The 55,080-nt window shown below is 66.8% G+C and carries 56 protein-coding genes (2 of these 56 running past the window's edge); 21 read left to right on the top strand and 35 right to left on the bottom strand.

Features of this window, described 5'->3' with window-relative positions:
• Nucleotides 1-479 carry the 5' portion of a TerC family protein gene (locus EV560_RS09320; protein ID WP_131855445.1) on the bottom strand. Its footprint begins 265 nt before the window's first position, so the window shows 479 of its 744 coding nt (coding positions 1-479); it begins with the start codon at nucleotides 477-479; its stop codon lies off the left edge, out of view.
• A gap of 148 nt (nucleotides 480-627) precedes the next feature.
• On the bottom strand, nucleotides 628-1,122 hold the full coding sequence (gene secB, locus EV560_RS09315) for a protein-export chaperone SecB (RefSeq protein ID WP_131855444.1): 495 nt from the start codon (nucleotides 1,120-1,122) through the stop codon (nucleotides 628-630).
• Between the two features lie 250 nt (nucleotides 1,123-1,372).
• Here secB and EV560_RS09310 point away from each other — a divergent pair, with 250 nt between their 5' ends.
• The 5 genes from EV560_RS09310 to EV560_RS09290 all read left to right on the top strand — a co-directional run bounded on the left by EV560_RS09310 (nucleotide 1,373) and on the right by EV560_RS09290 (nucleotide 5,276).
• On the top strand, nucleotides 1,373-2,110 hold the full coding sequence (locus EV560_RS09310; protein ID WP_131855443.1) for a Tim44/TimA family putative adaptor protein: 738 nt from the start codon (nucleotides 1,373-1,375) through the stop codon (nucleotides 2,108-2,110).
• Entirely contained in the window at nucleotides 2,107-3,270 is a 1,164-nt protein-coding gene (gene mltA / locus EV560_RS09305; protein WP_131855442.1) for a murein transglycosylase A, read from the top strand. Before EV560_RS09310 ends, mltA begins: the two co-directional genes overlap by 4 nt.
• Nucleotide 3,271: 1 nt before the next feature.
• Nucleotides 3,272-3,826, top strand: a complete 555-nt coding sequence (locus EV560_RS09300; protein WP_131855441.1) for a Smr/MutS family protein — start codon at nucleotides 3,272-3,274, stop codon at nucleotides 3,824-3,826.
• Nucleotides 3,823-4,206 (top strand): helix-turn-helix domain-containing protein, encoded by a 384-nt coding sequence (locus EV560_RS09295; protein ID WP_131855440.1) that lies wholly within the window; start codon nucleotides 3,823-3,825, stop codon nucleotides 4,204-4,206. The genes EV560_RS09300 and EV560_RS09295 overlap by 4 nt, the downstream gene beginning before the upstream one ends.
• 71 nt (nucleotides 4,207-4,277) lie before the next feature.
• Nucleotides 4,278-5,276, top strand: coding sequence for an adenosine kinase (locus EV560_RS09290; protein WP_131855439.1), 999 nt, complete (start codon nucleotides 4,278-4,280; stop codon nucleotides 5,274-5,276).
• Between the two features lie 214 nt (nucleotides 5,277-5,490).
• On the opposite strand, the gene EV560_RS09285 is transcribed toward EV560_RS09290, so the two are convergent.
• The 4 genes from EV560_RS09285 to EV560_RS09270 all read right to left on the bottom strand — a co-directional run bounded on the left by EV560_RS09285 (nucleotide 5,491) and on the right by EV560_RS09270 (nucleotide 9,640).
• A complete protein-coding gene (locus EV560_RS09285) occupies nucleotides 5,491-6,126 on the bottom strand; it encodes a pyridoxamine 5'-phosphate oxidase family protein (RefSeq protein ID WP_131855438.1) in 636 nt (211 codons plus the stop codon).
• Nucleotides 6,127-6,331: 205 nt separating this feature from the next.
• Nucleotides 6,332-8,503 (bottom strand): polyribonucleotide nucleotidyltransferase, encoded by a 2,172-nt coding sequence (pnp, locus tag EV560_RS09280; protein WP_131855437.1) that lies wholly within the window; start codon nucleotides 8,501-8,503, stop codon nucleotides 6,332-6,334.
• 321 nt (nucleotides 8,504-8,824) lie between these two features.
• The gene (rpsO, locus tag EV560_RS09275) at nucleotides 8,825-9,094 is read right to left on the bottom strand and encodes a 30S ribosomal protein S15 (RefSeq protein ID WP_131855436.1); all 270 of its coding nucleotides are present in this window, start codon (nucleotides 9,092-9,094) and stop codon (nucleotides 8,825-8,827) included.
• 150 nt (nucleotides 9,095-9,244) lie between these two features.
• Nucleotides 9,245-9,640, bottom strand: coding sequence for a winged helix-turn-helix transcriptional regulator (locus EV560_RS09270; RefSeq protein ID WP_207907971.1), 396 nt, complete (start codon nucleotides 9,638-9,640; stop codon nucleotides 9,245-9,247).
• A gap of 120 nt (nucleotides 9,641-9,760) precedes the next feature.
• Here EV560_RS09270 and EV560_RS09265 point away from each other — a divergent pair, with 120 nt between their 5' ends.
• Nucleotides 9,761-10,372 (top strand): NAD(P)-dependent oxidoreductase, encoded by a 612-nt coding sequence (locus EV560_RS09265; protein WP_207907970.1) that lies wholly within the window; start codon nucleotides 9,761-9,763, stop codon nucleotides 10,370-10,372.
• A gap of 166 nt (nucleotides 10,373-10,538) precedes the next feature.
• Here the strand turns inward: EV560_RS09265 and EV560_RS09260 are convergent, their stop codons facing one another.
• The 8 genes from EV560_RS09260 to rimP all read right to left on the bottom strand — a co-directional run bounded on the left by EV560_RS09260 (nucleotide 10,539) and on the right by rimP (nucleotide 21,757).
• A complete protein-coding gene (locus EV560_RS09260) occupies nucleotides 10,539-11,273 on the bottom strand; it encodes an SDR family oxidoreductase (RefSeq protein ID WP_131855434.1) in 735 nt (244 codons plus the stop codon).
• Between the two features lie 307 nt (nucleotides 11,274-11,580).
• On the bottom strand, nucleotides 11,581-14,184 hold the full coding sequence (locus EV560_RS09255; protein WP_131855433.1) for a methyl-accepting chemotaxis protein: 2,604 nt from the start codon (nucleotides 14,182-14,184) through the stop codon (nucleotides 11,581-11,583).
• Nucleotides 14,185-14,315: 131 nt separating this feature from the next.
• Nucleotides 14,316-15,245, bottom strand: a complete 930-nt coding sequence (gene truB / locus EV560_RS09250; RefSeq protein ID WP_248311949.1) for a tRNA pseudouridine(55) synthase TruB — start codon at nucleotides 15,243-15,245, stop codon at nucleotides 14,316-14,318.
• Between the two features lie 10 nt (nucleotides 15,246-15,255).
• Nucleotides 15,256-15,693 (bottom strand): 30S ribosome-binding factor RbfA, encoded by a 438-nt coding sequence (rbfA, locus tag EV560_RS09245; RefSeq protein WP_131855431.1) that lies wholly within the window; start codon nucleotides 15,691-15,693, stop codon nucleotides 15,256-15,258.
• A 144-nt stretch (nucleotides 15,694-15,837) separates the two neighbouring features.
• Nucleotides 15,838-18,729, bottom strand: coding sequence for a translation initiation factor IF-2 (infB, locus tag EV560_RS09240; RefSeq protein ID WP_131855430.1), 2,892 nt, complete (start codon nucleotides 18,727-18,729; stop codon nucleotides 15,838-15,840).
• Nucleotides 18,726-19,469 (bottom strand): RNA-binding protein, encoded by a 744-nt coding sequence (locus tag EV560_RS09235; RefSeq protein ID WP_131855429.1) that lies wholly within the window; start codon nucleotides 19,467-19,469, stop codon nucleotides 18,726-18,728. The genes infB and EV560_RS09235 overlap by 4 nt, the downstream gene beginning before the upstream one ends.
• 18 nt (nucleotides 19,470-19,487) lie before the next feature.
• Nucleotides 19,488-21,077 (bottom strand): transcription termination factor NusA, encoded by a 1,590-nt coding sequence (nusA, locus tag EV560_RS09230; RefSeq protein ID WP_131855428.1) that lies wholly within the window; start codon nucleotides 21,075-21,077, stop codon nucleotides 19,488-19,490.
• A gap of 5 nt (nucleotides 21,078-21,082) precedes the next feature.
• Nucleotides 21,083-21,757 (bottom strand): ribosome maturation factor RimP, encoded by a 675-nt coding sequence (rimP, locus tag EV560_RS09225; RefSeq protein WP_131855427.1) that lies wholly within the window; start codon nucleotides 21,755-21,757, stop codon nucleotides 21,083-21,085.
• Between the two features lie 271 nt (nucleotides 21,758-22,028).
• Between rimP and EV560_RS09220 the strand changes: the two genes are divergently transcribed.
• On the top strand, nucleotides 22,029-23,120 hold the full coding sequence (locus tag EV560_RS09220; protein ID WP_131855426.1) for a DUF2336 domain-containing protein: 1,092 nt from the start codon (nucleotides 22,029-22,031) through the stop codon (nucleotides 23,118-23,120).
• Here EV560_RS09220 and trmB read toward each other — a convergent pair.
• The 17 genes from trmB to hslV all read right to left on the bottom strand — a co-directional run bounded on the left by trmB (nucleotide 23,092) and on the right by hslV (nucleotide 39,730).
• A complete protein-coding gene (gene trmB, locus EV560_RS09215; protein ID WP_131855425.1) occupies nucleotides 23,092-23,787 on the bottom strand; it encodes a tRNA (guanine(46)-N(7))-methyltransferase TrmB in 696 nt (231 codons plus the stop codon). The two genes, EV560_RS09220 and trmB, sit on opposite strands and share 29 nt — an antisense overlap.
• 87 nt (nucleotides 23,788-23,874) lie before the next feature.
• Nucleotides 23,875-25,080 carry a methionine adenosyltransferase gene (gene metK / locus EV560_RS09210; RefSeq protein ID WP_131855424.1) on the bottom strand — a complete coding sequence of 402 codons (1,206 nt, stop codon included), beginning with the start codon at nucleotides 25,078-25,080 and terminating at the stop codon, nucleotides 23,875-23,877.
• Between the two features lie 158 nt (nucleotides 25,081-25,238).
• Nucleotides 25,239-25,655, bottom strand: coding sequence for a helix-turn-helix domain-containing protein (locus EV560_RS09205; RefSeq protein WP_131855518.1), 417 nt, complete (start codon nucleotides 25,653-25,655; stop codon nucleotides 25,239-25,241).
• A gap of 139 nt (nucleotides 25,656-25,794) precedes the next feature.
• Nucleotides 25,795-27,387, bottom strand: coding sequence for an apolipoprotein N-acyltransferase (gene lnt / locus EV560_RS09200; RefSeq protein WP_131855423.1), 1,593 nt, complete (start codon nucleotides 27,385-27,387; stop codon nucleotides 25,795-25,797).
• Complete coding sequence (locus EV560_RS09195; RefSeq protein ID WP_131855422.1) at nucleotides 27,387-28,361, bottom strand: hemolysin family protein; 975 nt, start codon at nucleotides 28,359-28,361, stop codon at nucleotides 27,387-27,389. The genes lnt and EV560_RS09195 overlap by 1 nt, the downstream gene beginning before the upstream one ends.
• The gene (gene ybeY / locus EV560_RS09190; protein ID WP_131855421.1) at nucleotides 28,358-28,927 is read right to left on the bottom strand and encodes an rRNA maturation RNase YbeY; all 570 of its coding nucleotides are present in this window, start codon (nucleotides 28,925-28,927) and stop codon (nucleotides 28,358-28,360) included. The genes EV560_RS09195 and ybeY overlap by 4 nt, the downstream gene beginning before the upstream one ends.
• Nucleotides 28,924-30,072, bottom strand: a complete 1,149-nt coding sequence (locus EV560_RS09185; protein ID WP_131855420.1) for a PhoH family protein — start codon at nucleotides 30,070-30,072, stop codon at nucleotides 28,924-28,926. The genes ybeY and EV560_RS09185 overlap by 4 nt, the downstream gene beginning before the upstream one ends.
• Before the next feature lie 153 nt (nucleotides 30,073-30,225).
• The gene (gene miaB / locus EV560_RS09180; RefSeq protein WP_131855419.1) at nucleotides 30,226-31,581 is read right to left on the bottom strand and encodes a tRNA (N6-isopentenyl adenosine(37)-C2)-methylthiotransferase MiaB; all 1,356 of its coding nucleotides are present in this window, start codon (nucleotides 31,579-31,581) and stop codon (nucleotides 30,226-30,228) included.
• A 116-nt stretch (nucleotides 31,582-31,697) separates the two neighbouring features.
• Complete coding sequence (locus EV560_RS09175; RefSeq protein WP_131855418.1) at nucleotides 31,698-32,507, bottom strand: lysophospholipid acyltransferase family protein; 810 nt, start codon at nucleotides 32,505-32,507, stop codon at nucleotides 31,698-31,700.
• A 54-nt stretch (nucleotides 32,508-32,561) separates the two neighbouring features.
• On the bottom strand, nucleotides 32,562-32,996 hold the full coding sequence (locus EV560_RS09170; RefSeq protein ID WP_248311948.1) for a GNAT family N-acetyltransferase: 435 nt from the start codon (nucleotides 32,994-32,996) through the stop codon (nucleotides 32,562-32,564).
• A 114-nt stretch (nucleotides 32,997-33,110) separates the two neighbouring features.
• Nucleotides 33,111-33,794 carry a tRNA (adenosine(37)-N6)-threonylcarbamoyltransferase complex dimerization subunit type 1 TsaB gene (gene tsaB, locus EV560_RS09165; protein ID WP_131855416.1) on the bottom strand — a complete coding sequence of 228 codons (684 nt, stop codon included), beginning with the start codon at nucleotides 33,792-33,794 and terminating at the stop codon, nucleotides 33,111-33,113.
• A 98-nt stretch (nucleotides 33,795-33,892) separates the two neighbouring features.
• Nucleotides 33,893-34,453, bottom strand: a complete 561-nt coding sequence (locus tag EV560_RS09160; protein ID WP_131855415.1) for a NifU family protein — start codon at nucleotides 34,451-34,453, stop codon at nucleotides 33,893-33,895.
• An 86-nt stretch (nucleotides 34,454-34,539) separates the two neighbouring features.
• Complete coding sequence (locus EV560_RS09155; protein ID WP_131855414.1) at nucleotides 34,540-35,034, bottom strand: universal stress protein; 495 nt, start codon at nucleotides 35,032-35,034, stop codon at nucleotides 34,540-34,542.
• An 83-nt stretch (nucleotides 35,035-35,117) separates the two neighbouring features.
• Nucleotides 35,118-36,179, bottom strand: a complete 1,062-nt coding sequence (gene trpS, locus EV560_RS09150) for a tryptophan--tRNA ligase (RefSeq protein ID WP_131855413.1) — start codon at nucleotides 36,177-36,179, stop codon at nucleotides 35,118-35,120.
• A gap of 50 nt (nucleotides 36,180-36,229) precedes the next feature.
• Nucleotides 36,230-37,801 carry a murein biosynthesis integral membrane protein MurJ gene (gene murJ, locus EV560_RS09145; protein ID WP_131855412.1) on the bottom strand — a complete coding sequence of 524 codons (1,572 nt, stop codon included), beginning with the start codon at nucleotides 37,799-37,801 and terminating at the stop codon, nucleotides 36,230-36,232.
• The gene (gene hslU / locus EV560_RS09140) at nucleotides 37,801-39,108 is read right to left on the bottom strand and encodes an ATP-dependent protease ATPase subunit HslU (protein ID WP_131855411.1); all 1,308 of its coding nucleotides are present in this window, start codon (nucleotides 39,106-39,108) and stop codon (nucleotides 37,801-37,803) included. Before hslU ends, murJ begins: the two co-directional genes overlap by 1 nt.
• A 52-nt stretch (nucleotides 39,109-39,160) precedes the next feature.
• Nucleotides 39,161-39,730 carry an ATP-dependent protease subunit HslV gene (gene hslV / locus EV560_RS09135; RefSeq protein ID WP_465246986.1) on the bottom strand — a complete coding sequence of 190 codons (570 nt, stop codon included), beginning with the start codon at nucleotides 39,728-39,730 and terminating at the stop codon, nucleotides 39,161-39,163.
• Nucleotides 39,731-39,860: 130 nt separating this feature from the next.
• Here hslV and hisB point away from each other — a divergent pair, with 130 nt between their 5' ends.
• Genes hisB through hisA form a run of 4 tightly spaced genes read left to right on the top strand, consistent with a single transcriptional unit; the run spans nucleotide 39,861 to nucleotide 42,336 of the window.
• Entirely contained in the window at nucleotides 39,861-40,448 is a 588-nt protein-coding gene (hisB, locus tag EV560_RS09130) for an imidazoleglycerol-phosphate dehydratase HisB (RefSeq protein WP_131855410.1), read from the top strand.
• Between the two features lie 12 nt (nucleotides 40,449-40,460).
• Nucleotides 40,461-40,943, top strand: a complete 483-nt coding sequence (locus EV560_RS09125) for a DUF2628 domain-containing protein (protein WP_131855409.1) — start codon at nucleotides 40,461-40,463, stop codon at nucleotides 40,941-40,943.
• Nucleotides 40,940-41,596, top strand: coding sequence for an imidazole glycerol phosphate synthase subunit HisH (gene hisH / locus EV560_RS09120; RefSeq protein WP_131855408.1), 657 nt, complete (start codon nucleotides 40,940-40,942; stop codon nucleotides 41,594-41,596). The genes EV560_RS09125 and hisH overlap by 4 nt, the downstream gene beginning before the upstream one ends.
• Nucleotides 41,584-42,336 carry a 1-(5-phosphoribosyl)-5-[(5-phosphoribosylamino)methylideneamino]imidazole-4-carboxamide isomerase gene (hisA, locus tag EV560_RS09115; protein WP_131855407.1) on the top strand — a complete coding sequence of 251 codons (753 nt, stop codon included), beginning with the start codon at nucleotides 41,584-41,586 and terminating at the stop codon, nucleotides 42,334-42,336. The genes hisH and hisA overlap by 13 nt, the downstream gene beginning before the upstream one ends.
• 82 nt (nucleotides 42,337-42,418) lie before the next feature.
• On the opposite strand, the gene EV560_RS09110 is transcribed toward hisA, so the two are convergent.
• The 3 genes from EV560_RS09110 to EV560_RS09100 form a co-directional block, all read right to left on the bottom strand.
• Nucleotides 42,419-43,132, bottom strand: a complete 714-nt coding sequence (locus EV560_RS09110) for a carbonic anhydrase (RefSeq protein WP_131855406.1) — start codon at nucleotides 43,130-43,132, stop codon at nucleotides 42,419-42,421.
• Nucleotides 43,133-43,246: 114 nt separating this feature from the next.
• Nucleotides 43,247-44,050 (bottom strand): transporter substrate-binding domain-containing protein, encoded by an 804-nt coding sequence (locus EV560_RS09105; protein WP_131855405.1) that lies wholly within the window; start codon nucleotides 44,048-44,050, stop codon nucleotides 43,247-43,249.
• 83 nt (nucleotides 44,051-44,133) lie between these two features.
• Complete coding sequence (locus tag EV560_RS09100) at nucleotides 44,134-44,919, bottom strand: transporter substrate-binding domain-containing protein (RefSeq protein ID WP_131855404.1); 786 nt, start codon at nucleotides 44,917-44,919, stop codon at nucleotides 44,134-44,136.
• Between the two features lie 202 nt (nucleotides 44,920-45,121).
• On the opposite strand from EV560_RS09100, the gene hisF reads away from it, so the two are divergent.
• The 7 genes from hisF (at nucleotide 45,122) to EV560_RS09065 (ending at nucleotide 50,044) form a co-directional block, all read left to right on the top strand.
• A complete protein-coding gene (gene hisF, locus EV560_RS09095) occupies nucleotides 45,122-45,886 on the top strand; it encodes an imidazole glycerol phosphate synthase subunit HisF (protein ID WP_131855403.1) in 765 nt (254 codons plus the stop codon).
• Between the two features lie 3 nt (nucleotides 45,887-45,889).
• Nucleotides 45,890-46,372: a hypothetical protein gene (locus EV560_RS09090; protein WP_131855402.1), complete on the top strand. Its 483-nt coding sequence runs from the start codon at nucleotides 45,890-45,892 to the stop codon at nucleotides 46,370-46,372.
• Nucleotides 46,373-46,382: 10 nt separating this feature from the next.
• On the top strand, nucleotides 46,383-46,703 hold the full coding sequence (locus tag EV560_RS09085) for a phosphoribosyl-ATP diphosphatase (RefSeq protein WP_131855401.1): 321 nt from the start codon (nucleotides 46,383-46,385) through the stop codon (nucleotides 46,701-46,703).
• Between the two features lie 54 nt (nucleotides 46,704-46,757).
• A complete protein-coding gene (gene coaA / locus EV560_RS09080; protein ID WP_131855400.1) occupies nucleotides 46,758-47,735 on the top strand; it encodes a type I pantothenate kinase in 978 nt (325 codons plus the stop codon).
• A complete protein-coding gene (locus EV560_RS09075) occupies nucleotides 47,736-48,182 on the top strand; it encodes a YqaA family protein (protein ID WP_131855399.1) in 447 nt (148 codons plus the stop codon).
• A gap of 92 nt (nucleotides 48,183-48,274) precedes the next feature.
• Nucleotides 48,275-48,625, top strand: coding sequence for a RidA family protein (locus EV560_RS09070; protein WP_131855398.1), 351 nt, complete (start codon nucleotides 48,275-48,277; stop codon nucleotides 48,623-48,625).
• A gap of 24 nt (nucleotides 48,626-48,649) precedes the next feature.
• Nucleotides 48,650-50,044 carry a hypothetical protein gene (locus EV560_RS09065; protein WP_131855397.1) on the top strand — a complete coding sequence of 465 codons (1,395 nt, stop codon included), beginning with the start codon at nucleotides 48,650-48,652 and terminating at the stop codon, nucleotides 50,042-50,044.
• Nucleotides 50,045-50,078: 34 nt separating this feature from the next.
• On the opposite strand, the gene EV560_RS09060 is transcribed toward EV560_RS09065, so the two are convergent.
• The gene (locus EV560_RS09060; protein ID WP_131855396.1) at nucleotides 50,079-51,230 is read right to left on the bottom strand and encodes an aminotransferase; all 1,152 of its coding nucleotides are present in this window, start codon (nucleotides 51,228-51,230) and stop codon (nucleotides 50,079-50,081) included.
• 405 nt (nucleotides 51,231-51,635) lie between these two features.
• Here EV560_RS09060 and EV560_RS09055 point away from each other — a divergent pair, with 405 nt between their 5' ends.
• The 3 genes from EV560_RS09055 to EV560_RS09045 form a co-directional block, all read left to right on the top strand.
• Nucleotides 51,636-53,117: a cobyric acid synthase gene (locus EV560_RS09055; protein WP_248311947.1), complete on the top strand. Its 1,482-nt coding sequence runs from the start codon at nucleotides 51,636-51,638 to the stop codon at nucleotides 53,115-53,117.
• A 228-nt stretch (nucleotides 53,118-53,345) separates the two neighbouring features.
• Nucleotides 53,346-53,954, top strand: coding sequence for a TetR/AcrR family transcriptional regulator (locus EV560_RS09050; RefSeq protein ID WP_131855395.1), 609 nt, complete (start codon nucleotides 53,346-53,348; stop codon nucleotides 53,952-53,954).
• 78 nt (nucleotides 53,955-54,032) lie between these two features.
• A protein-coding gene (locus tag EV560_RS09045; RefSeq protein WP_131855514.1) for a nucleoside-diphosphate sugar epimerase/dehydratase crosses the window boundary here: on the top strand, nucleotides 54,033-55,080 show its 5' portion. The gene runs 908 nt beyond the window's last position; 1,048 of the gene's 1,956 nt are visible here — the first part of the coding sequence; the start codon lies at nucleotides 54,033-54,035; the stop codon falls past the right edge of the window.

Below are 55,080 nucleotides of genomic sequence, written 5' to 3'. Positions count from 1 at the left end.
TGCTCGGTCATGCCGACCGCGGTGATGATGCTGTCGATCGAGAAGACGAGGTCGAGCAGCAGGATCTGCACGATGACGCCGCCGAAGGTCACGGCCGCGGCCCTGCCGCCGTCGAACACATCCGGCCCGTGGTCGACATCGACCTTGTGATGGATCTCGACGGTCGCCTTCCAGACCAGGAACAGGCCGCCGGCGATCAGGATGAAATCACGCCAGGAGAAGCTCTTGCCGAAGAGGGTCACGACCGGCTCGGTGAGCTGGACGATGATGGCGACGGTGCTGAGCAGGCCCAGCCGCAGCACGAGGGCCAGCGCGATACCGATCCTGCGGCCGCGCGAGCGCTGATGCTCCGGCAGCTTGTTGGTCAGGATCGAGATGAAGATCAGGTTGTCGATACCGAGGACGACCTCCATGGCGATCAGTGCCCCGAGAGCCGCCCATACGGCGGGGTCGGCGGCAAGCGTCATCAGATAGTCCATCGGTTCTCCATGCTGCGTTGTCGGACGGCTGTCCAATTTGGGGCAGATGGAGAGCCTTCCCGCTTCCCACAAGTTGCGTGGTGGTTGCGGTCACGAAAAAGGGCCCGCAAGGGCCCTTTCGCAGCGCTCGTGCCGGATCACGATCGTATCAGGCGTTGGCGCCCTGCTCTGCCTGGAGCTGCTGCATCCGCTGCTGGAACAGAGCGGCGAAGTCGATCGTGGGAACGTAGAAAGGCGGGAAGCCGCCGGCCTGCACGGCGTCGGCGATGATCTGGCGGGCGAAGGGGAAGAGCAGCCGGGCGCAATCGATTACCAGCACCGGGTGAACATGCTCCTGCGGGATGTTCACCAGGCGGAACACGCCGGCATAGCTCAGGTCGAAGGCGAACAGCGTCTCGCCCTTGACCTCGGCCTTGCCCTCGAGCTGGAGCACGGTCTCGTATTCCGTCTCGGACAGCGCCGAGGTGGAGACATTCACCTGCAGCGACATCTGCGGGCCCTGCTGGGCCTCCTGCTGGCTCAGCGAGCGCGGCGCCTTCGGGTTCTCGAAAGAGAAATCCTTGGTGTACTGGATCAGGGCGTTCACGCTCGGCGCGGCGTCTGCCGTGCCCGCGCCGTTGCCGTTCGGGATGTCGTTGGCCATCGGTCCCATCATCTTTTGGCAGGCTGTCTCGGAAAAATCCCGCGCCGTGCCGGCATTCGGGACTGCGCACCGCTCCCCGGTGCCATGCACGCGTCGGCTATCATGGACCACCTTCAGGCACAAGAAGCCGCCTTCACAAGGACAAGGGTGGATGTTACGAGCCTGCATCACCATATGGCATGCGATGGCCAGCCGACTATCGTATTGGGCCGGCGCGTAAAGATCTCCTGGAGCTTCGGATCAGCGTTCGATGCAAAATTCCTTCGACATGACGACTTTGGTCTTCCTGGCTCTGGCCGTTTTCGTCGCCTGGAAACTGCGTTCCGTTCTTGGCCAGAAGACGGGCAGCGAACAGCCGCCGGCCGACCCCTTCGCCCGCCGTGAGGCGCCGCCGATGCGGCCCGACCAGGCGCAGCAGCCTGCCGACGCCAAGCGCGACAATGTCATTCGTCTTCCGGGTGCCGCCAATGATCCGGTCGCCAATGGCGCCGAGCCTGCGGCCGAGCGCTGGAAGGACATCGCCCCGCCGGATTCGCCGATCATCGCCGGCATCGAGGCGATCGCCCGGCAGGAGCCGGGCTTCGATCCGCACGATTTCCTCAACGGCGCCAAGGCCGCCTATGAGACCATCGTCACCGCCTTCGCCCGCGGCGACCGCAAGACCCTGAAGGGCCTGCTCGCCAAGGAAGTCTATGACGGTTTCGAGCAGGCGATCACCGATCGCGAAAAGCGCAACGAGAAGGCGGAATCCTCCTTCGTCTCGATCGACAAGGCCGAGATCGCTGCGGTCGACGTCAAGGCCAAGACAGCGCAGGTGACGATCGCCTTCGCCTCGCAGCTGATCAGCGTGACCCGCGACGCGCAGGGCAATGTCGTCGATGGCAGCGCCGATGCGGTCTCCGAGGTCAACGACGTCTGGACCTTCTCGCGTCAGCTCGGCAGCCGCGATCCGAACTGGCTGCTGGTCGCGACCGAATCCGGCGCGTGAGCCGCATTGCGCTCCTGGCCGCCAGCCTGCTGATCACGGCCATGACGCCCGCTCCCGCTGCTCCTCCTTTACCGCCCGGCGCCCGCGCCGAGGCGGTTTCGTTTTCCAGTATCCCCGGCTGGCAGGATGACGATCAGCGCATGGCGCTCGCCATCTTCGCCGCCGGCTGCGCCACCGAACCGCCGCTGCGCCAGGGCGCCCCGATTCCCGCTACGCTTATGCGGATCTGCCGCGATGCCCGCGAACTGCTCGCCAAGGGTCAGCCCGACCGTGCGACGGCGCGCCGTTTCTTCGAGGAGCGCTTCGGCTTCTGGCTGATACGGCCGGAGAACGCCGAACGCGGATTCATGACCGGCTATTTCGAGCCCGAGTTCGAGGGCTCGCTGACGAGCTCCGCAGCCTATCCGACGCCGCTTTACGACCGCCCGGCCGATCTGGTGACGCGCCAGCAGGGCGATGTCTGGCCCGGCCTCGACCCGGCCCTGTCCTCGGCTCGCCGGACGGCCCAGGGCCTCGCGCCGTTTCCCGACCGCACCGCGATCGAGACCGGTGCGCTCGACGGGCAGGGGCTGGAGATCGTCTGGCTGCGCGATCCGGTCGATCGCTTCGTGCTGCAGGTCCAGGGCTCCGGCCGCGTCCGCCTGCCCGACGGCAAGGTGGTGCGGCTGATTTATTCCGGTCGCAACGGTCATCCCTATACCTCGCTCGGCCGCGTGCTCAGCGAGCGCGAGAATATTCCGCCGGCGCAGATGACGATGGACCGGCTGATCGCCCGGCTGAAGGCCGATCCCGATTTCGCCCGTGACCTGATCCGCCTCAACAAGTCCTTCGTCTTCTTCACCCGCAAGGATGATCTCCCGGCCGAATCCGGGCCGATCGGCGGCGCCGGCCTGCCGCTGACGCCCCTGCGCAGCATCGCCGTCGACCGCGCGCTCTGGCCCTATGGCATGCCGGCCTGGATCAACACCGAGATCCCCGACGGCAAAGGTGGGATGGAGCGGCTCGTGCGCCTGATGATCGCGCAGGATACCGGTTCGGCCATCCTGGGCCCGGCCCGGATCGACCTCTTTCTCGGCTCAGGCGCGGCGGCCGGCCATCGCGCCGGGCTGGTACGGCACCCTTTTGATTTCACCGTGCTCTGGCCGCGCGAGGGACGCTGAGATGCGTCGGCGCGGCAAGATCCTGTCGGAGGCCGATCTTGCGCTGTGGCGCCAGGTGGCGCGCTCGGTGAAGCCGCTCGCCGGCAGGCTGCCGGAGCCGGAGGCGCCGGAACCGCCGCCGATCATCGTTGCCGAAACCGCCGCGCCCGTCCTGATCGTCGCTACCAAGGCCAAGCTCGCCAAGCCGGCGCCGCCGCCGCTTGCGCCGCTGGAGCGGCGCCTGCGCACCCAATTGCGCCGCGGCCAGCAATCGGTCGAGGCGGTGATCGATCTGCACGGCATGCGCCAGGACCAGGCCCATGACGCGCTGCGCGCCTTCCTGCGCCGCGAACAGGGGCGCGGCACCAAGCTCGCGCTCGTCGTTACCGGCAAGGGCGGAGCGGGCGACAGCCTCTTTGGCGAGGAGCGTGGCGTGCTGCGGCGGACGGTGCCGCACTGGCTGCGCCTGCCCGATCTGCGCCCGCTGGTGCTCGGCTTCGAGGAGGCCGAGCAGCGCCATGGTGGCTCCGGCGCGCTCTATATCCGCCTGCGCCGCAGTCGCGAGACGGGCACATGACACCCTTCGGCCAGCGTGTCCGCGAGTTGCGCGCCGCCCGCGGCGTCACCCTGGCCGAGATGGCGGCGACGCTCGGCGTGACCCCCGCCTATCTCTCGGCGCTTGAGCACGGCAAGCGCGGCCGCCCGACCTTCACGCTGATCCAGGGCGTCATCCACGTGCTCGGCGTCATCTGGGACGAGGCTGACGAGCTCATCCGCCTTGCCGATCTCTCGCACCCGCGCGTCACGGTCGACACGGCCGGGCTCGACCCCGAAGCGACCTTGCTCGCCAATCGCCTGGCGCGCGAGATCGCCGCGCTCGAGCCGCAGGATATCGCACAGCTTTCGACCGTGCTCGACGAGGCGGCAGCGCGGGCGCGGCACAAGCGCATGGCTTGACCCCCGCGGCGGCGAATGCGACACGCCGCGCGATCTCTCCTGCAAATCTTCCTCAACCCCGGACCTTCCTCATGACAGCCACGCGCACCGACGTCCTCGCCCTCGGCAATGCCATCGTCGATGTCTTCGCTTCCGCCGAGGAGGATTTCCTGGTGAAGCACGAGCTCACCAAGGGCGCGATGATGCTAATCGACGAGCCGCGGGCCGAGATGCTCTATGGCGTGATGGGACCGGGCAAGATCGTCTCCGGCGGTTCGGCCGCCAACACGATCGCCGGTCTCGCCTCCTTCGGCGGCAACGGCGCCTTCATCGGCAAGGTCAAGCAGGATGAGCTCGGCAAGCTTTACCGCCATGACCTGACCTCGCTCGGCGTCGCCTTCGAGACGGCCGCCGCTTCCGAAGGCCCGGCGACAGCGCGTTCCTTCATCATCGTCACGCCCGACGGCGAGCGCACGATGAACACCTATCTCGGCGCCTGCCAGGGCCTGACGGTCGACGACGTCGACCCCAAGGCGGTGCAGAATGCCGATATCGTCTATCTCGAAGGCTATCTCTGGGACCCGCCGGCGGCCAAGGACGCCTTCCGCAAGGCCTCCGAGCTCGCTCACGCCGCTGGCGGCCGCGTCGCCATCACCCTCTCGGATTCCTTCTGCGTGGACCGCTATCGCGACGAGTTCCTCGCTCTCATCCGCAATCGCACGGTCGATATCGTCTTCGCCAACGAGCATGAGCTGAAGAGCCTTTATCAGACTGCCGATTTCGACACGGCGCTGTCCTGGCTGCGCTCGGAGAATATCGTCGCGGCCGTGACCCGCTCGGAGAAGGGCGCCCTCGCGGTGACGCCGGATGGCGTCGTCGCCGAGCCGGTCTTCCCGGTCGAGCGTGTCGTCGATGCGACCGGTGCCGGCGACCTCTTCGCCGCCGGCTTCCTCTTCGGCCTGACCTCGGGCCGCGAGGTGCGGGATTCGCTGCGGCTGGGCGCGTTGGCCGCGGCCGAGGTGATCAGCCATGTCGGCGCCCGGCCGGAGGTGAACCTCAAGGTGCTCGCTGGGAATAACGGGCTGCTGTGATCAGCGCCCTTCTCCCCCTGCGGGAGAAGGTACCGGCAGGTGGGGTCGGCGCTACTCTGCGTTGTCGAGCCTGCCTAAGGGCGCCGCGCTCTGGCCGTCGCGCGACGCCTCAACCGTCTCGGCTTCGCCGAACGGCTCCTCCCGCATCTAAGTCCGCTGCTGCCGACTTTGACACTCGGGCAAGCCCGAGAGGGTGGGAGAAGGGAAGGTCGCTTCAATACAGCGTCGCCTTCACGCGCTCCGGCAGCGCCTTGTCATAGGCCTCGCCGTCAAAGGTCTCGATCGCCGCGTTGCGCTCCGTGATCCCCTGCAGGATCTGCCCGGCGCTCGGCAGGGTGCGCCGGTCGACATGCTTCCCTGGATTCCACAGATCGCCCCGCACCACCGCGCGTGAGCATTGGAAGTAGGCAGCCTCGACTTTGACCACGATGACGCAGGCTGGCAGCTTTCCGGCCATCTCGAACTGCCCGCACAACCCAGGATCGCTGGAAAGCGTGGCACGTCCGTTCACGCGCAAGGTCTCGCCGTAACCCGGGATCAGGAAGAGCATTCCGATTCGATCGTCGAACAGGATATTCTTCAACGAATCCAGACGGTTATTGCCTTTTCGGTCGGGAATCAGGAGCGTTTTCGCGTCCTTCACCGTGACAAAGCCCGGCTGATCCCCGCGCGGCGAACAATCCAGCCCCTCCGGACCGTTGGTCGCGAGCACGAAAAACGGCGAGGCGGCGATCAGAGCCGCATAGTGCTCGTCGACATGATCGATCTCCTTGGCGATGGAGGCCGGAGCGATCGGGTTCGGGTAGAGGCGGGCGAGGGCGTCGAGCGAAGTGATGCTGTGGTCAGGCATGCCGGTCTCCGAAAGCAATAAGTCTAGACTATTCGGAACTGCGGCGCGGCGCTAGTGCGGAAGCGGCTCTCGACCGTCCTCGTCATGGCCTGGCTGCGCTCACGATGACCGGCGAGACGCCCCGCCGCCATAGCTCGTCCGCCAAAAGAAAACGCCCCGCACCTTTCGATGCGGGGCGTTCCGTTTCACGTGAATCGCGCCAGACTTACTCGGCCTGCTGCTTCTCGCGAGCCTTCTCGGCATCGCGCTCGGCCTTCAGCTTCTCGGTGATGTCCTCGCCGGTCTCCTGGTCGACGACCTTCATCGAGAGGCGGATCTTGCCGCGCTCGTCCTGGCCGAGGAACTTGACCTTGACCTTGTCGCCTTCCTTGACGACGTCCTGCACCTTCTGGACCCGCTTGGCGGCGAGCTCGGAAATGTGGACGAGGCCGTCCTTGGCGCCGAAGAAGTTCACGAAGGCGCCGAACTCCATGATCTTCACGACGGTGCCGTCATAGATCATGCCGCTCTCGGGCTCGGAGACGATCGACTTGATCCACTTGATCGCGGCTTCGATCGACTTGCCGTCGGCCGAGGCGATCTTGATGGTGCCGTCATCCTCGATGTTGACCTTGGCGCCGGTCTTCTCGACGATCTCGCGGATGACCTTGCCGCCGGAGCCGATGACTTCACGGATCTTGTCGACCGGGATCTTCATCGTCTCGATGCGCGGCGCATATTCGCCGAGCTGGGCCCGCGAGGAGGAGAGCGCCTTGGCCATCTCGCCGAGGATGTGCTCGCGACCGCCCTTGGCCTGGTCGAGGGCGACCTTCATGATCTCCTCGGTGATGCCGGCGATCTTGATGTCCATCTGCAGCGAGGTGATGCCCGCGGCGGTACCGGCGACCTTGAAGTCCATGTCGCCGAGATGGTCCTCGTCGCCGAGAATGTCGGAGAGCACGGCGAAGCGCTCACCCTCGAGGATGAGGCCCATGGCGATGCCCGCGACCGGCGACTTCAACGGCACGCCGGCATCCATCAGCGCCAGCGAGGTGCCGCAGACGGTGGCCATCGACGAGGAGCCGTTCGACTCGGTGATCTCCGAGACGACGCGGATCGTGTAGGGGAACTCGCCCTTGGCCGGCAGCATCGGGTGGATGGCGCGCCAGGCGAGCTTGCCGTGGCCGATCTCGCGGCGGCCGGGCGAACCCATGCGGCCGGTCTCGCCGACCGAGTAGGGCGGGAAGTTGTAGTGCAGCAGGAAGGTCTCCTTGTAGGTGCCTTCCAGCGAGTCGATGAACTGCTCGTCGTCGCCGGTGCCGAGCGTGGTCACGACCAGCGCCTGGGTCTCGCCGCGGGTGAACAGCGAAGAGCCGTGGGTGCGCGGCAGGACGCCGGCCTCGGCGATGATCTTGCGGACGGTCTTGACGTCGCGGCCGTCGATGCGGATGCCGTCGTCAAGGATGTTCCAGCGCACGATCTTGGCCTGGGCTTCCTTGAACTGCGTCGCGACCTTCTCCTTGCTGAAGGTGGTGACATTGTCCGGCTCGGCCGAGACGAGCGCCTCGACGACCTTGGCCTTGACGGCGTCGACGGCCTTGTAGCGCTCAGCCTTGGCGGTGATCTTGTAGGCGGCGCGCAGATCCGCCTCGCCGACCTTCAGCACCGCGTCGAGGATCGCCGAATCATCGGCCGGCTGATAGTCGCGCGGCTCCTTGGCGGCCTTCTCGGCCAGGCGGATGATCGCGTCGATGACCGGCTGGAAATGCTTGTGGCCGAACATCACGGCGCCGAGCATCACGTCTTCCGGCAGCTCCTTGGCTTCCGACTCGACCATCAGCACGGCGTCCTGGGTGCCGGCGACGACGAGATCGAGCGCCGAATCCTTGACCTCGTCGACCAGCGGATTGAGCTTGTAAGCACCGTCGATATAGCCGACGCGGGCAGCGCCGACCGGACCCATGAAGGGCACGCCCGAGAGCGTCAGCGCAGCCGAGGCGGCAACCATCGAGACGATATCGGGATCGTTCTCGAGATCGTGCTGCAGCACGGTGATGACGACCTGGGTGTCGTTCTTGTAGCCGTCGACGAAGAGCGGGCGGATCGGCCGGTCGATCAGGCGAGAGACCAGCGTCTCCTTCTCGCTCGGGCGGCCTTCACGCTTGAAATAGCCACCCGGGATGCGGCCGGCGGCAAAGGCCTTTTCCTGGTAATTGACGGTCAGCGGGAAGAAATCGACGCCGGCCTTCGGCTCCTTGGCCGAGACGATGGTGGCGAGCACGACGGTCTCGCCATAGGTCGCCAACACGGCGCCATCGGCCTGGCGGGCGATCTTGCCGGTTTCGAGCACGAGCTTGCGCCCGCCCCAGATGAGTTCTTCGGTTTGGATGTCGAACATGTCTATCTTTCGGATCGGATGCGGCACCCGTCCGGACGTCTTCGAGCCCATGGGCAAGACGGCGGAAAGCTCGGGGGGCCGTGGAGGACAGCGCCCGAGCGCTCGGCGATCCTGCCATGGACGTCTGGGCGTCCGGCGGGGGCCAGCGGCTGAACCGCCCATGCGGCCGCCGCGTTGAAGATCAGGGTGCCGCCCCATTGCGGCCAGACCCTGGAGTAGGGGCGTGACGGAATCGGAAGACCGGTTCCCGCCTTACGGCATCACACCCTGTAAAAACCGCCCGGAGCAGCGTCGCGCCGGGCGGGGAACCTGGTCGACCGATCAGCGGCGGATGCCGAGCTTCTCGATCAGCGTCTTGTAGCGGGCTTCGTTCTTGCCCTTGAGGTAGTCGAGCAGCGAGCGACGCTGCGAGACCAGCTTGAGCAGGCCGCGACGCGAATGGTTGTCCTTGGTATGCGACTTGAAGTGCCCGGTCAGGTTGTTGATGCGCTCCGTCAGGATCGCGACCTGGACCTCGGGCGAGCCGGTATCATTCGGCTTGGTGGCGTGTTCGTTGATGAGCGCGGTCTTGCGCTCGGCCGTGATCGACATCGTGGATCCTCGTGTTCGGGTTGATCTGGCGGGCCAGGCCGGGATGTCGTCCAGCAAGGTCCGATGCCCGCATCGGCCTCATCGCGGAGGGGATGCGCAGCCGGTTCTTGAACCGGTTGGCCGGGGATATACACGAAACTGACGGAAAGGCTAGCGCGGTGGCGTTGCAGCCGCTTCCGGCGTTGCCTCCCCACGATCATAACGCTGCTGTGCCGCCTCGACCTCGCCGATATGCGTCTCCGCCCAGAGCGTCAGCGCATGCACCGTCTGCGAGAGCGTGCGTCCAAGCGGGGTCAGCGAATACTCCACCGTAACCGGCACGGTGGCGAAGACCTTGCGGTCGATCAGCCCATCGCGCTCCAGGCTTTTCAGCGTCTGCGACAGCATTTTCTGCGAGATCGCCTCGATGCGCCGGCGCAGCGCATTGAAGCGCATGGTCTCCCGCTCGAGCGAGATCAGGATGAGCACGGCCCAACGATCGCCGATACGGTCGAGCACCTGGCGCGTCGGGCATTTCGCGTCGAACGGATCGGGACGCTGCAGCATCTCGGTATCCCCCAGGTGACCATGTAGCACCAAAGTGCCTTCTTTACGCTTGATCGCATGGCAGCCATCTAGTGTCCATCGGGATGTAGGTTCCCAATGGATACTTAGAAAGGTTGGATCATGAAGATCGCTCTCATCGGCGCCACCGGCTTCATCGGCTCGCGCCTGCTCGCCGAACTTGCCACGCGTGGCCACGCTGTCACCGCGATCGTGCGCAATCCCGAAAAAGTGCCGATGCGAGCTGGCGTCATCGCGAAAAAGGGCGATGTCTTCGACAAGGAGGGGCTCGCGATCTTGCTCGCCGGCCATGACGCCGTGATCAGCGCGGTGCATTTCTCCGATAGCGACCCGGCCGCATTGCTCGGCGCGGTCAGGCAGTCCGGCGTGAAGCGCTATCTTGTCGTGGGCGGCGCCGGCAGCCTCGAGGTCGCGCCAGGTATAAGGCTCTTCGACACGCCGGATTTCCCGGCGGCCTATCTCGACGAAGCCAGGAAGGGTGGTGCCTTCCTCGATCTGCTCAAGCAGGAGAGCGGACTCGACTGGAGTTTCCTCTCGCCCTCAGCCGTGATCGCACCGGGCGAGCGCACCGGCAGTTTCCGTCTCGGCGCGGACCAGCTCCTGGTCGATACCGCCGGCAAGAGCACGGTTTCGGCCGAGGACTATGCGATCGCGCTCGTCGACGAATTGGAAAAGCCCGCCCATATCCGTCAGCGCTTCACCGTCGGCTACTGAACCGCACTCCACGTCATGCCCGGGCTTGACCCGGGCATGACGCGGCTTGGTTGATCGCCGCGGCCTAGAGCATTTCCGCGGCTCTTCGAATCGCGAAAATTCTCCGTCTGTTTGTTCTGACGCATTTTCTTCACGCGAACCGGCATCCACTTCGCTCGAAAATGCTCTAGTAGGGACTTGCCGTCGGCCGCACGATGATCTCGCTGACATCGACATCGCCGGGCTGCTCGACCGCGAAGGCGATGGCACGGCCGATCGCCTCGGGCTCGATCGCGATCTTGCGGAAATCGTCCATTGCCTGCTTGGCGCCGACATCCGTGATGGTCTCGGCCAGTTCCGAACGGGTCACGCCGGGCGAGATCACGGTAACGCGGATATCGGCATTCTCCTGGCGCAGGCCCTCGGATATCGCGAGCACCGCGTATTTCGTGGCGCAATAGACCGCCGCGGTCGGATAGACGGCATGGCCGCCGATCGACGAGAGATTGACGAAATGGCCGAAGCCCTGGCGTTTCATGATCGGCAGGCCCGCTGCGATGCCGTGCAGCACGCCGCGGATATTGACGTCGATCATCCGGTTCCACTCGTCGATCTTGAGCGCGTCGAGCGTCGAGAGCGGCATCACGCCGGCATTGTTGACGATGACATCGATGTGGCCGAATTCCTGCTGCGCGAAGCCAAGGAAGGCCTCGACGCTGGCAAGGTCGGTGACGTCGACCACTTGCTGTCGGGCCGCGCCGCCCTTGGCGTTGATCTCGGCCGCAAGCGTGACGAGGCGCTCTCCGCGCCGCGCCCCGAGCACGACCTGCGCGCCGCGTTCCGCCAGGACCTTTGCGGCTGCCTCGCCGATGCCGCTGCTGGCGCCGGTGATGACGATGACCTTGCCCTTGAGTTCAGACATGTTGGCCTCCTGAAAACCCGGCGCGAACCTGCGTCCGGCGTGAGGAAACCTTGCCCGGGGGAGGGCTTCAGGCGGTAGACCAATGCCCCGTGATGATTGCTCGATCCTCCAAAGCTTCTCCGCGCAGGAAAAGAGATCGCACGGAGGATCAATCGAAACGGCTGAAGAAGCTGCAGGGTGGCGTCCCTGCAGCAAAGAAGGCCACGGCCGGGGCTTGAACGATTCGCCATGAAAAACGCCCCGCGCATCGCTGCGCAGGGCCCATTTCCATCACGGCGCGTCCGGCTGTGCCGAACGCCTTTTTGTCTCAGAACTCTTCCCAGCCCGCGTCGTGGTTGCCGGCATTGGCGACCTTCTTGGCGGGGGTGCGCACGGGCGTCGCCTTGGTCTGCGCGAAGGCGGCTTCGGCGAGCTTGCGCAGACGCTCGGGCTCCGAGCCGGCGCCGGTGGCCATCGCGGCCTTGTCGGCAGCCCGCAGGGGCGGCGGCGCATAGGCCGGAGCGGCAGCGCGCGAGGGCCGCGGCCGCGGAGCGGCATGAGCCGTGGCGGCGACGCGCTGCGGCTGGGCCAGCTGCATCGGCGCCTGCGCCTCCTGCTCGTGTCCCGTCTTGAACGCGGCGACGAGGGTGTTGAGCTCGCCGATGCGGGAGGAGAGGGAAGCGGCCGAGGCGGCCGACTGCTCGGCGAGCGCCGCGTTCTGCTGGGTCATCTCGTCGAGATGGGCGACGGCCTGGCTCATCTCGTCGATGCCGTTGGCCTGCTCGCCGGACGCCGTCGAGATGTCGGCGATGGTGGCGGCGACCTTCTGCGAGGCCTGCAGGATCTCGGTCAGGGCCGCGCCGGCCTGGCGCACCAGGGTAACGCCCTCGTTGACCTCGGCATTGGACGAGGAGATCAGGGCCGAGATGTCCTTGGCCGCCTCGCCCGAGCGCTGGGCGAGCGTGCGCACCTCGGAGGCGACGACGGCGAAGCCCTTGCCGGCATCGCCGGCGCGGGCCGCTTCGACCGCCGCGTTGAGCGCCAGCAGGTTGGTCTGGAAGGCGATGTCGTCGATCACCCGGATGATGTCGGAGATCTTCTTCGAGGCGCTCTCGATCCGGGCCATGGCCTCGACGGCCTGGCCGGCAATGGCGCCGCCCTGCTCGGCCGCGCGCATCGCCTCGCCGGAGATGGTCGAGGCCTGTTTCGAGGCCTGGGCGCTCGCCTTGACGGAAGCCGCGAGCTCCTCGGTGGTGGCGGCGGTCTCTTCGAGCGAGGAGGCCTGCTCCTCGGTGCGCTTGGAGAGATCGTCGGCGCCGAGATTGATCTCGCGGGCGGCGAGGCCGACATCGGAGGCGGTGACCTGGATGGTGCGCACCGTGGCGGAGAGGCGGTCGACGGTCTCGTTGATCGCGTCCTTGAGATTGGCGAAGCGGCCGCGATAGCCGGTCTCGATCCGGCTGGTCAGGTCGCCGGCGGCGACGGCCTGGAGGGCCTCGGCGAATTCGGTCGTGGCGCTGTCGACGACGGCGTTGATCTCGTTGATGCCGGCGATGAGCTGCTGCATCTGCTGGTCGGCATCCTCGATCTGCAGCCGCGCCGAGAAATCGCCCGCCGCAGCCGCAGCGACGACCTCGCCCACATCCGTCACGACCGAGGCCATCGATTCGGCGCGCGCCAGCCTGGCCGCAGCCTCGGCCCGCTCCTGCTCCTCGAGGGCGCGGACACGCAGGCCGTTCTCCTTGAAGACGTTGAGCGCGGCGGCCATGCCGCCGATCTCGTCGCGGCGATCGCCATAGGGAACCGCGACCGAGAGGTCGCCATCAGCGAGCTTGCGCATCGCAACGGTCATCTGGGCGATCGGTCCCGTGACCCGCGACCGCACGACCATATAGCCGACGATCGCGATCATCATGCCGCCCGCGAAGAGAGCGGCATATTGCACCAGCGTCCAGGTCAGGTCGCTCGCAGCATCATCGGCCTTGAGATTGAGCTCGGTGATCGCGGCATTCGAGACTTCGCTGATCGTGTCGAGCGCCGGGATGACCGATTCACGCCATTTATCGGTGGTCAGCTCGGTCTTGCCGGTCGTGGTCATCGCCTTGATGACGTCGTCGCGAAGATCGGTGAACTGCCCTGAGAAATAGGTGCGGTCGGCCTTGCGGATGGCGCTGCGGATCGCGGCCGGAGCCTGCTCGCCGCCGCTGATGCCGCGCAGCATCTGCCAGCCATAGGCGGCCTGGGCATCGGCGAGCTTCAGCGTTTCGGCCTCCGAGGCCGTGAAGGGGCGTCCCTGCGCCAGGATCGAGCTGATCATCTGGCCGGCGGTACCGGCCTGCGCCCGCACGGACCAGGCCATCGAACGAGCGATGATCAGCTCCGACAGGCGCGGGCTGAGCGAGCGGATTTCGTTCTCCGCCACGGCGGAGGTCGCCTCCAGGCTCTGCAGGAAGCGGTCGCCGATGGTCAGCACGTTCTGCGGCAGGCCGGCGGTACGGGACGGGACGGCGAGCTTCGATTCGGCATCGACCGTCTCGCGCAGCTTCCGGATGGCGTCGAAATTGGCGGTGAGGCTGCGGCCGGCATCGCTCAGGGCGGGGATACGGATCGCGGCGATCGCGGCTTGCGCCTGCGCCATCGCATCATCGACCTCCTTGCGGCGGGTCATGTAGCTGGCGATCGAGGACTGGTTCTTGTCGGTCGCCATGATGATGGCGGTCTGCAGCGAGGCGCGCTCGTAGCGCGATGAGACCAGCGCGTCGAACAGGTTCTCGTTGAGCTTGGAGAGCTGGGCGACCTGGACGGCCGCGTCCCGGCGCCAATAGGTCGACCACAATTCCTGGCCGGCAAGACCTGCAATAAGCAGCCCCATCACAGCGATGATGCAGGCCAACGTCGCCCGGATCGAGAGTCCGGACAGCAGCTTCTTCATGGTAGCCCCCGCTCGGCCCAAGCAGGTCGCGAGGGCGCAGTACCGGGGCAAACTGGGCAGAAAGAATTGATATTGCGTTTACTTAACGGAAAACGGCCACATTCCTGCCAAAACAGTGAAGCGCGCCGCGCCTAAAGGTTGAAGACGCGGTGTGGGATCAACTCCCCGTTCTCGATCGAGCCGGTCGCGATCAGGATGCCGGCGCTGGTGGCATAGACGGATTCGGCCTCGACCGGCGCATCGCGCCCGCGCAGCAGCACGCTCTGGCCGCGCTTGAGCCGGAGCGCCGCATCGCGGTGGATCATGATCTGGGGGATCAGCGTCAGGGCAGCCTCGACAGGCCTGAGCGCCGCGTCGGGACCGTCGGCGGTCTCGCGCAACGTCTCGACGGTCGTCGCCTCCGCCACCGTGAACGGTCCGACGCGGGTGCGCCTGAGATGCGCGACATGGCCGAGGCAGCCGAGCGTGACGCCGAGATCGCGCGCGATCGCCCGCACATAAGTGCCTTTGCCGCATTCGGCCTCGAAAGTCGTGGTTTGCCCGGTATGCCCGACGATCGAGAGTGCGTCGATCTCGACCGGCCGCGCCTGGAGCTCGACCTCCTCGCCGTCGCGGGCGAGGTCATAGGCGCGCTCGCCGGCGATCTTGATCGCCGAGAATTTTGGCGGCACCTGCAGGATCGTGCCGGTGAAGCGCGGCAGCAGCGCGGCGATCGCCGCCTCGTCGGGCCGCTTGTCGGAGGTCGCAACGACGCGGCCCTCGGTATCGTCGGTATCGGTCTGCGAGCCCCAGGCGACGGTGAACTGGTAGGCCTTGCGCCCGTCCATCACGAAGGGGACGGTCTTGGTCGCCTCGCCGAGCGCGATCGGCAGCAGCCCCGAGGCGAGTGGGTCGAGCGTGCCGGCATGGCCTGCCTTCTTGGCGGCATAGGCCCGCTTGACCACGCTGACCGCATGGGTCGAGGTCATGCCGACCGGTTTGTCGAGCACGACCCAGCCATGCACGTCGCGCTTCTTCGGACGCGGCGCGAAGCTCTTCTCGCCCTCGGCTGCGGGCTGCATGCTCGGTTCGTCAGTCATCGTCTTGCTGGTCGTCTTGGTTGATCTTCAACGGCTGGCGCTGCGTGTCCTGACGGACCTTGTCGGAATCCAGCAACGCGTCGATACGCGCCGCCTCGGCGAAGCTCTCATCCTGCCGGAAGCGGATATCGGGTGCATATTTCAGGTTCACCCGATGGGCGATCTCGCCGCGGATATAGCGCTTGTGGCTGTCGAGCGCCTTCAGCACCGGCGCGACATCCTCGCCGCCGAGCGGCATGATATAGGCTGTGGCGAGCTTGAGGTCGGGCGAGAGCCTGACCTCGGGCACGGTGATGACGTGGTTCGCCAGGACATCGTCATGGATGTCGCCGCGTGCCAGCATCTCGGCAAGGGCATGGCGGATCAACTCGCCGACGCGCAATTGCCGTTGGGTCGGGCCGGAGCCCTGAAGGTTGGGTTTTCTAGCCATGATTCTCGTGCTCCGGGATCGGACCGGACGGACGGTTGCTCGCAAAATGGTATGGCCGGGTTGCGCCCGGCCAGACTCGTTGGATCAAGACCTTCCGCGCCGGTATGCCCCGGTCGGACCGGGCATACCGTAGGGAATTCGCCGTTACAGCGTCCGCTTGATCTCCTCGACGCGGAAGCATTCGATCACGTCGCCAGCACGCATGTCCTGGTAGTTCTCGAAGGACATGCCGCATTCCTGGCCGGCGACCACTTCCTTGGCGTCGTCCTTGAAGCGCTTGAGCTGGGCGAGCTTGCCCTCGTGGACCACGACGTTGTCGCGGATCAGGCGGACATTGGCGCCGCGCTCGATCGTGCCGTCGGTGACACGGCAGCCGGCGATCTTGCCGACCTTCGAGACGTTGAAGATCTCGAGGATCTGCGCGTTGCCGAGCATGGTCTCGCGCAGGGTTGGCGCCAGCAGGCCCGACATCGCCGCCTTCACGTCATCCACGAGGTTGTAGATGATGCTGTAGTAGCGGATCTCGACGCCGGCCCGTTCGGCCGCTTCGCGCGCTTCCTTGTGGGCACGCACGTTGAAGCCGATCACCGCCGCGCCTGAAGCCTGAGCCAAGGTGATGTCGGATTCGGTGATGCCGCCGACGCCGGACGAGAGCACGCGGGCGCGCACTTCGTCGTTGCCGACCTTCTCGAGCGTCCCGACGATGGCCTCGACCGAGCCCTGCACGTCGCCCTTGACGACGAGCGGGAACTCCTTGCGGCCGGCGCCCTCCTTGAGGTCGCGCATCATCTCGGCGAGCGAGCGGCCCGCGCCCGATCCGCCGCCGCGCGCGGCGATGCGGTCACGCTTCTGGCGCTCGCGGTAATCGGTGATCTCGCGGGCGCGCGCCTCGGACTCGACCACCGCGACGCGGTCGCCGGCCTCGGGCGTGCCGTTGAAACCGAGCACCTCGACCGGGAGCGACGGGGGCGCGTCCTTGATCTGGGCGCCGGTGTCGCCGATCAGGGCGCGTACCCGGCCCCATTCGGAGCCGGCGACGACGATGTCGCCGGTGCGCAGCGTGCCGCGCTGGACGAGGACGGTCGCAACCGGGCCGCGTCCGCGGTCGAGCTTGGCCTCGATCACGGTGCCCTCGGCCGGACGGTCCGGATTGGCGCGCAGGTCGAGCAGTTCGGCCTGCAGGGCGATCGCCTCGAGCAGCTTGTCGAGGTTCTTGCCGGTCTTGGCCGAGACCTCGATCTCCAGCGTCTCGCCGCCGAGCGACTCGACCTGGATCTCGTATTGCAGCAGCTCCGAGCGGACCCGGTCGGGATTGGCGTCGGCCTTGTCGATCTTGTTGATCGCCACGATCAGCGGCACCTTGGCCGCCTTGGCGTGGTTGATGGCCTCGACCGTCTGCGGCATCACGCCGTCATCGGCCGCGACCACGAGCACCACGACGTCCGTCACCTTGGCGCCGCGGGCGCGCATCGCCGTGAAGGCGGCGTGGCCGGGCGTGTCGATGAAGGTCACCTTGGAGCCGGTCGGTGTCGTCACCTGATAGGCGCCGATATGCTGGGTGATGCCGCCGGCTTCGCCGGTCACGACATGGGTCTGGCGGATCGCGTCGAGCAACGAGGTCTTGCCGTGGTCGACATGGCCCATGATGGTTACGACCGGCGGGCGCGGCGTCAGCGTGTCGTCGGTGTCGGGCGTGTCGAACAGGCCCTCCTCGACGTCCGATTCCGCGACGCGCTTGACGGTGTGGCCCATTTCCTCGGCGACGAGCTGGGCGGTGTCGGCATCGATCACGTCGGTGATCTTGTGCATCGCGCCCTGCTTCATCAGCAGGCGGATGACGTCGACGCCCCGCTCGGTCATGCGGTTGGCGAGTTCCTGGATGGTGATCGTCTCCGGGATGATCACCTCGCGCATCACGCGCTCCTTGGCGACATCGGAGGCGCGGTGGCCGGTCATGCGCTGAACGCGGCGGCGGAAGGCCGCGACCGAGCGCGTCCGCTCGTCGTCGCCGCCGGTGGCGGTCGAGAGCGTCAGGCGGCCGCGCGGCTTCTCGCCGGTCTTGGGGGTCTTGGGCGCCGGAGCCGGGGCACCGCGAGGCGCGCCGCCAGGCGCACCACCCGGGCGGCGGAAAGCGGGACGCGCTTCACCGTCGTCGGAGCGGCTCCGCGGAGCGCCGGTCGAAGGGGCCTGGCGTGCCGGACGCACCACGGCCGGCTCGGCCGCGGCCGAAGCATCGGGACGCGGCGGACGCGGTGAATCGCTCCGCGGCGGCCGGGAGTCGATCCGGGGCGGCCGGGCGCCGACATCGCGCATCGGCGGACGGCCGCCGCCGAAATCGCCACGTGGCGCATAGTCGCCGCGCGGGCCGGCAGACGGGCGCGGAGCCTGCGAATAGGAGGGTGCTGGCTGTGGCGGTGCGCTTGCCGAAGCCGCCGGGGCGGCTGGCGCGGGCTGCTGCTGCGGCGGGGGAGTGGGCTCGCGCGGAGCTTGCGGGCGCGGGGCCTGCTGCTCCTCGTTCATGCGCTGGCGTGCGGCCTGCTCGGCGCGGCGCTTGTGCTCGTCCTCCTGGCGACGGCGGTCTTCCTCCTCGCGCTGGCGCGCCAAGGCGGCCTCGCGCTCGGCCCGCTCGCGCTCGGCCTGGGCGGCGCGCTGGCGCGCCTCTTCCTCGGCGCGGCGGCGCTCCTCGAATTCACGGGCTCGGGAATCGGAGAGGGCGCGCTGGCGCGCATCCTTCTCGTCATTGGAGAGCGTGCGCAGCAGCATGCCGCCCGGCTTCGGCGCGGCTGGAGCCGGCTGCGGCACGACGGGGCGCGGCGCGGCGGGCTGGACCGCCGGCTGGGGCGCGCGGGCGACGGGCGCCTCCTTGCCGGCCTCCGGTCCGCCGACGCGGCGCTTGACCTCGACGACGACCTGCTTCGAGCGCCCATGCGAGAAGCTCTGCCGAACAGTGCTCTGCTCGACAGGTCGCTTCAACGAAAGGGTCTTCGGGGGGCTGACGGTCAAAGTCTTGTCGCCCGGGGTCTTGGTATCGCTCATTCTTCGCTCGGTCCTGCCGCTTTCGGTCGTGCCGGTTCGGTCGTCAATTCGTCTGTTTCGTCGGTGTCAGCCGGGCTTTCTGGGCCCAATGCGCCGGCATCACCCGTCCTGTAGCGAACGAGCCGACGCCAGCGGGAGAGGAAACCCTCGGCCGCCGGTCCCGGAGCAAGCGCCGCATGTATCACATGTGACCGCCCCAACGCCAATTCCAAATCAGCCGCAGCGAATTCCGCCACGACAGGCGTCTCTCTCGCCTTCAATCCATCCTCGGCCCGCTCTGCAGCGATGCGTCGCAGCGCCTGGCCGATCTTGCGTTTTCCATCCTCGGCGCCGTCGCTCGCCTCGATCACCGCGGCGATACGCCCGGATCCGATCGCGGCCTCGACCTTGGCGAAGCCGCTCGTCACCAGGCCGGCCTTGTTCGCCATGGCCAGGGCCTGCACCGCGTCGCGTTGCATCAGCCCCTCGATCATCGCCGGCAGATCGGCCGGCACGGTGACCTTGGTCTTGAGCGAGCGCTCGAAGGCCTTGCGCTTGATCGCCTCCGCGACCGTCGCCGCACTGACGCTCACCCAGACGCCGCGGCCTGGCAGCTTGCGGCGCAGATCTGGTGTCAGGACGCCGTCGGGTCCGACCACGAAACGGATCAGATCGTCGGGCGCCTTGACCGTACGGGTCACGACGCAACTGCGTTCCGGGCCGTCCTTGCGCGCCAGCCGCGCCGCCTCCGGCCGTTTCATCGCCCGGCGTCCTTAGGCTCAGGCCTCGGCCGCCTCGTCGGAAGCCTCGGCCTCTTCGGCGGGAGCCTCGACCCAGCCAGCCTTGATGCGGGCGGCCATGATGATCGCTTCCGCGTCCTGGCGCGACAGGTCGAACCCGTCGAGATAGCCGGAATGGCGGGTGGACTCGCCATCCTTGCGCTCGGTCCAGCCAACGAGGTCGTCAGTGGCGCAGCCCGCGAGATCCTCGACGCTCTTCACGTCATTCTCGCCCAGCGCCACCATCATGGATGTAGTGACGCCTTCGACCTCGCGCAATGCGTCCTCGACACCAAGCGCGCGACGCTTCTCGTCGAGCTCGGCCTCGACCGCGGCGAGATGCTCCTGCGCACGCGACTGGATCTCGGCTGCGGTATCCTCGTCGAAGCCCTCGATCGAGGCGAGCTCGTTCAGCTCGACATAGGCGACTTCCTCGACATTGCGGAAGCCTTCCGACGCCAGCAGCTGGCCGACGGTCTCGTCGACGTTCAGCGCATTCATGAAGATCTCGGTGCGGGCCAGGAACTCCTTCTGGCGGCGCTCCGATTCCTCGGCCTCGGTGAGGATGTCGATGTCCCAGCCGGTGAGCTGCGAGGCGAGACGCACGTTCTGGCCGCGGCGGCCGATGGCGAGCGAGAGCTGCTCGTCGGGGACCACGACCTCGATCTTGTCGGCTTCCTCGTCGAGCACGACCTTGGCGACCTCAGCCGGCTGCAGCGCGTTGACGACGAAGGTCGCGACATCCGGCGACCACGGGATGATGTCGATCTTCTCGCCCTGCAGCTCGCCGACGACGGCCTGCACGCGCGAGCCGCGCATACCGACGCAGGCGCCGACCGGATCGATCGAGGAATCGCGGCTGATCACGGCGATCTTGGCGCGCGAGCCCGGATCGCGGGCGACAGCCTTGACCTCGACGATGCCGTCATAGATCTCCGGCACTTCCTGGCCGAACAGCTTGGCCATGAACTGCGGATGGGTGCGCGACAGGAAGATCTGCGGGCCGCGCGGCTCGCGGCGCACGTCGTAGACATAGGCGCGGGCCCGGTCGCCGACCTTGAAGGTCTCGCGCGGGATCATCTCGTCGCGGCGGATGATCGCCTCGCCGCGGCCGAGATCGACGAAGACATTGCCGTATTCGACGCGCTTGACCGCGCCGTTGACGATCTCGCCGATACGGTCCTTGTACTCGTCGTACTGCCGGTCGCGCTCGGCCTCGCGCACTTTCTGCACGATGACCTGCTTGGCCGACTGGGCCGCGATACGGCCGAAATCGAAGGGCGGCAGCGGATCGGCGATGATGTCGCCGACCTGGGCGGCCGGGTTGTGACGCTTGGCCTCGGCCAGCGTGATCTCCACCGCACCATTCTCGACCAGGTCGACGACCTGGAGATGGCGCGCCAGGCGCAGCTCGCCCGACTTGGTGTTGATCTCGGCATGGACGTCGGTCTCGGCGCCGTAGCGCGATCGTGCCGCCTTGGCGATCGCGTCCTGCATCGCGTCGATCACGATCTGCCGGTCGATCGACTTCTCGCGGGCGACCGCATCGGCGATCTGCAGCAGTTCGAGCCTGTTGGCGCTCACGACCATGGCGCTCACTCCTCTTCGTTGTCTTCTTGGGCCGGCTTGCGGTTCTTGCCCGGGCGCGGTCCCAGTGATTTGCCCTTGCCCTTCTTGGGGCTGGCGATCTCGTCGGCATCGGGCATTTCCGGCGGCAGGCCGGATTTGCCGCGCCGGAGCGATTCGGTGACCAGCGCGTCGGTCAGGACGAGCCTTGCCTCGCCGATCAGCCGCATCGGGATCGCGACGTCGCGCTCCTCCTCGGTCTTCGCGTCATCGCGCGAGAGCAGCGCATCCACGCCCTCGGCCCCGCGCAGGATGCCGCGGAAACGCTTGCGACCGGCGACGGGTTCGAGTGTCTCGATCTTGGTGAGATGCCCGGCCCAACGCAAAAAATCGCTCGGGCGCACCAGCGGCCTGTCGATTCCCGGCGACGAAACCTCGAGATGATAGGCCGCCTGGATCGGATCGTCGACATCGAGGGCCGGCGACACCGCCTGGCTCACCGCCTCGCAACCCTCGACGGTCATCGTCCCGTCCGGCAGCTCGGCCATGATCTGCACCGTGCAGCCGTTCTGCCCGGTGACGCGCACGCGCACCAGGCGATAGCCGAGATCCTCGATCGCCGGTTCGACGATCGCCGCGACGCGCGCGGCCACGCCGCTCTCGGTGACGACGCGCCTGTCCTGATCTGTTGTCGATTCGCTCATGTCGGCCTGCCTGCGCTCCGGCAGGGCCTTCGGCCAACAAAAAAGAGCGGGCCGGCCGGCCCGCTCTTGATCATCGGCTTACACCGAAACCAGAGCTGTTGCCGCTTATCTAGTCCGCATTGACCCGCCATGCAAGTTGAAAGCGCGCAGCACCGAACTTGCCGCCTGGGCGCGCTTCAAGGCGCGTCATCGGTACATCCTGCCGTTGCGCTAACCGGCTGGTCACTCTTCTGCAGTAGCTTGGCCGGGAGTTGCGTTGAGAGGGTTTGGAATGAGTTCGGTCAGTGCGTTGCTGCGCGATCTCGAGACGACGATGGCACGCGGGTCGGGCGATGATCGGGCCCAGATCCTGTCGCGCCTGACCGATCTGTTCATCAGCACCGCCCCGGGTATGGGTGACGATCAGATCAGCGTCTTCGACGTCGTGATCGGCCGGCTCGCGCGGGCCATCGAGCTGCGTGCCCGGATCGAGCTCGCGGAACGTCTGTCCTTCGTGCCGAATGCGCCGGGTGGCGTCGTGCGCCAGCTCGCCCTCGACGAGATTTCGGTCGCACGTCCCGTCCTGATCCGCTCGCCCATGCTCACCGACCAGGACCTTGTCGCGATTTCCGCCGCCAAGGGCCGCGATCACATGCTTGCGATCACGGAACGGCCCGATCTCGGCGAGCCGATCACCGATTTCCTGATTCTGCGCGGCGGCCGCGTCGTCACGCATGCGGTTGCGTCCAACCAGACGGCGCGGTTCTCGCGCCATGGCATGGGCGTGCTGGTGATGCGCGCCGTCCAGGACGATGCGCTGCAGACCATGCTCAGCACGCGCGTCGACATCCCGCCGGAGCTCACCGAGCAGCTCATGCTCGCGGCCAAGAATTCGGCCCGCCGACGGCTTACGGCGACGCTCGAGCCGGCCATGGCCGGCGCCGTCGAAAGTGCGGTCGAACGCAGTGCCGAAGCCGTCTCGGCCCAGGCGCAGGTCCAGGACGAGCTCGGCAAATTCAGTGCCGCGCTCGCCGCGATCAAGCTGCTTCACGATGCCGGCAAGCTCGACGAAGCCAAGGTCGCGGAATTCGCCAGCGCCGGCGATACCGAGCATGCGATTTGCGGTGTCGCCATTCTGGCGCGACTCGGCCTGCCTGCGACCGAGCAGATCATCCTGGGGCCGGATCGCGATGCGGTCCTGCTTGTCGGCCGCGGTCTTGGCTGGTCCTGGGAGACGACGCGCGCCCTCATCGGCCTGCGCAAGAGCGACGGCAAATCGGCGCCCGCGATCGAGCGCGCTCGCCAGAGCTTCCGCAACCTGACGGCGGTCACCGCCCAGCGCGTGCTCGGCTTCCTCAGGATGCGGGACGGCGCCGGGCAGTAAGATAGCTCGGCACCCGGCCGGCCTTTACTGCCTTGGCCTCGTAGCGGGTCCTGATCCAGCCCGGATAGGGCTGGCGCCAGTCGTCTGCGCGCTCGTCCGCCCAGTCGAAATCGGTCGAGCGCAGCAGCCGCGCCAGGGTCCAGCCGACATAGTCGTCGATATCGCTGGCGAAGCGGAAGCGGCCGCCTGGCCGCAGGGCCCGCGCGAAGAGCGCGAGAATCCGGTCGGAAACGAAGCGGCGCTTGCGCTGCCGGCGCTTCGGCCAGGGATCGGGATAGAGCAGGTCGATCGCGTCGAGCGCGCCTTCCGGGAGGCGCGGCAGCAGCAGCGCCGCATCGCCGTCCCAGAGCCGGACGTTCCTCAAGCCCTCCTGCTCGACCACGGCCAGGAACTTCGCCATGCCGTTGATGAAGGGCTCGCAGCCGATGAAGCCGATCTGCGGGCTCTCGCGCATCCGCGAGAGCAGATGCTCGCCGCCGCCGAAGCCGATCTCGAGCCTGACAGCCTCGACAGGGATCGGAAACAGCGCCTTCAGGTCGGAAATCTCGCCTACCGGCAGACGCAGCGCGGGCAGGAGCCCTTCCATGCGGCTGGCTTGCCCCTCGCGCAGGGCCTTGCCCTTGCGGCGGCCGAAGAAGGCCCGCTCGGTATCGTGTTCGTCGCTCATTCGCTGGTCTTTAGCGTAGCTCGTGCAAAAGCAAAGGCCGGAGCGTTGCCGCTCCGGCCTTCATGATCTCCGGCTGATCGGATCAGATCAGGCGACGGCCTTCTTCAGCGCGTCGGCGAGGTCGGTCTTCTCCCAGGAGAAGCTGCCGTCGCGGCCAGCCTTGCGGCCGAAATGGCCGTAAGCCGCCGACTTGGCATAGATCGCCTTGTTCAGGCCGAGATGGTTGCGGATGCCGTTCGGGGTCAGGTCCATGACCTCGCCCAGCGCCGTCTCGAGCTTGGCCTCGTCGACCTTGCCGGTGCCGTGCAGGTCGACATAGATCGACAGCGGCTTGGCGACGCCGATGGCGTAGGAGAGCTGGATCGTGCAGCGATCGGCGAGCTTGGCCGCGACCACGTTCTTGGCGAGATAGCGCGCCGCATAGGCCGCCGAGCGGTCGACCTTGGTCGGGTCCTTGCCCGAGAAGGCGCCGCCGCCGTGCGGAGCCGCGCCGCCATAGGTGTCGACGATGATCTTGCGGCCGGTCAGGCCGGAATCGCCGTCGGGGCCGCCGATCACGAACTTGCCGGTCGGGTTGACGTGCCAGACGGTGTCCTTGGAGATCCAGCCATCGGGCAGGGTCTCGCGGATGAAGGGCTCGACGATCTTGCGGACATCGGTGGAGGACAGCTTCTCGTCGAGATGCTGGGTCGAGAGCACGATCTGGGTGACGCCGACCGGCTTGCCGTTCTCGTACTTGATGGTGACCTGGCTCTTGGCGTCGGGGCCGAGCTTGGCCGCCGGGCCTTCGCCGGAATGGCGGGCCTTGGCCAGTACTTCGAGGATCTTGTGGGCGTAGTAGAGCGGGGCCGGCATCAGCTCCGGCGTCTCGCGGCAGGCATAGCCGAACATGATGCCCTGGTCGCCGGCGCCGACATCCTTGTTGCCGGCCTCGTCGACGCCCTGCGCGATATCGGCGGACTGCGGGTGCAGCAGCACGTCGATCTTGGCCTTCTTCCAGTGGAAGCCATCCTGCTCGTAGCCGATCGCCTTGATCGCCTTGCGGGCGGCCGACTTCACCTTGGACTTGATCTGCTTCTCGTCGAGATGGGTGCGGACCTCGCCGGCGATGACGACGCGATTGGTCGTCGCCAGCGTCTCGGCCGCCACGCGAACCTTCGAGGGCTCGTAGCCGGCCTTGATCGCCTCCTTGAAGAACAGATCGACGATCTCGTCGGAAATCCGGTCGCAGACCTTGTCGGGATGGCCCTCGGACACGGATTCGCTGGTGAACAGATAGTTCTGACGGGACACGGTCGCGGGATCCTTCTGCGGAAAAGAACGAAAGCCGGCTGACCGCGAGCGGTGGGCCGGCAGCGCAGCCTTCTTGCAGACAGCCGCGTTCGGCGTCAAGCGTGGAAATTCGTTAAACGGTAGGAATGTTCGCCAGGACGAACGTAGAGGGCCTTGAATCAGGCCTTTTCGTCGTCTTCCTCGGCGAGCGCCTCGACCATGTCGACGATCCGGCGGCGCACACGGCCGCTCTTGATGCGTACGAAAGCCTTGGTGAGCTGCACGCCTTCGCTGGTCGCCAGGAAATCGGAGATATAGGCGGTCGAGCTCGAATCCGAGAAGCCTGTCGCGCTCGTGGCATCGCCGCTAGGAGCGCCGTCGAAGAAGAAGGAGACGGGCACGTCGAGCTTCTTCGCGATCTGCTGCAAGCGGCTGGCGCTGATGCGGTTTGCGCCTTTTTCGTATTTCTGGATCTGCTGGAAGGTCAGGCCCAGGGCCTCGCCCAATTTTTCCTGACTGATACCGGCAAGCATGCGGCGCATACGAACGCGGCTGCCGACATGGCGGTCGATCGGATTTGGCACTTTTTTGATCATGGATCGAGGCCTTAAATCACGTCGTCGCCGCAGGGCCGCGAGTCCGGCAGACGTCGTATGGTCAATGATACTTAAGTCTATTAGCATTCCGTTTATGCCCGATACCATCCTCCCTGTAAACTAGTTCCAAATGGGATCATCAGGCGGCTCGTATCCTCGATAAAAGCAAGAAAACTGCTACGAGCCCAGCAAAAAAAGCATCCCCGAGCTGCGCATAGAGCGTGACGGGGCCGCTGCGTGGCAATCCGGCATCCAGCACCCCTTCGGTTCCGAGCGGCAGGCTGGCGACGACACGGCCGTATGAATCGACGATTCCCGAAATTCCGGTATTGGCGACGCGGACGAGTGGCAGGCCCTCCTCGATGCTGCGCAGCCGCGCCTGCGCGAAATGTTGATAAGGCCCGCTGGTCTGACCGAACCAGCCGTCATTCGTCAGGTTCAGGATGTAGCCCGGCCGCGGCCCTTCTGGAATGACTGCGCCGGGGAATACTGCTTCGTAACATATCACAGTGGCGGCCGGGGGCAATCCACGGACGATCAGCGGTGTGTGCCGCTCGCCCGCCGCGAAGCCGCCGGGCACCGAGACGAATTCCGAGAGCCCGACTCCGCGGATCAATTTCTCGAGAAACGCCGGCAAATACTCGCCGAAAGGTACGAGATGAACCTTGTCGTAGCTCGCAACGACCACGCCCTCGTCGTTGACGACCTGGACCGAATTGTAGATCGGCGGGCGGCTTTCGCCGGGCAGGGTCTCGCCGGCGCGCGCTGCGCCGGTGATCAGCGTGGTGTTCGGCGGCAGCAGCGCGGCGATTCGCGAGAGCGCCTGCGGTGTCCGGCCGAGCAGGAAGGGGAAGGCCGATTCCGGCCAGATCAGATGGGTGACGTCCTGCACGCCAAGCGTCGCCGGGCTCGTCGCCCGGTCGCTCAGCTTGAGGTAATGCGCCAGGATCAACTCGGCGTTCTGCGGGTTGAACTTGGCGTCCTGGGGCAGGTTCGGCTGCATCAGCCGCAGCTTGACGCCGCTGACATTGGCGACGGGCTGCGTCGGAATGCGCCAGGCGCCGAAGCCGAGCAGGCCGCATAGCGCGACCAGCGCCAGGGCCGGAATGCGCCAGCGCGCCGGTCCCGGCTTGGCCGTGCCGAGCACCGCCGGCGCCGCGCCAATCGCGACCGCAACCAGGGTCAGCCCATAGAGGCCGGCGATCGAGGCGAATTGCGCGATCCAGTTCTGGCCGGCCAGCATCATGCCGTAGACATTCCACGGAAAGCCGGTCAGCACATGCCCGCGCAAATATTCGCTGAGCGTCAGCGCAACGGCGAGCGCGAAGATGCGGCCGCCGCCATGGGGCCAGATCAGCCGGGCGAAACCGAAGCCGAGCGCCGGGAACAGCGCCAGGAAGGCCGGCAGGGCGACGACGCCGAGCGGCATCGCCCAGGCGAACTTGTCGGCCTCGACCAGGAAGGCCGCGCCCAGCCACCATAGCCCGGCCAGGAAGAAGCCGAAGCCCCACCACCAGCCCGCCACGACCGCGGATTGGAAGCGCGTCCGCCACGTCTCGCCGACAGCCCCGTCGATCAGCCAGACCGCGACCGTCATCGGCACGACGATCAGCGGCCAAAGATCGAGCGGAGGCAAGGCAAGCGCGCCGCTCGCGCCGGCGACGAGCGCGATCAATCGCTTCGGCCAACCCCAGGCGAGGATGACCTTGTCGGCCAGAGCTGAGAAGCGCATCAGCCGGATTCCGCCGGCGCCGGCGTTTCCGGGAAGGTGGTCAGGCCGCGATGGATGCGCAGGCGCTTGATCCGGCGCGGATCGGCGTCGAGGATCTCGAATTCCAGCCCTTCCGGACCCTGGATCAGTTCGCCCCGGGCCGGGACATGGCCTGCGAGCGTGACGATCAGCCCGCCCAGAGTATCGACCTCCTCGGCGACCTCGGCCTGCGAGAGATCGATCCCGGTCACCTCTGCGAGTTCTTCGAGCGTGGCGCGGGCATCGGCGATGAACATGTTCTCGCCGGCCGGCGCGATCGTCGGCGCCTCGTCGAGATCATGCTCGTCCTCGATATCGCCGACTACGATCTCGACCAGGTCCTCGATCGAGACCAGTCCGTCCGTGCCGCCATATTCGTCGATCACGAGCGCGATATGGGTGCGTGTCGCCTGCATCCTGACCAGCAGGTCGACGGCCGGCATCGAGGGCGGAACATAGAGCACCGGGCGCAGGATCTTGGCCGCGGCCAGCGTCACGGAGAGATCGACCGCGGCGAGAATCGGCCCACTCGCCTCGGTCTCGGCGCTCGGCTGTGCCTTGGTCGCGATGAAGTCGAGGAAGTCGCGGATATGGATCATGCCGCGCGGGTCGTCGAGCGTGTCGCCATAGACAGGCAGACGCGAATGCCCGGCCGTGCTGAACAGGCCGAGCAGTTGGCCGAGCGTCGTCTCGGCGGAGACGGCGATGATATCGGCGCGTGGCACCATGACGTCGGCGATGCGGCGCTCGCGCAGGCTGAGCACGTTCGAGAGCATCACCCGCTCCTGCGCGCTCAAGTCGGCGAGCTGCCCGCTATCTTGTGCCAGCGCCTCGGTGATGTCCTCGCGGATACTGCCGCCATTGCGCAGACCGAGCCGGTCGAGGAAATGGCCGAGCCATCCGGATGGGCTGCGTCCAGCGCCTTCGCTCTGCGTTGATCGACTGTCGTCGCTCATGGTGTGGGGTGGTCGATTCTGGGTTGCTTGGAGGTTGCGGTGTCGAGCTCGGCGCCGGCATAGGGATCGGCGATACCGAGCCGTGCGAGCGCGGCGATTTCGAGGCCTTCCATGCGGATCGCCTCGCTCTCGGTCTCATGGTCTTCGCCGAGCAGATGCAGCAGGCCATGGATGACGAGATGGCTGAGATGGTCGCCCGGGCTCTTGCCCTCGCTCTCGGCCTCGCGCAGCACGGTCTCATAGGCCAGCACGATATCGCCGAGGACGGGGCTCGAGGCGATCCGCTCCGGCGGCGCGGCCGGGAAGGAAAGCACGTTCGTCGCCTTGTCGAAACCGCGCCAGTCGCGGTTGACGATGCGGATGCGCTTGTCATCGGTCATCAGCAGGCTGAGCTCGGCCCCGGCAAGGGGCTTAACCTCGCTGACGGCGAGCGCCGCTTCCGTGGCCTTGGTCACACGCTCGCGCAGGTCGCCGAGTTCGCGCCAGCGGCGCGACTGGGTGCGGATGGCGATGCTGAGGCTCTCTGGTCGCGGCGCCTGGCGCCGCGTGGGAGGTCGGTCATTCATCGCGGTCGCTCCCGCGAAAGCGTGCGCTTCAGCCCTTCGCTGTCGCCCTCGATCGGCGCAGACGGCAGCGGCTGGCGCGTGCGTTCTTCCCATTCTGCCCGCTCGCGGCGCGCGGCACTCTCGTAGGCCATGACGATGCGGCGCACGAGATCGTGCCTGACGACGTCGCCTTCCTCGAACTTGGCATAGCCGACGCCTTCGACGCCGGAGAGCAGCCGCACCGCCTCGACCAGCCCGGAGCGCTGGCCGGGCGGCAGGTCGATCTGCGAGGGGTCGCCGGTGATGATCATGCGCGAGCCCTCGCCGAGGCGGGTCAGGAACATCTTCATCTGCACCGAGGTCGCGTTCTGCGCCTCGTCGAGCAGCACGACCGCATTGGTCAGGGTGCGGCCGCGCATGAAGGCGAGCGGCGCGATCTCGATCATCCCGGTCTGCAGCGCGCGCTCGACATGGCGCGCCTCCATGAAATCGTTCAGCGCATCATAGATCGGGCGCAAATAGGGGTCGACCTTCTCGCGCATGTCGCCGGGCAGGAACCCGAGCCGCTCGCCGGCCTCGACCGCCGGGCGCGACAGCACCATGCGCTCGACCACGCCCTGCTCGATCAGCGAGACGGCATGGCCGACCGCGAGCCAGGTCTTGCCGGTACCGGCCGGACCTTCCGCGAGCACGAGCTCATTGCGCTTGAGCTGGCGCAGATAGGCGTCCTGCGCCGCGTTGCGGGCGCGTACCGGGCCGCGCTTCCTGGTCACGATCGCGTCGAACGAGGCCTTGCCGGCATTGTCGGACGGGAAGAGCGAGCGCTGCACGTTGCTTTCCTCGATCGCGCCGTCGACCTCGCCGAGCGTCACCGAGGCGCCGGCCTTGGCTCGCGAATAGAGCGTTTTCAGCACGCGGCCCGCCTGTTCCGCGGTTTCGCGCGGCCCCTTGATGGTGACATGGTTGCCGTTCGGATTGACGACGACGCCGAGCCGCCGCTCGAGATGAGCGAGATTCTGGTCGTAATGGCCGAAGACGAGGCTTGCGAGGCCATTATCCTCGAAGGACAGCACCACCTCGGTCGCCGGAAGCCCGTCCCGCGTCAGGCTCTCGACGCGTTGCGGCGCGGCCTCGCGCCTGGGGCCTCGTTCCGGTCGTGGGGTCATCGAGTCAGCCTGTGCCAAAAGCGTCGTCTCCCTCATGAGCGTGCCGGCAGGACAGAAGCGTCGGGCCGGGTGATTCCGTAGCATAACCGGGCGCGACGATTTCAACCTGATGACAGGAGAACATCGTCGCCCGGAACCTGGCTGCAAGGAGGCTCAAGCGGCAATATCCTCCGGGGCGGCGAGCCGCCCGAACAGCGAGTTCGAGCCCGCCCGCTCGATCACCACCTTGACCATGTCGCCGATCTGATTCGCCTTGGTCTCGATCTGCACAGCCTGAAGGTAGGGCGACTTGCCCGCAAGCTGGCCGGGGTGACGCCCGGCGCGCTCGAGCAGCACGTCGATCGTGCGCCCGACCATGGCATGGTTGAAGGCCTGGCGGTGATGCTCGATCCGCTCCTGCAGGCGCTGCAGCCGCTCGTCCATCACCTCGCGCGCCACCTGCTCGGTAAGCTCGGCCGCTGGCGTGCCGGGGCGCTGCGAATACTTGAAGGAATAGCTCGAGGCGAAGCCGATATCTTCGACCAGCCTGAGCGTATCGGCGAAATCCGCCTCGCTCTCGCCGGGGAAGCCGACGATGAAGTCGGAAGACAAGGCGATATCGGGCCGCACCTTGCGTATGCGCTCGATCAGCCTGCGGTATTCGTCGCCGGTGTGCTTGCGGTTCATCGCGGCGAGGATGCGGTCGGAACCCGCCTGGACCGGCAGATGCAGGAAGGGCATCACCTGCGGCAGGTCGCGATGGGCGGCGATGAGGTCATCGTCCATGTCGCGCGGATGGCTGGTGGTGTAGCGGATGCGGGCGATGCCGGGCACCTCGGCGACGCGGTGCATCAGCCGGGCCAGGCCCCAGACGCGTCCGTCCGGCCCCTCGCCATGATAAGCGTTGACGTTCTGGCCGATCAGCGTGACGTCCTGCACGCCGGCTTCCGCCAGCCGCTCGATCTCGGCGACGACCTGCACTACGGGCCGCGAAAACTCCGCCCCGCGCGTATAGGGCACGACGCAGAACGCGCAGAACTTGTCGCAGCCTTCCTGCACGGTGACGAAGGCGGAGATGCCGCGCCCGCGGATCGCGGCCGGCTTCGGTGCCGGCAGATAGCCGAACTTGTCGTCGGCCGGCAGGTCGGTATCGACCACACGGCTGCGCTGGGCTTCCGCCAGCAGCATCGGCAGGCGGTGATAGGCCTGTGGCCCGACGACGAGATCGACAGCCGGCTGCCGGCGCTGGATCTCGGCGCCCTCGGCCTGGGCGACGCAGCCGGCGACGACGATCCTCGTCTCCTGGCCGGCGGCCTTCTGCTCGTTCTTGAGGTCGCGCAGCTTGCCGAGCTCGGTATAGACCTTCTGCACGGCACGATCGCGGATGTGGCAGGTGTTGAGCAGGATCAGGTCCGCGCCTTCGGGCGTCGCCGTCTCTTCGTAGCCCTGCCCGGCCAGGATATCGGCCATGCGCTGCCCGTCATAGACGTTCATCTGGCAGCCGAAGGACTTGATGTGGACTTTCTTCATCGTTGCGGATCGGGTCTCCAAACCGTCTCCTTACTCCGGATTCTGCTTCGTGAAAATGCTCTCGCTCCTATGGAGCCGACAAAGCAACATCCGAGCCAAGTGGCGCGAGCGATAGCTCAGGTCAATGACCGGCCCGTGACCGCCTCATTGCGGGCCCGCCGGATCGCAGCTTCCGCCAGCCGCGTCGCGTCTTTGCGCGAGGTTTGGTGGCCCATGCGGATCGGCTCACCCCAGGCGAGCTCGGCATCGATCGCGCCGGCATCGAGCATGGCCTTGAGATGGGGTGCGAGCTCGGTATCGCCATACCAGGCCATCAGCGAACGCTCGAACCGGCCACCGGCCAGGCCGTGGAAGCCGGTATAGGTGATGGTGAGCGGGTAGACGGTGATATCGCCATCGGCGTCGCCATTATGCCCAAGCGCCGCATGCACGGCGCCGAGCAGCGAGGAGCGCAGCGGCAGGATGCGCGTGCCGTCCCCGGTCGTGCCCTCCGCGAACAACACGACCGACTGGCCATCGGCGAGCCGCTGCCCCATCTCGGCGGTCATGTCCGCCGTGGCGGCGCGGCGCGTCCGGTCGATGAAGAGCGTGCGCTGCACCTTGGCCAGGAAGCCGATCACCGGCCAGGTCGCGACCTCGGCCTTGGCGACGAAGGAGAGCGGCCGCTCGGCGCCGATCACGCTGATATCGAGCCAGGAGACGTGGTTGGCGACGATCAGCCCGCCTTCGCCCTTCGCCGGAGGGGTGCCGCGCACCGTCCGGCGCACGCCGAGGCACCGGCAGACGAGGCGATGGAACAGAAGCGGCAGCCGCCAGCCATGGCGCGGGCCGAGCCGCAGCATGAGCAACTGTCCCGGCAACAGGATCAATGTGCCCAGGGAGAGCACGGCAAGCCGCAGGATCGCCCCGGGATGTAGGCCATTCATGCGTGAATCACGGCTCCGATAGTGCTCGCTTCATGAACGAGGCCGCGGCCTCTGTCACGCGAGATCAAGCCGCATCGTCACCGCCGTGGCCTTGCTGCCATCCGGCTTGGGATAATAGCCCTTGCGCCGGCCGACCTCGCGGAAACCGAAATGCCGGTAGAGCCGGTCGGCCGCGGCATTGCCATCCTCGACCTCGAGGAAGACCTGGGTCACGCCGCGCGCCGCGAGCTGGCCGAGATGGGCGCCGAGCAGGGCGCGGCCGAGACCGCTGCCGCGCTGGTCGGGCTTCACCACGATGCTGAGGATCTCGGCCTCGTCGGCCGCCTTGCGTGACATCACGAAACCGGACGGTACCGCGCTGCTGCCGGCGAAGACGCCGTCGGTGACGACGCTGGCATCCGCCAGCAGGGCCGCGCATTCGCCCGGATCCCAGCCGCGGGCGAAGCCGCCGAGGTGATGCAGGGTCGCGACATGGCGGGCCTGGCGCACGTCGAGCGAGCTCGTGCGCGCCGGGCACGCATGCGGGTGAAGCAGTTTGCGCAGCCAATCCATCCCGCTTGATGGCACAGCCCTGCGGGCTGGCAAGTCCCTCACATGGAGGATTCAGCGCCGCGGCAGTCGGGCGCGGTCCTGTGGCGTGGTCTCGGGGGCCTTGAGATAGAGCGGCCGCGGCGGCGCCGTCTCCGGATCGGCGACGAGGCCGAGCCGTGCCACCCAGATCACGTCGGGCGCCTTGGTTTCGTCGACCACGAAGGCGTCGAGGCCGATCGCCCAGGCCTCGCTGGCGACCGCCATCGCGGCCGAGCCGACGAGGCTGACCGGCCCGGCGCCGATGGCGCGCGCCGCATCGCGATAGCTGACCTGGCGGATCGAGACGAGCTGCTTGCCGTGCGCATTGAGGGCCTGGAACCAGACCTGGCCGTGCTTGGCGTCGAGCGCTGCGGCGATCACACGGCCCTGCTCGCGGCCAACCAGCGGCGCGGCGGTTGCAGCCAGGGTCGTCACGCCGATCGCCGGAATTTGCGCAGCCAGCGCGATGGCGCGGGCCGCGCTGATTCCGACACGCAAGCCGGTATAGCTGCCGGGGCCGATCGTCACCGCGACGCGGTCGAGCGAGGCGAAGCCGCCCTCGACCGCATTCATCACGCGCTCGATCATCGGCATCAGCGCCTCGGCATGGCCACGCTCCATCGCGACCTGCTCGCGCGCCACAGGCACGCTCTCGCCCGCGTCGAGGACGCAGGCGGAGCAGGCGCCGAGGGCGGTGTCGATCGCGAGGATGCGCATCAGGGCATGATCCCGAAAAATGGGAACCGGTTTTCGGACAAGATCACGCCTGGGCCAAGACCTATCTCAAACGAGACCTATCTCAGAGGAGACCTATCTCAGACGGCTTCGACCTCGCGCACATCCGGCAGGAAGTGGCGCAGCAGGTTCTGGATGCCGTGCTTCAGCGTCGCGGTCGAGGACGGGCAGCCCGAGCAGGAGCCCTTCATCGCGAGATAGACCGTGCCGTCCTTGTAGCCACGGAAGGTGATGTCGCCGCCATCGCCGGCCACGGCCGGGCGGATGCGCGTCTCGAGCAGGTCCTTGATGGTCTCGACCGTCGCGGCATCCTCGGGCGCGAAGAACTCGCCTTCCTCGGTGATATCGGCCTGCGAGCCGTCGGCCAGGACCGGCGCGCCCGACATGAAATGCTCCATGATCGCGCCGAGGATCGCGGGCTTCAGATGCGGCCACTCGCCGGAGGCCTTGGTCACCGTGATGAAATCCGAACCGAGGAACACGCCGGAGACGCCGTTGACGGCGAAGAGCCGCGAGGCGAGCGGCGAGCGGTCGGCCTGCTCGGCATCGCGCAGTTCCAGCGTGCCGTCCGGCATCACCGTGCGGCCGGGCAGAAATTTCAGAGTCGCGGGATTGGGTGTCGCTTCGGTCTGGATGAACATGGCTGCCTCCGGTTACGGACGGTTCAAGGCCGCCGCTCCTGGTGTCGATATAGGCGTCTCGCTGGAATGATTCCAGCGCAAGCGTATCACGCGAGCGCGTCGATTTCCTCGTCCTCCAGATGCCCGGGCACGATCGCGACCGGGATCGGAAAAGTGCCGGCCGATTTGCCGGCGAGCGCGCTGACGAGCGGGCCGGGCCCCTCGCGGCCGGTGCCGGCTGCGAGCACGAGCAGCGAGATGTCCTCGTCGGCCTCGATCAGCTTGACCAGCTCGTCCGCCTTGACACCGGTGCGCACGACCTTCTCGGGCTCCATGCCGGCGAGCGCGCGCACGGCGGCTGCGGCTTGGTCGAGCAGCTTCTCGGCCTCGGCCTCCGCTTCCGCCTGCATCACCGCGCCGACGCCGAGCCAGGTCTCGTGCTCGGGCGGCGTGATCACGCCGAGCAGCACGATCTTGGCGCCGATGCGTGCGCAACGCCGGGCAGCGAACCGCACCGCCTTGGCGCATTCGTCGCTGTCATCGACCACTGCGAGGAATTTCGGGCGATGGCCCGTCTCATAGGACCGCCGTCGCTTGACCATATCGTCTATCCTGCCGCCGCTTCAGGAGCCGCCATGGTGGCCTGTGCCGCCGGGGCAGCGCAAGCCCGGCGCCCCAGAGGCCGTTAGCCGCGCCGCACGAAGCCGACGATGTCCTTGACATCGTTCATGATCGGCGCCGCGATCGCCGCGGCGCGCTCTGCGCCGTCGCCGAGAATCGCGTCGATATGCGAGACGTCGGCGAGCAGCCTGCGCATCTCGCCGGCGATCGGCGCGAGCTTGGCGACCGCGAGATCGACCAACGCGCCCTTGAAGCCGGAGAATTGGCTGCCGCCGAACTGCTTCAGCACCTCGGTCTTGGTCGTGTTGCTCAGGCCGGCATAGATGCCGACGAGGTTTTCGGCCTCCGGCCGGCCCTCGAGGCCCTTCTCCTCCGAGGGCAGCGCCTCGGGATCGGTCTTCGCCTTGCGGACCTTCTGCGCGATGGTCTCGGCATCATCGGTCAGGTTGATGCGCGAATAATCGGACGGGTCCGATTTCGACATCTTCTTGGTGCCGTCGCGCAGGCTCATCACGCGCGGCGCCGGACCCTGGATCATCGGCTCGGGCAATGGGAAGAAGCCGAGCTCGCCGGTGCCGAGCCCGCGCTTCGCGATCTCGTCGCCGAAGTCGTTGTTGAACTTCTGGGCGATGTCGCGGGCCAGCTCGAGATGCTGCTTCTGGTCCTCGCCGACCGGGACATGCGTCGCCTTGTAGAGCAGGATGTCGGCCGCCATCAGCACAGGGTAGTCGTAGAGGCCGACCGACGCGTTCTCACGGTCCTTGCCGGCCTTCTCCTTGAACTGGGTCATGCGGTTCAGCCAGCCGAGCCGGGCGACCGTGTTGAACACCCAGGCGAGCTCGGCATGGCCCGCCACCTGGCTCTGGTTGAAGATGATGCTGGTCTTGGGGTCGACGCCGGCCGCGATATAGGCGGCCGCGACCTCGCGTGTGGCGCGGGTCAGCTCGGCCGGCCCGCCCCAGACGTCGAGCCCCTGCGTGATCGCGTGCATGTCGACGACGCAATAGATGCACTCGTGCGTCTTCTGCATCGCCACCCAATTGGTCAGCGCGCCCAAATAATTGCCCAGATGAAGCGTCGAGGTCGGCTGCATGCCGGAGAAGACGCGCTGGTGAAAGGCCGCCATCGGGGCGCTCCGTCGTCACGAGTCAGGATACGGAAAGGCGGCCTTCTGGCTCATCGGGGCCCGCTGCGCAAGGGGCGCGCGCCAAAAGCGCCCAGAACCCAGCCCGCGAGACCATAGATCGCGAGCCCGCCGAGGCAGAGACAGGAGAGCGCGGCAAAGCGGTGGATGATCGGCTGGTCAAGCGCCAGCGATCCGCTGAGCAAGGGCAGGATCAGCGTAAGCGTCAGCAGCATCGCGGCGCTGGCGCAGAGCGTGGCGAGGATCGGGCGCAGATTGCCGAGACTCGGCCGCCAGAGCCTGTCCCGGTGCAGGAAGAATGTGAGCAGCGCGGCCTGAGCCAGGAAGCCGAGGCTTGCCGCAACCGCTGCGATCTCGGCTGCGTTCGCGCGGTTCCCAAGGGAAACACCGGCGAGAATCGCTATCAAGACGGCTGCGAGCCCGGCGGTCAGGGCCGGACGCGGTGCCTGGCGGGCAAAATAGACCTGGCCGAAGACCTTCGCGATGACCGCGAAGGGCAGGCCATAGGCGAAGGCACGCAGGGCTGCCTCGGTGCGCTCGCGATCCTCCGCGCCGAAGCGGCCATGCTCGAACAGCACCGAGACGATCGGCCCCGAAAGAACCGCCAGTGCCGTCGCTGCCGGGACCGCCAGCGCCAACCCGAGCGCCAGCGCCCGGCCGAGCATCGCGTCATGCTCGGTGGCCGTCGCCTGCGCTGCGGCCATGTCGGAAAGCACGACGGTGCCCATCGCCACGCCGACGAAACCGAGCGGAAGCTGGAAGACGCGGTCGGCATAGTAGAGCGCCGCGACCGAGCCGGGCTCGGCCGAGGCGATCTGCGTCGCAACCAGCAGGACGAGCTGCGCGGCGGAGGCCGCAAGCAAGGTCGCGCCGCCGGTGCGGATCAGCCGGGTCATGTCGGGCGACCAGCGCAGGCTGGGGCGTGGCAGGCCCGTGCTGCGCAGCCGGATCAGGATCATCGCGAGATGGGCGAGGCCGGTCAGGCTGACACCGGCCGCCAGCGCGCTCGCGCCCATCTCCGGCGGCGAGCCCTGCCAGAGCATGGCGAGTAGCAGGAGGAGCAGGATCGCGTTCATCAATGCCGGCGCGATCGCGGCGATGGCGAAGTGCTTTTCCGCGTTGAGCAGGGCGGCGAGCAGCGCGGCCATCGTCGTCAGCAGCAGGAAAGGCAGCATCAGCCGGGTGTAATGCGACGCCAGCGCCAGTGTCGCGGGCTCATCCGCAAAACCGCCGGCAAGCCCAAGCACGACCCAGGGCGCGAACAATTCGCCGAGCGCGACGAGGAGGATCAGCGGCAGGCCGAGCTGGGCGCTGGCCTCGCCGGCGAAGCGTCGTGCGTCCTCGGCACCCCGCCTCGCCTTGATGTCGAGATAGACAGGCACGAAGGGTGCGTTGAGCCCGCCCTCGCCGAGCACGCGCCGGACGAGATTGGGCAAACGCAGCGCCGCGAGAAAGGCATCCGCGACCGGCCCGGCCCCGAGCAGCCGCGCGATCAGCACGTCACGCGCGAAGCCGAGCAGCCGCGACAGGATCGTGGCGACGCCGACGATGGCGGAATCGCGGGCGAGGCGGGATGGCCTCGCGCCCGGCTCCGCCTGCTCCATCAGAGAATGAACCGGCTCAGATCCGCATTCTTCGCGAGATCGCCGATCCGCGCCTCGACATAGGCTGCGTCGATCGTGACATGCTCGCCCGAGCGGTCGGTCGCGGTGAAGGAGATCTCGTCCAGAATCCGCTCGATCACGGTCTGCAGCCGGCGCGCCCCGATGTTCTCGACCGTCGAGTTCACCATCACGGCGATGCGGGCGATCGCGTCGATTGCATCAGGCGTGAACTCGATCGTCACCTCCTCGGTCGCCATCAGCGCTACCGTCTGCTTGATCAGGCTCGCCTCGGTCTCGGTCAGGATCCGCTTGAAATCCTCGACATCGAGCGGCGAGAGCTCGACGCGGATCGGCAGGCGGCCCTGCAGCTCCGGCAGCAGGTCGGAGGGCTTCGAGACATGGAAGGCGCCGGACGCGATGAAGAGGATATGGTCGCTCTTCACCGGCCCGTGCTTGGTCGCGATGGTCGTGCCCTCGATCAGCGGCAGCAGGTCGCGCTGCACGCCTTCGCGCGAGACATCGGCGCCGGCACGGCCCTCGCGGGCGCAGATCTTGTCGATCTCGTCGAGGAAGACGATGCCGTTATTCTCGACCTCGCGGATCGCGGCGTGGACGATCGCCTCCTGGTCGATCAGCTTGTCGCTCTCCTCGGTGATCAGCGGGCCATAGGCCTCCTTCACCAGGATGCGCTTGGGCTTGCCGCGCTGGCCAAAGGCCTTGCCGAACATGTCGCCGAGATTGATCGCGCCGATCGAGGCTCCGGGCATGCCCGGCAGCTCGAACATCGGCATGTTCGACTGGCCGGGCGCGATCTCGACCTCGATCTCCTTGTCGTCGAGCTCGCCGGCGCGCAGCTTGCGGCGGAAGGAATCGCGCGTGCCGGGGCTCGCCGTCGCGCCGACCAATGCGTCGAGCACGCGCTCCTCGGCCGCGACATGGGCCTTGGCCTGCACGTCCTTGCGCCGGCTCTCGCGCACCAGCCCGATCCCGACCTCGATCAGGTCGCGGATGATCGATTCGACGTCGCGGCCGACATAGCCGACCTCGGTGAACTTGGTCGCCTCGACCTTGAGGAAGGGCGCGTTGGCGAGCTTGGCGAGACGACGGGCGATCTCGGTCTTGCCGCAGCCGGTCGGCCCGATCATCAGGATGTTCTTGGGCGCGACCTCCTCGCGCAGCGGCCCCTCCAACTGCTGGCGACGCCAGCGGTTGCGCAGCGCGATGGCGACGGCGCGCTTGGCGTCGTGCTGGCCAACGATGAAACGGTCGAGCTCGGAAACGATCTCGCGGGGAGAAAAATCACTCATCGGAAGTCCGGTCGGGGATTTGTGAACAGGTGACGAGGACGCCGCAGCGGAATCACGCGGCCTCCAGCGTCTCGATGACGAGGCTGTGGTTGGTATAGACGCAGATATCGCCGGCGATCTTCATCGCCTTGCGCACGATCGTCTCGGCATCGGCCTCGACATCGATCAGGGCGCGGGCCGCGGCCAGCGCGTAATTGCCGCCGGAACCGATCGCCATCACCGCGCCGTGCTCGCCCGCCTCGGGCTCAAGCACGTCGCCGGTGCCGGAGATCAGCAGCGAGACCTCCTTGTCGGCGACGAGCAGCATCGCCTCCAGCCGGCGCAGGTAGCGATCGGTGCGCCAGTCCTTGGCGAGCTCGACGCAGGCGCGCAGCAATTGCGTGGGATACTGCTCGAGCTTGGCCTCGAGCCGCTCGAACAGCGTGAAGGCGTCGGCCGTCGCGCCGGCAAAGCCGGCGATCACCGCGCCCTTGGCGAGGCGGCGTACCTTCCTGGCATTGCCCTTCATGATGGTCGGGCCGAGCGAGACCTGTCCGTCGCCGCCGATCACGACCCGCCCGCCCTTGCGCACCATCAGGATGGTGGTGGCGTGCATCACGGGGGCGTTGCTGTCGTTATCCATCGCGGCGTCTTCCGGTGTTTCGCTCTCGCGCCAGATGTAGGGCTTTTCCGCCGCGGCACAATCGCCCGGGTGGCGTGAGCGTCAACGCGCTGCTAAAGCACCGGCCAGCAAGATCAAGGGGACCTGGCACATGCGTTCGGGCGAAGTGAAGCGCCGCACCAACGAGACCGATATTGCGGTGAAGCTCGTGCTCGACGGCACCGGCAAGGCCGAAATCGCGACTGGCGTCGGCTTCTTCGACCATATGCTCGATCTCTTCGCCCGCCATTCGCTGATCGACCTCAGCGTGCAGGTGGAGGGCGACACCCATATCGACGACCACCATTCGGTCGAGGATGCCGGCATCGCCCTTGGCGAGGCGCTGAAGCAGGCGCTCGGCGACAAGAAAGGCATCCGCCGCTATGCCGATGTCCATCTGCCGATGGACGAGACGCTGACCCGCGTCGCGGTCGACGTCTCCGGCCGGCCCTTCCTGGTCTTCCGGACCAGCTTCAAGGCCGAAAAGATCGGCACCTTCGACACCGAGCTGGTGCGCGAGTTCTTCCAGGCCTTCGCCATCAATGCGGGGCTGACGCTGCATGTCGAGACGCTCTATGGCGACAACGCCCACCATATTGCCGAGAGCTGCTTCAAGGGCCTGGCGCGGGCGCTGCGCCAGGCGCTCGAGGTCGATCCGCGCGAGGGTGGCCGCGTGCCCTCGACCAAGGGCGCGCTGTGAGGGATTGGTGACATGGCGTTCTATACGGTCCTGATCCCGCCGCCGGGCGCCGGTGGCGAGCGCGAGGAGATCGAACAGGCCCGCCTCCTGCCGGAGAGCTTCACCTGGTCGGCCTTCGTCTTCACCGGGTTCTGGCTGCTCTCGAAGCGGCTCTGGCTTGCGACGATCATCTTCGCGCTGGTCTGGGGCGCGCTCTATTATGCCCGTACCCAGCTCGGCCTCACCGCTGGCGCCGCGCTGCTGGCGCAGTTCGCCATCGGGCTCTTCGTCGGCTTCGAGGGCCAGAACCTGATCGCCCGCAAGCTGCAGCGCCAGGGCTGGCGTCTTGCCGACGTGGTCGAGGCGTCCGATCTCGCCAGCGCCGAGCGCCGCTATTTCGAGCGCGCGCTCACGGCCCGTCCGGCCCCGCTTCCGCTCGATCCGGTGCCCGTGCCGCGCCAGAGCAGCGGCCCGCTGCCGGTGATCGGCCTCTTTCCGGAGCCGCGCGGACGATGAGCCAGTCGGTCACCATCATCGATTACGGCTCGGGCAACCTGCACTCGGCCGCGAAAGCCTTCGAGCGCGCCGCCACCGAGGCCGGCATCGCCGCGACGATCAGCGTCACCAGCGATCCCAATCTCGTGCGCGGCGCCGACCGGATCGTGCTGCCCGGCGTCGGCGCCTTCGCCGATTGCCGGCGCGGACTCGATGCCGTGCCCGGCATGGTCGAGGTTCTGGAGGAGGTCGTGCGCGGCAAGCAGCGCCCCTTCCTCGGCATCTGCGTCGGCATGCAGCTCCTGGCGAGCCGCGGCCTGGAATATACCGTGACCGAAGGCCTCGGCTGGATTCCCGGCGATGTCGCGCTGATCAGGCCGCGCGACGAGAGCCTGAAGATCCCGCATATGGGCTGGAACAATCTCCACGCCCAGGACGAGCACCGGCTGCTCGACGGCATCGAGACCGGTCCGAACGGGCTGCATGCCTATTTCGTCCATTCCTACGCGCTAACGCCGCAGCGGCCTCAGGACGTGCTGGCGCTGACCGATTACGGCGGCCCGGTCACGGCCATCGTCGCCCGCGACAACATTGCCGGCACCCAGTTCCACCCCGAGAAGAGCCAGAAGCTCGGGCTGAAGCTGATCGCCAATTTCCTCGGGTGGAAGCCGTGATCCTCTTCCCCGCCATCGATCTGAAAGAGGGCCGCTGCGTCCGCCTGAAGCAGGGCGACATGGCCCAGGCCACGATCTTCAACGACGACCCCGCCGCCCAGGCCGCCGATTTCGAGGGCCAGGGCTTCCAGTGGCTGCATGTCGTCGATCTCGACGGCGCCTTCGCCGGCAAGCCGATGAATGCCGGGGCGGTCGAGGCGATCCTCGCGCGCGTCGCTTTCCCGGTGCAGCTCGGCGGCGGCATCCGCGACATGGCGACGGTCGAGGGCTGGCTGAACAAGGGCGTGCGCCGCGTCATCATCGGCACGGCGGCGGTGCGCGATCCCGGCTTCGTACGCGAGGCGGCCAAGGCCTTCCCAGGCCAGGTCGCTGTCGGCATCGACGCACGTGACGGCTATGTCGCGGTCGAGGGCTGGGCCGAAACCTCGGCGCTCGCCGCCGACGATCTCGGCCGCCGCTTCGAGGATGCCGGCGTCGCCGCGATCGTCTACACCGACATTGCCCGCGACGGCATGCTTCAGGGCATCAACTGGGAGGGCACGATCGCGCTCGCGAACGCGCTCTCGATCCCGGTCATCGCCTCTGGCGGCCTCGCCTCGATGGCCGATATCGAGCGCCTCTGCGCGCCGGATGCCGCGATCCTGGAGGGCGCGATCTCGGGCCGCGCGCTCTATGACGGGCGGATCGATCCCGCGGCGGCTTTGGCGCGGATCGCCCGCGCCGGGAACGAAGCGGCGTAGGGGCCGCGGGAGTTCCGAGCCCCGCATCCTTCGAGGCTGCTCCTCAGGCTGAGGGCTCGTGTTGCAGCCCGTCGCTTGCCGCTCAGACCAGCTCGACCTTGCCGGTCGCAAGATCGTAGACCCCGCCGGCGACCACGAGCTTCTTCTCGGCCATGCGCTGCGCCAGGACCGGCTTCGCCCGCTTCAGCGACTCGACGTTGAACCTGACATTGGCGATGGTCGCGGCCTTCAACAGGTCGGCCGGAGACTCCTTCTGAGCTTCGAGCACGGCCGGGCGGATGGCGCCGATCAGCGAGGGCAGATGCCCGGGCAGCTTGGTGTTGTTCTTGACCACATCGATCGTCGCCGCGACCGCGCCGCAGCCGGTATGGCCGAGCACGAGAATGAGCTGCGATCCGAGCACCTGCGCGCCATATTCCAAGCTCGCCAGCCCATCCTCATTGACGAAATTGCCGGCGACACGGACGACGAAGAGGTCGCCCGGCCCCTGGTCGAAGGCGAGCTCGGGCGCGACGCGGGAATCGGCGCAGCTCAGGATCGAGGCGAAGGGATATTGCGATTGCGCCCGCGCCGCGCGCCCGGCCGAGAAATCGCGTTCCCTCGGCTGATTGGCGGCGTAGCGCGCATTGCCCTCGGTGAGGCGCTTCAGGGCCGCCTCGCCGGCCACCGGCTGAGCCGGCGTGGTGGATTGCGCAAAAGCCGAGCCGGCATAGCCAGCAAAGGCAAGCCCGGCCGCGCCCTTCAGGAAACTGCGGCGCGAACGCGCGGTAAACGTGGTCAGGCAATTCTCACACATGATCGGTCCCCCTCTGGCGAGTAGATCGCAGCTGGACCTTATGCGGAGCTTGATGGCTGTTGCGTGAAACGATCGCGAGGCGGGCCCGCGATCGCATGTCGGTCGGACGGCGCCTCAGCGCACGAACTGGTCGTAGATCTTGCCGAACTCGCCGGTCGCCTTGGCGAGGTGCAGCCACTGGTCGACGAAGGCCTTGAAGGTCATGTCGCCCCGCGGCAGCAGATAGCCCATCTCGCCGAATTGCAGTGGCTCGTCGGGATTGATGGCGCAGAGTCCGGGATTGGCCTTCTCCTGCACCTTGGTCTCGATCGACTCCGCCACCATGATGTCGGCCTTGCCGGCGAGGATCTGCGCGAAGATCGTGACGTTGTCGGGGTAGACCTCGATCTTGGCCTGCTTGAAATTGGCGCGGGCGAAACGCTCGTTGGTGCCGCCGGGATTGACGATGACGCGCGTCTCCGGCTTGTCGATATCGGCGATCGTCTGGAACTTGTCCTTGTCGGCGCAGCGCGCGATCGGCGCCTTGCCGTTGACCATGTAGGGCGTCGAGAAGAAGGCGCGCTTCTGCCGGTCGAGCGTCACCGAGATGCCGCCCATGGCGATGTCGCATTTGCCCGAGGTGAAGTCGTTCAGCAGGTCGCCCCATTTGGTGGCGACGAAGCGCGGCTCGACGCCGATCGCCTTGGCAAGCGACTTGCCGAGCTCGATATCGATGCCCTCGTAGCCGCCATCCTTCGCCAGCGTGAACGGCTTGTAGTCGCCGGTCGTGCAGATCAGCAGATGGCCGCGGCTCTGGATGGTGTCGAGCTGGCTCGCCGGGGCGGCCGTCTGCGCCAGCGCGGCTGCGGTCAGGCCGAGCCCGGCGGCCAGGCTCAGGGCCGCCAGTTTGAGCCCGTGGAATGTCGTCTTGGTCGTCATGGAAACCCCTCGGCTTTTGTTATGGCGCGTAGGAGAGCAGGGAACATGCCGCCGATCAATCCGGCTGCGAGCGCCCCGCCGCCTCAGCGCAGGTACTGATCGTAATAGCGCTTGTACTCGCCGGTCTGCTTGGCAAGATGCAGCCATTGGTCGACGAAGGCCTTGAAGACCACGTCGCCGCGCGGCAGCAGATAGCCGATCTCGATGAAGGTCAGCGGCTTGTCGACATTGATCGCGCACAGGCCCGGCTTCAGCTTCTCCTGGACTGTCGCCTCGATCGCCTCCGTGACGAAGACGTCGGCCCGGCCGGCCAGGATCTCGTCGAAGATCGTGACGTTGTCGCCGTGCAGCTGGATCTTCGCCTGCTTGAAATTCGTCCGGGCGAAGCGCTCGTTGGTTCCGCCGGGATTGGCGATCGCAGTGACGCCCGCCTTGTCGATGTCGGCGACGCTCTGGAACTTCTCCTTGTCCGAGCAGCGCGCCAGCGGCACCTTGCCGGTCGCCAGCGCCGGTGTCGAATAGAACACGCGCTTCTGGCGCTCGAGCGTGACGCCGATGCCGCCCATCGCGACATCGCATTTGCCGCCGGTGAAATCGGCGATCAGCTCGGCCCATTTGGTCCGCACGAAGCGCGGCTCGACGCCGATCGCCTTGGCCAGCGACTTCGCCATCTCGATGTCGATGCCTTCGTAGCTCTCGCCGACGGCATTGGTGAACGGCTTGTAGTCTCCCGTGGTGCAGATCCTGATCACGCCCGCGCTCTGGATCGCGTCGAGCTGGCTGGCAGGTGCCTGGGCTCGGGCCGTGCCGAGGCCGAGAACGATGGCGAAAGCCGCCGTCAGGCCGGCGCGAATGGTCGTGGTCGTCATGGAAGCCCCCTTGGCCGGTCGTTTTTGCGGCGATCGCAGCAGAGCAGGGCCGCGGATCGGGATCAACCGATGGCAGGGCGAGCCGGGCGTTCGCACCATGCATCGCTGCCGTATCGCTCCGCGATTTCACTTTGGCGCGCAATGCTCTAGGTTGCGCCGCCTCGCGCCGCACGGCGCGGAGAAAGTCGTTCCAGAGCCCGTCATGACCCTGAAGACCCGCATCATCCCCTGCCTCGACGTCAAGGACGGCCGTGTCGTCAAGGGCGTGAAGTTCCTCGATCTCGTCGATGCCGGCGATCCGGTCGAGGCCGCCAAGGCCTATGACGCCGCCGGCGCCGACGAACTCTGCTTCCTCGACATCACCGCGAGCCATGAGGACCGCGGCATCCTGCTCGATGTCGTCACGCGCACGGCCGAGGCCTGCTTCATGCCGCTCACCGTGGGCGGCGGCGTGCGCAAGGTCGAGGATATCCGCGCGCTGCTGCTCGCCGGGGCCGACAAGGTCTCGATCAACACGGCAGCCGTGACGAATCGCGGTTTCGTCAAGGAAGCGGCCGAAAAATTCGGCGACCAGTGCATCGTCGTCGCCATCGATGCCAAGCAGGTCTCGCCCGGACGCTGGGAGATCTTCACCCATGGAGGGCGCAATGCCACCGGTCTCGAGGCCGTCGCCTTCGCCCGCGAGGTCGTCTCGCTCGGCGCCGGTGAATTGCTGGTGACCTCGATGGACCGCGACGGCACCAAGTCCGGCTACGATCTCGGCCTGACCCAGCGCATCGCCGATGCCGTTTCGGTTCCGGTGATCGCGTCGGGCGGCGTCGGCGATCTCGACGATCTCGTTGCGGGCGTGCGCGAGGGCCGGGCCAGCGCCGTGCTCGCCGCCTCGATCTTCCATTTCGGCACCTACACGATTGCCGAGGCGAAGGCGCATATGGCCGAGGCCGGCCTGGCGATGCGGCTGGATTGAGCGGTGCTCAGCCTGCACGTTAACGAGCTGAGTGAGTATAGCCGGTCAGTTGCGCGCCTGATCTCGAAGCACCGGCCAGCTTGGCTCGCGCATGCGACAGCGATCGAGATCGAAGGTACTTCGCACAAGGCTTTGGAAGTCAGGATTCCAAACGAAAATCCGATTGGTCCCATCATCATCGTCACCGATCGCGACGAAATGACGGTCTGGGCTTCAGAGTATTTCCACCATCATTTTAGCGGGGACGATGGGGATTTTGAGCACGCTCTATATTTTATCGATAATGTGATGTCAGAAGAATTCATTATCTATTGGGTCTCAAAAGATAAAAACTGGGTTCAAAGCGGATTTTTTGATTCTGTCAGATTTGATCTACTGAAAGATGTCCCGGTGGGGGATCATCATGTCGTAACGCGGTCGTGGGCCGGAAGCCGCGATCGTGAGTACGATATTGATTTTTCGGTCTTCGGTAAGCTCTGGTACTAAGGCTCATAATATGACCACCTTCACCCTCGCCGATCTCGAAACGATCGTTGCTGCGCGCGCGAAAGCCTCACCCGAGGAATCCTGGACAGCCAAGCTGATCGCCGCCGGTCCGGAGCGGGCCGCCAAGAAGCTCGGCGAAGAGGCAGTCGAGGCCGTCATCGCCGCCGTTAAGGGCGATCGTGAGGAGCTGATCGCCGAAAGCGCAGACCTGCTCTATCATCTCTTGGTTGTGCTATTATCGCGCGATGTTGCATTGCAGGATGTGTTAAGCCAGCTTGAGGCCCGCACCGCACGGTCAGGCCTGGCTGAAAAAGCGGCACGGAAGCCCTAGTTCGAGGAAGTTCAAGCCTTGAATGTCGAAGTCTGGAATGCGGGTCGCGTCAGTATGGACCAGCGTCTTATCCCGGCCCCGGTCGATCCGGATCTGGTCTCGCCCTACCGGACCTTCACGCGGGACGAATGGGCGCATCTGCGCGCCGATGCGCCGCTGACGCTATCGGTCGACGATCTCGTCAAGCTGCAATCGCTGAACGATCCGATCTCGATCGACGAGATCGTGGCGATCTACCTGCCGCTTTCACGCCTGCTCTCGCTCTACGTCGCCGCGACGCAAGGGCTGTTCAAGGCGACGCAGCGCTTCCTGCTGGCCGAGGCCGAAGCGAAGGTACCCTATGTCATCGGCGTCGCCGGCTCCGTCGCCGTCGGCAAGTCGACGACGGCGCGCGTGCTGAAGGCGCTGCTCTCGCGCTGGCCGAACACGCCCAAGGTCGAGCTCGTCACCACCGACGGCTTCCTGCTGCCCAATGCCGAGCTCGAGCGGCGCGGGCTGATGCAGCGCAAGGGCTTTCCGGAGAGCTATGACAGCGCTGCAATCCTGCGCTTCCTCTCCGATGTGAAAGCCGGCAAGCCTTCGGTCGCGGCCCCGGTCTATTCGCATCTCGTCTACGATGTCGTGCCGGGCGAGCAGGTCACGGTCGAGCGACCGGACATCCTGATCCTCGAGGGCTTGAACGTCCTGCAGCCGAACCATCGCATGCCGAAGGACGGCAAGCTCATCCCCTTCGTCTCCGATTATTTCGATTTCTCGGTCTATCTCGACGCGCATGAGGACGACCTGCATCGCTGGTACGTCAACCGCTTCATGACGCTGCGCCAGACCGCTTTCCGCGACCCGCGCTCCTTCTTCCGCAAATATGCCGAGATCGGCGAGGAGGAGGCGCTCTCGATCGCCGAGAATCTCTGGACCGGCATCAACCTGCCGAACCTGATCGAGAACATCTTGCCGACGCGCCAGCGCGCCAGCCTGATCCTGACCAAGGGCGCGAGCCACCGCATCCAGCAAGTGTCGCTGCGGCGGCTCTGAATGGAAGCCCTCAGCTCGCTCGCCCTGATGGCGGGCGCGGCCTTCGTTGCGGCGACCATCCTGCCAGCGCAGTCGGAAGCGGTCTTCCTCGGGCTGCTCGCTGCGAAAAGCGTCGATCCGCTGGCGCTCTTCCTTACCGCCAGCCTCGCCAACACGGCCGGCTCCGTCCTCAATTGGTGGATCGGCCGGCTGATCGCGCGCGGTGGGCTTGATCGGCTGCCGGCGCGGCTGCGGCCCGATCCGGACAAGCTGACGCGCGCCCAGACCTTGTTCGGCCGCTTCGGCTGGCCAGCGCTGCTCTTCGCCTGGCTGCCGATCGGCGGTGATCCGCTGACCGTGGTCGCCGGCACCCTGAACTATCCGCTCGGCCGCTTCATCGTACTGGTGCTGGTCGGCAAGGCGGGGCGCTATGCGGCGATCTGGGCCGGCTGGGCTGCTGCATCCTGAACCTGGGATCCAGCGCGACTTTATCGCGCCGCGCATTTGCGCGTCTCGATGTCTCGGGCTACCAGCAATCCCCACCTTGAGGAGACTTGATCATGAGCATTCAGCGCATCGGTGTCGGCCCCCGCATGTCCAAGGCCGTCGTCCACGGCGACACCGTCTATCTCGCCGGTCAGGTTGCCGATAAGGCCGCCGGCAAGAGCGTCGCCGAGCAGACCGCCGACATTCTCGGCATCATCGACGGTCTGCTGGCCCAGGCCGGTACTGACAAGAGCAAGCTGCTGATGGTCAATATCTGGCTGTCGGACATGTCGACCTTCGCCGAGATGAACGGCGTCTGGGACAAGTGGGTCCTCGAGGGCCAGACCCCCGGCCGCGCCACGGTCGAGGCCAAGCTCGCGGCGCCGCAGTTCACCGTCGAGATCGCGGTCATCGCCGCGCGCTGAAGCGCGCCTTGACGTGGAGATCTCTTGAGCATCGATCCGAATCTCTCCGCCATTCTGGCGCGGGTGTCGCGGCGCGAGGGCGTGTCCCCCGCGCTGCTGCTCGGCGTGCTCGCCTCGATGGGGCAGGCCTCCGGCAAGCCGGATTTCAGCCGCATCGAACATGATCTGCTGCGCAAGGCCGGGGAATCCCAGGCCCTGCGCGCCCGCCTGTCGAAACCCTCCGGCATCGATGCCGAATTCGACCGGCTCCGTATATTGGCCGCAGCCGCGCTGGCGGAGGGCCGGTTCGCCGAGGCGGACCGCGCGCTCGCCCAGGCCGAGCAGCGCAATCTCGACAGCTCGGCCGGGCACGACAAGATTTCTCCGGAGCGGCTCCTGGCCGCCGCCGCCGGCCGCGCCGATCGTGGTACGGTCGCCATGCTGCGGCTGCATCCGCAAGCCTATCGCGACGGCGCTGAGCGTTTCGCCGAGGCGGCGCTCATCGCCAATTCCGCCGGTGCCGGGCAAGGCCATGCCTATAGCTTGCGGCAGGCCGATGCGCTGGCGCGGATCGGTGCTGATTTCCGCGATCGCACGGGTTTCACCGCGGCGATCACCCAGTTGCGCGCCATGCTGGCCAAGCTCGACAATTTCGATCAGACCGTGCCCTGGGCCGAGACACAGCTGCGGCTGGCGCGCTCGCTGACCGGCATCTGGCATCTCGAGGGTGATCCCGCGCTGCTGCGGGACTCGGCCGCGATCTATCGCGCCACGCTGGAAGACCTGCGGCAGGAGCACGCGCCCGGCCTATGGGCGGGCATCCAGAGCCGACTCGGCGAGGTCCTGGCCCGGCTCGGCGAGCGTGAGGACGACGCCGCGCTCCTCGAGGACAGCGTCACTGCCTTCAAGGCGGCGCTATCGGGCATGAAGCGCGCCGAGATGCCGCGGGAATGGACCCGGCTGCAATGCGAGCTCGGCAAGGCCTATGTCGCGCTCGGGCTGCGTGCCCATGGCGCCTTGGCGCTCGAGGCGGCGGTGAACTGCTTCAAATTCGTCCTCGACGACTGGACGCGCGAGTCCGTCCCGCTCGACTGGGCCGCGGTCCAGGATCGCATCGGATTCGCGCTCTTCGCGCTGGCGGCGCATTATCGCGAGCCGGTCGTGCTGGAGGAGGCCGTCGCGGCCTTCGATGCGGCGCTGGAGGAACGGCGGCGTGACATGGTGCCGGGTCTCTGGGCCGAGACGACGGCAGGCCGGGCCGTCGCGCTGTCGCAGCTCGCCTCGCGCCTATCCGACCGTGCGTTGGCGGAGAAGGCTGCCGCCGATTTGATGGTCGCGATCGAGACCTTTCGCGCGCTCGGCCAGGCAGCGGTTGCCAAGCGCTTCGAGCCGCGGCTGGTCGAGGCCGGCACGCTGATCCAGCAGTTGCGAAAGAATTAGAGCCTTTTCGAGCGAAGCGGGCACCGGTTCACCGTCAGGCCGCCTTTTTCCAGGCTGCCAGCCGCTCCAGCGCTGCATCCAGCGTCGCGTCATGCTTGGCGAAGCAGAAGCGCACGACATTCTTGACGGCGCCCTCGGCGTAAAAGGCACTGACCGGAATCGCCGCGACGCCGTTCTCCGTCACCAGCCGCTGGCAAAAGGCGACATCGTCGCTCTCGCCGAGCGGGGCGATGTCGACATTGAGGAAATAGGTGCCGACGCTCGGCAGCACGCTGAAGCCGAGGCCTTTCAGTCCGCCGGCGAATCGGTCGCGCGAGCGCTGGAAATCGGCTCGCATGCCCTCGAAATAGGAATCGTCCTTGCCAAGGCCATAGGCGACCGCCGCCTGCAGGTTCGGCGGCGTGGTGAAGGTGATGTACTGATGCGCCTTGGCCAGCACCTTCATCAGGTTCGGCGCCGCCATCACCATCCCGACCTTCCAGCCGGTCAGCGAGAAGATCTTGCCGGCCGAGGAGATCTTCACCGTGCGCTCGCGCATGCCCGGCCGGGCCAGCATGGGCTTATGGCGGTGGCCGTCGAAGACGACATGCTCCCAGACCTCGTCGCAGATCGCGACCGCGTCGTGCCGGATGCAGAAATCGGCGAGCAGGTCGAGATCGGCCTCGCTGAAGATCGTCGCGGTCGGGTTCAGCGGGTTGTTGAACAGCACGACCCTCGTCTTCGGCGAGAAGGCCTTGGCGAGTGCCTCCTCGGTCAGCCCGAAGGCCGGCGGGGTCAGCGTCACGAATTTCGGGATGCCGCCGGCCCGTCGCACCAGCGGCACATAGGCGTCGTACATCGGCTCGAACAGCACGACCTCGTCGCCGGGCGTGATCAGCGCCATCAGAGCCCCGGCGATCGCCTCGGTCGCGCCGGAGGTGATCATCACTTCGCTGTCGGGGTCGAGATCGAGCCCCTGCCAATGCCTGAAATGCGCGGCCGCCGCCTGCCGCAGCTCGGGGAGGCCCATCATCGGCGGATACTGGTTCCAGCCATTGACCACCGCGTCGGCGGCTTTCTGCCGCACGTCGAGCGGGCCGGGATCATCGGGAAAGCCCTGGCCGAGATTGACCGCGCCGGTTTCGCGCGCGAGCCGCGACATCACTTCGAACACGCTGGTCTGAAGGGCGGAGAAGATCGGGTTCATCGCAATTTTGTCTGGTTCAGCTGCGAGTGAGGCCGGGCCTCAGGGCATGATGCCGAAAAATGCGAAGCGGTTTTCGGACGACATCACGCTCTTGCGCTTGGTTGAGAGGCGGATTCAGTCACCAGGCTGGAGTCGCTGGGCGACGCCAGCCTGGTGACATCCGGCCCTAGCACGTCGAGCGGCTCGGCGCACGCATCAGCGGCATGGCCAACCCCCCAAAAATATATGGACTGATGAATGTTGACATTCATCAGCGATCAATGCTTATCTCCCTTCAGCCGGTTCACGGATGCGCCTGCGGTTTCTTCGCCCCTTTGGAACTGCGGACCGCGCCGTGAGCCGGTGAACTGTTTTTGCCTCCCGCCATCGCTTGCCCGCACCGGGGGCGCCGCCTAATCAGGCTGCATGGCCGAGCGCAGACCCACCCCCGCCCTGATGCTTCTCGGCACCGGCTCGAATGTCGGCAAGTCGCTGCTCGTCGCCGGTCTCTGCCGACTTTTTGCCGATCGCGGGTTGAAGGTGCGTCCTTTCAAGCCGCAGAACATGTCGAACAATGCCGCCGCGACCGCTTTTGGCGAGATCGGCCGGGCCCAGGCCCTGCAGGCGCGCGCCGCACGCGTTGCGCCCCATGTCGACATGAATCCTGTGCTGCTCAAGCCCGAGAGCGACACCGGGAGCCAGATCATCCTGCAGGGCCGCGTCGCCGGCCATCTCGCCTCCGGCGACTTCACCCGGCGCGGCGATTTCCTGCCGCAAGTGCTGGAGAGCTTCGAGCGCTTATCCGACGAGGCCGACCTCGTGCTGGTCGAGGGCGCCGGCTCGCCGGCCGAGACCAACCTGCGCGCCCGCGACATCGCCAATCTCGGTTTCGCCCGCGCCGCGAATGTCCCTGCGATCCTCGTGGGCGATATCGACCGCGGCGGCGTCATCGCCAGCCTGGTCGGCAGCCATGCCGTGCTCGACGAGGCTGATCGCGCGATGATCCGCGCCTTCGCCATCAATCGCTTCCGCGGCGAAGTCTCGCTCTTCAAGGCCGGCGTCGACACCATCGCCCAGGCGACGGGCTGGCCTTGCCTCGGCGTTGTGCCCTGGTTCAACGAGGCGATCCACTTGCCCGCGGAGGATGGGCTCGATCTCGCGGCTGGCCCGCCCAAGCCGGGTGCGAAGCTCAAGGTCGCCGTGCCCGTAATGCCCGGCATCGCCAATTTCGACGATCTCGACCCGCTGAAGCAGGAGGACGCGGTCGAGCTCGTCATGATCAGGCGCGGCACGGCGCTGCCCGGCGATGCGGGTCTGATCATCCTGCCCGGCTCGAAGACGACAATGCGCGATCTCGCCGTCCTGCGCACTGAGGGCTGGGATATCGACATTGCCGCCCATCGTCGCCGCGGCGGCCATGTGCTGGGCCTGTGCGGGGGCTACCAGATCCTTGGCCGCGTGGTGCGGGACCCGCTCGGCCTGGAAGGTACCGCAGGCGAGGCGCCGGGGCTCGGCCTGCTCGATATCGAAACCGTGCTGGAGCCGGGCAAGACCGTCCGCGAAGTCGCGTTCGAACATCCCGCTAGCGGCGCGACAGGCCGCGCCTACGAGATCCATCTCGGCCGTAGCGAAGGGCCCGACACGGCGCGCGCGCCGTTTCGCATCGGCACGCGCCAGGACGGGGCGGCCAGCCCGGATGGGCGCGTTGCCGGCACCTATCTGCATGGCATGTTTACCTCCGATGCCGTTCGGAGGGCCTGTATGGCGCAGATTGCAGGCGGGGCTCTGGAGTCGACCCTGGATTACGAAGCGGGGGTGGAGGCGGTGCTCGATCGGCTGGCCGCCCATCTCGAGCGGCATCTCGACATCGCGGCGATCCTGGCGCTCGCCCATGCGCGCTCGGTCTGAAACTGGCCGCCCTTCGACTTCACTATACCCTGGGCGCGGATCGAATACCTCGGGAACGAGATTGCCGGTTTCGTGTTGACGTAGTAGTCAGGACAACGGTCTTCCGACAGGAATTGGCAGCAGCTTGGGGATAAAGTCTTTATTCGCCATGGTGTTGACGATTGATGAAATTCGTCATAGTGATCAATTCCACCCGTCACCCGCCGACCATATGAACGGGAACCTGAGTTGAGCATCCCTGAGCGCGACACGCGGCAGAGCATCGTCGATACGGCAGAGCGCTTTTTCCGCGACATCGGCTACCAAAAGACGACCGTGGCCGATATCGCCAAGTCGCTGCGGATGAGTCCGGCCAATGTCTACCGCTTCTTCGATTCGAAGAAATCGATCAACGAGGCGGTGTTGGCGCGCTTCAAGGGCGAGCTCGAAGAGGAGATGGCGGCGGTCGCCGCCCAGCCTCGCAGCGCCGCTTCCCGCCTGCGCGACATTCTGGCGCTGGTTCACCGAGTCAATTCCGGCCGCTTCGCCGATCAGCTGCGCATGCAGGAGATGGTCTGCGCCGCGATGGAGGAGAGCTGGGACGCGATCCTTGGCCATATCGCCCGTTTCGATGCGCTGCTGCGCCGGGTCATCGCCGAGGGCGTCGACAATGGCGAGTTCCGCAAGATCGATCCGGACCTGGCGACGGGCTGCATCCGCACCGCGCTGATCCGCTTCCACCATCCCGTTCTGATCCTGCAATGCGAGCGCATTCCCGGCCCGACGCTCGAGGAATTCATCGAGTTCGTCATGGCCGGCCTGGAACAGCCCGCGGCTGCGGCCAAGGCGCCCGCCTGAGATTTCGCCGATCGGCGTCGACGGCCCCGCGTTGACAAGCCGTCAAGGGAGCGGGATACCCCCGCGGGCATGGCCACAATCAACAAGCAGAACCTGAAGAAGCTCGCCGTCATCGCGCATGACCTCGTGGTCACCGCGCTGGCGATCCCGCTCGTCTTCATCGTGCGCTTCGAGGGCCTGCTGCTCGACGAGCGCATGCAGTACTTGCCGAGCTTCCTGCCGCTTTTCATCGCCTATGCCGGCACGGTCTACTGGTTCTTCCAGCTCTACCGCTCGAGATGGCGCTTCGCGTCGCTGCCGGACCTGTCGAACATCGTCAAGGCGGTGACGATCCTCTCGCTGACCCTGCTCGTCGCCGACTATGTGCTGATCGCGCCGAACATCTACGGCTCCTTCTATTTCGGCAAGATCACCATCGCCCTCTACTGGCTGGTGCAGATCGCCCTGCTCGGCGGCCCGCGGCTGGCCTATCGCTATTTCAAGTATTCGCGCTCGAAGCACCTCGCCGTGCGCGAGTCGGCCGTGCCGGCGCTCGTGCTCGGTCGCGGCGCCGATGTCGAGATGGTCATCCGCGCCATGGAGACCGGCACGATGCGGCGGCTGCGGCCGGCCGGTATCCTCTCGCCGCGTGCCGACGATCTCGGCCAGTCGATCCGCGGCGTGCCGGTGCTCGGGCTGCTCTCGCAGATCGAGACCGTGGCGGCCGATGCGGCCGAGCGCGGCGAGCCTTTCCGTCGCATCGTCGCCACTCCGAGCGCGCTCGTGCCGGAGGCGGAGCCGGACCAGTGGCTCGCACGTACGCGCAAACTGGCATTGCCGATCTCGCGCCTCGATTCATTCGGCGAAGGCGCGCGCGATACCGAGCTGGCGCCGCTGGAGATCGAGGATCTTCTGGTGCGCCCCTCGGTCAGGATCGACCGCGAGCGCCTCGGCAATTTCCTCAAGGGCAAGCGAGTCATCGTGACCGGCGGCGGTGGCTCGATCGGCTCGGAAATCTGCCTGCGCTGCGCCGCCTTCGGCGCGGCCGAGCTGCTCGTGGTCGAAAGCTCCGAGCCGGCGCTCTTCAAGGTCACCGAGGAACTCACTGCACATGGGCATGAGACCAAGGTCACTGGCGCGCTCGCCG

The organism is Allobosea sp. BK604 (assembly GCF_004341515.1).
Taxonomy (GTDB): domain Bacteria; phylum Pseudomonadota; class Alphaproteobacteria; order Rhizobiales; family Beijerinckiaceae; genus Allobosea.
Note: the sequence above shows the minus strand (reverse complement) of the source record. Positions and strands in the feature narration are given on the sequence as shown.

Bases quoted from the DNA above. Each gene is read 5' to 3' on its own strand.
- pnp (WP_131855437.1), bottom strand. From the start codon at position 8,503: ATGTTCGACATCCAAACCGAAGAACTCATCTGGGGCGGGCGCAAGCTC.
- EV560_RS09310 (WP_131855443.1), top strand. From the start codon at position 1,373: ATGCAAAATTCCTTCGACATGACGACTTTGGTCTTCCTGGCTCTGGCC.
- truB (WP_248311949.1), bottom strand. From the start codon at position 15,245: ATGCAGCCCGCAGCCGAGGGCGAGAAGAGCTTCGCGCCGCGTCCGAAG.
- EV560_RS09160 (WP_131855415.1), bottom strand. From the start codon at position 34,453: ATGTTCATCCAGACCGAAGCGACACCCAATCCCGCGACTCTGAAATTT.
- hisF (WP_131855403.1), top strand. From the start codon at position 45,122: ATGACCCTGAAGACCCGCATCATCCCCTGCCTCGACGTCAAGGACGGC.
- rimP (WP_131855427.1), bottom strand. From the start codon at position 21,757: ATGAGCGAATCGACAACAGATCAGGACAGGCGCGTCGTCACCGAGAGC.
- rpsO (WP_131855436.1), bottom strand. From the start codon at position 9,094: ATGTCGATCACGGCCGAGCGCAAGACCGCGCTCATCAACGAACACGCC.
- hisB (WP_131855410.1), top strand. From the start codon at position 39,861: ATGCGTTCGGGCGAAGTGAAGCGCCGCACCAACGAGACCGATATTGCG.
- EV560_RS09125 (WP_131855409.1), top strand. From the start codon at position 40,461: ATGGCGTTCTATACGGTCCTGATCCCGCCGCCGGGCGCCGGTGGCGAG.
- EV560_RS09285 (WP_131855438.1), bottom strand. From the start codon at position 6,126: ATGCCTGACCACAGCATCACTTCGCTCGACGCCCTCGCCCGCCTCTAC.
- lnt (WP_131855423.1), bottom strand. From the start codon at position 27,387: ATGCGCTTCTCAGCTCTGGCCGACAAGGTCATCCTCGCCTGGGGTTGG.
- secB (WP_131855444.1), bottom strand. From the start codon at position 1,122: ATGGCCAACGACATCCCGAACGGCAACGGCGCGGGCACGGCAGACGCC.
- EV560_RS09175 (WP_131855418.1), bottom strand. From the start codon at position 32,507: ATGAATGGCCTACATCCCGGGGCGATCCTGCGGCTTGCCGTGCTCTCC.
- miaB (WP_131855419.1), bottom strand. From the start codon at position 31,581: ATGAAGAAAGTCCACATCAAGTCCTTCGGCTGCCAGATGAACGTCTAT.
- EV560_RS09075 (WP_131855399.1), top strand. From the start codon at position 47,736: ATGGAAGCCCTCAGCTCGCTCGCCCTGATGGCGGGCGCGGCCTTCGTT.
- tsaB (WP_131855416.1), bottom strand. From the start codon at position 33,794: ATGCGCATCCTCGCGATCGACACCGCCCTCGGCGCCTGCTCCGCCTGC.
- EV560_RS09270 (WP_207907971.1), bottom strand. From the start codon at position 9,640: ATGCTGCAGCGTCCCGATCCGTTCGACGCGAAATGCCCGACGCGCCAG.
- EV560_RS09295 (WP_131855440.1), top strand. From the start codon at position 3,823: ATGACACCCTTCGGCCAGCGTGTCCGCGAGTTGCGCGCCGCCCGCGGC.
- EV560_RS09300 (WP_131855441.1), top strand. From the start codon at position 3,272: ATGCGTCGGCGCGGCAAGATCCTGTCGGAGGCCGATCTTGCGCTGTGG.
- ybeY (WP_131855421.1), bottom strand. From the start codon at position 28,927: ATGAATGACCGACCTCCCACGCGGCGCCAGGCGCCGCGACCAGAGAGC.
- EV560_RS09195 (WP_131855422.1), bottom strand. From the start codon at position 28,361: ATGAGCGACGACAGTCGATCAACGCAGAGCGAAGGCGCTGGACGCAGC.
- EV560_RS09235 (WP_131855429.1), bottom strand. From the start codon at position 19,469: ATGAAACGGCCGGAGGCGGCGCGGCTGGCGCGCAAGGACGGCCCGGAA.
- trmB (WP_131855425.1), bottom strand. From the start codon at position 23,787: ATGAGCGACGAACACGATACCGAGCGGGCCTTCTTCGGCCGCCGCAAG.
- EV560_RS09205 (WP_131855518.1), bottom strand. From the start codon at position 25,655: ATGATCAAAAAAGTGCCAAATCCGATCGACCGCCATGTCGGCAGCCGC.
- EV560_RS09155 (WP_131855414.1), bottom strand. From the start codon at position 35,034: ATGGTCAAGCGACGGCGGTCCTATGAGACGGGCCATCGCCCGAAATTC.
- EV560_RS09105 (WP_131855405.1), bottom strand. From the start codon at position 44,050: ATGACGACCAAGACGACATTCCACGGGCTCAAACTGGCGGCCCTGAGC.
- EV560_RS09060 (WP_131855396.1), bottom strand. From the start codon at position 51,230: ATGAACCCGATCTTCTCCGCCCTTCAGACCAGCGTGTTCGAAGTGATG.
- murJ (WP_131855412.1), bottom strand. From the start codon at position 37,801: ATGGAGCAGGCGGAGCCGGGCGCGAGGCCATCCCGCCTCGCCCGCGAT.
- coaA (WP_131855400.1), top strand. From the start codon at position 46,758: ATGGACCAGCGTCTTATCCCGGCCCCGGTCGATCCGGATCTGGTCTCG.
- EV560_RS09255 (WP_131855433.1), bottom strand. From the start codon at position 14,184: ATGAAGAAGCTGCTGTCCGGACTCTCGATCCGGGCGACGTTGGCCTGC.
- hisH (WP_131855408.1), top strand. From the start codon at position 40,940: ATGAGCCAGTCGGTCACCATCATCGATTACGGCTCGGGCAACCTGCAC.
- EV560_RS09100 (WP_131855404.1), bottom strand. From the start codon at position 44,919: ATGACGACCACGACCATTCGCGCCGGCCTGACGGCGGCTTTCGCCATC.
- EV560_RS09185 (WP_131855420.1), bottom strand. From the start codon at position 30,072: ATGACCCCACGACCGGAACGAGGCCCCAGGCGCGAGGCCGCGCCGCAA.
- infB (WP_131855430.1), bottom strand. From the start codon at position 18,729: ATGAGCGATACCAAGACCCCGGGCGACAAGACTTTGACCGTCAGCCCC.
- EV560_RS09070 (WP_131855398.1), top strand. From the start codon at position 48,275: ATGAGCATTCAGCGCATCGGTGTCGGCCCCCGCATGTCCAAGGCCGTC.
- hslU (WP_131855411.1), bottom strand. From the start codon at position 39,108: ATGAGTGATTTTTCTCCCCGCGAGATCGTTTCCGAGCTCGACCGTTTC.
- EV560_RS09220 (WP_131855426.1), top strand. From the start codon at position 22,029: ATGAGTTCGGTCAGTGCGTTGCTGCGCGATCTCGAGACGACGATGGCA.
- EV560_RS09110 (WP_131855406.1), bottom strand. From the start codon at position 43,132: ATGTGTGAGAATTGCCTGACCACGTTTACCGCGCGTTCGCGCCGCAGT.
- rbfA (WP_131855431.1), bottom strand. From the start codon at position 15,693: ATGGCTAGAAAACCCAACCTTCAGGGCTCCGGCCCGACCCAACGGCAA.
- EV560_RS09260 (WP_131855434.1), bottom strand. From the start codon at position 11,273: ATGTCTGAACTCAAGGGCAAGGTCATCGTCATCACCGGCGCCAGCAGC.
- hslV (WP_465246986.1), bottom strand. From the start codon at position 39,730: ATGGATAACGACAGCAACGCCCCCGTGATGCACGCCACCACCATCCTG.
- EV560_RS09290 (WP_131855439.1), top strand. From the start codon at position 4,278: ATGACAGCCACGCGCACCGACGTCCTCGCCCTCGGCAATGCCATCGTC.
- nusA (WP_131855428.1), bottom strand. From the start codon at position 21,077: ATGGTCGTGAGCGCCAACAGGCTCGAACTGCTGCAGATCGCCGATGCG.
- trpS (WP_131855413.1), bottom strand. From the start codon at position 36,179: ATGGCGGCCTTTCACCAGCGCGTCTTCTCCGGCATGCAGCCGACCTCG.
- EV560_RS09085 (WP_131855401.1), top strand. From the start codon at position 46,383: ATGACCACCTTCACCCTCGCCGATCTCGAAACGATCGTTGCTGCGCGC.
- EV560_RS09265 (WP_207907970.1), top strand. From the start codon at position 9,761: ATGAAGATCGCTCTCATCGGCGCCACCGGCTTCATCGGCTCGCGCCTG.
- EV560_RS09055 (WP_248311947.1), top strand. From the start codon at position 51,636: ATGGCCGAGCGCAGACCCACCCCCGCCCTGATGCTTCTCGGCACCGGC.